This is a genomic window from Vicingus serpentipes (genome assembly GCF_007993035.1).
In the GTDB taxonomy this organism is placed as follows: domain Bacteria; phylum Bacteroidota; class Bacteroidia; order Flavobacteriales_E; family Vicingaceae; genus Vicingus; species Vicingus serpentipes.
In genome coordinates, this window is record NZ_VOOS01000004.1 from 57672 (window position 1) to 115190 (window position 57519).

Here is a 57519-nt window from a genome sequence, read left to right on the forward strand (position 1 = left end):
TTATTATTTTAGCTGTACTTCCACAAAAAATAAATGAAGTTCTAAATGAATTAAAAGGAAGTATTAAAGAAGATCAATTGGTCGTTTCTTTAGTTTCAGGTGTAAAAGTTAAAAACATCCAAAATATACTTGGAAGTACAATTCCAGTTGTAAGAGCAATGCCAAATACTGCCATTGCTATTCGCGAATCGATGACTTGCATTGCTACAACAAGCAATTGGAATGAAAAACTACCTGAAGTTGAAGATTTATTTAAGCTCGTTGGAGAAACTATCGTAATAAATGAAGAACAAATGACTTCAGCTACTGCATTATGTGCCTGTGGAATTGCTTTCTTCTTAAGAGCAATAAGAGCTGCTTCGCAAGGTGGTAATGAAATAGATTTTCATGCTAATGAAGCTTTAAAAATGGCCGCTCAAACTGCAAAAGGTGCTGCAAGTTTATTGATTGCTAACAATTCACACCCAGAGGATGAAATTGACAAAGTAACATCTCCAAAAGGTTGCACTATTGCTGGTTTAAATGAAATGGAGCATAACGGATTTAGTTCATCTTTTATAAAAGGCATAACAATCTCAGCTAAACAAGCAAAAGACCTTTACACAGAAGAATAAACTACAAATGAAATACCTTGAACAAATATTAAATTTTAAATTAATTGAACTAGGTAATTTTTCATTATCGGTATCTAACATTGTTTTAATTGGTATAATTTTTCTAGGTGTTAAAATTTTACTAAAGGGTGTAGAGGCTTTAATTAACAAAAGACTTTCTGACAAAGGAGGAGTTAAAGAAGGTCAAGGGAGATCTATTGTTCAAATTATAAAATACATCGTTTATATTTTAGCTTCTTTTGTAACCATAAAAAGCCTTGGTATAGACATTACAATAATCGGAGCTTTCTTTGCTACTTTAGGTTTAGGGCTTGGATTTGCACTTCAAGAACTCTTTAGAGATGTGATTTCTGGTATCGTAATTTTATTTGAAAGAAATGTAAAAGTTGGTGATATTTTAGAAGTTGATAATCTTGTGGGAAACGTAAAAGAAATTCGATTAAGAACTTCTGTTTTAAGAACACGAGATGGAATTTATATGGTAATTCCGAACTCACGAATTATTAATGAAAAAGTAATAAACTGGACTGCAAATAATAAATCTACGCGTTTCTCTGTATCGGTAGGAGTGGCGTATGGTTCTGACGTTGAAAAAGTAAAAGAACTTTTACTTAAGAGTGTTGAAAATCATGAGAAAATATCTACACGACCTGCTCCAATTGTATTTTTTAACGATTTTGGTGATTCTGCTCTATTATTTGAATTGCGTTTTTGGACTGTAGAAACTTGGGCAATAGAAGTCACTAAGAGTGAAATTCGCTTTAAAATCAATCAATTATTTAGAGAAAACAACATCCAAATCCCTTTCCCTCAAAGAGACGTGCATGTTATTCAAAAAATAAACGAATAAGTGAACTTTAACACAATTTTTACTAAACTTTCACTACTACGAACTAAAATTCAACCCAAGCATTTTGTCTTGTTTTTAAGTTTAGTTGTAGGCTTACTCTCTGGATTAGCAGTAGTTGTTATTAAAAATTCTGTTCACTTCATACAAAATCTTCTTACCTTAAGTTTAGTTAAAGATTATCAGAATTATTTGTTTTTTGTGTATCCGTTTATTGGATTACTTTTAACCACGTTATTTATAAAGTTTGTAATCAAAAAACCAATTGGTCATGGTATTCCTAATACCTTATTTGCCATTTCACGAAACAATAGCGTAATAAAAGCATACAATATGTTTGCTTCAATTGTTGCTAGTGCTTTTACAGTAGGGTTTGGCGGTTCTGTTGGATTAGAAGGCCCAACAGTATCAACAAACAGCGCCATAGGCTCTAATATTGCACAACTATTTAAAGTTGATTATAAAACAGCAACACTCCTAGTTGGTTGTGGAGCTGCTGGTGCAATGTCAGGCATTTTTAATGCACCTATTGCTGCTCTAGTTTTTGTATTAGAGGTTTTTATGTTTGACTTATCACTAGCCTCAATGATTCCGTTTCTAATGGCTTCCGTTTCAGCTGCTTTAAGCTCTAGAATGGTTCTTGGTAATAATGTTTTATTTGATGTGAAAATTCATGATGCTTTTGTTGCTTCTGAATTTCCATATTTTATTTTGCTAGGTATATTTACTGGACTAATTTCTGTTTACTTCAATAAGATGTTTTGGCTAGTTGAAGGGGTATTTGAGAAAATCAAACAACAAAAATATCGACTTATCATTGGAGGAGTACTTCTAGGAGGTTTAATCTTTTTGGTGCCGCCTCTTTATGGTGAAGGATTCGAAACTATTACTGCTTTATTAAAAGGAGACTTTAAGCAAGTTGTTGACCATAGTTTATTTTTTGATAAAAAAGAAGACATCCTCATTGTTTTAGGCCTTTTATTTGGAATTATATTTTTAAAAGTTATTGCCTCTGCTATTACCTTTGGAGCTGGTGGTATAGGAGGGGTATTTGCTCCTTCATTATTTATGGGAGCAACTAGTGGATTTGTTTTTGCAAAAACATTAAATATTTTTAGAGATAGTAATCTCTCGGAAACGAACTTCACTCTAGTTGGGATGGCAGGCTTAATTGCGGGTGTTTTACACGCTCCTCTTACTTCCTTGTTTTTAATCGCTGAAATTACAAAAGGATATGAATTAATTATCCCCTTGATGATAACTGCAGCCATTGCTTACTTGACTTCAAAATATTTTGTGCCTTATTCCGTATATACTATGCAACTGGCTAAAAGAGGACAATTAATTACTAGGCATAAAGATAAAGCAGTGTTAACTCTAATGAAGCTTCATACAGAAGTAGAAAAAGACTTTAATAATATTAATCCTAGTGCAAATTTAGGAGACTTAGTTAAGATTGTCTCTAAGTCAAAAAGGAATCTGTTTCCTGTAGTTGATGAATCTGGTATTTTACACGGCATAATTACATTAGATGATATTCGAGAGATAATGTTTAAACCAGAAATGTATAATAGCACTAGTGTTAAATCATTAATGATTATACCACAAACCTATGTTCACTTATCAGACAATATGGATGTGGTAATGCAAAAATTCTCTAAAAGTAAAGCTTGGAATTTGCCTGTTATTGATGGCAATAAATATGTTGGTTTTGTATCAAAATCTAAACTGTTTAACGCATATAGAAAGTTGTTAGTCGAATTTTCAGAAGAATAAGTTAATTCGTGAGAATTGTCATTAGAAAAGTAGTATTTACGGCGTACTTTTGATTTAGATTATAACTTAAACTCATCATAAAATGAAAAAGATTACACTAAGTGCAATTGCATTATCTGCAATTTTTACAATTTCCACACTTACTTCTTGTGGTGGTGGAGAAAGTCATGAAGCTAAGAATGAAACAAGTACTGAGGTTGCTACTGAAACAGCAACTGAGAAAGTAGAAGTTGCTGAAGTTGAAGTAGATCTTCCTGGGAAAGAAACTTTTAAAACAAGTGGATGTGTTGCTTGCCATGAACCAAACAGAAAAGTTGTTGGACCTGCATTAAAGGATATTTCAGCTGCTTATCTTGACAATAGAGAAGGTTTAACAGCTTTCTTAAAAGGTGAAGGTGAAGCGATTGTGGACCCTGCTCAAGCTGCTGTGATGGCTCCACAAATAGAAATTACTAAAGTAATGGAAGATGCTGATAGAGATTTAATTATTGACTACATTTTATCAATTAAATAATCAATAATTTGCTTTAATAAAAAAAGCCCTTACTTTTAAAAGTAAGGGCTTTTTTTATTAAGTTTTATACTTATCAAGTTCCTAAAACACCCCCAGCCATAACTTGTTGTGTAGGGTTTGTAATAATAACTGGTATTTCTGCTTCGTTAGCAATTACTACTTGTTCTTCGCTACCGAAGAAATCTGGTAATAATGCACCTTCTTGAGTATTTACAATTGCAATTAAATCAGCATCAATTTTAGCAGCAAAAATCACTAATTGTTTTTTAAACTGTCCTTTAACCTCTGCTTGATTTAAAGTATATGAAATCTTTCTCTCTAAGAAATAATTTTTAGCAAAAGACAATTCACGATCTAATTTTTTCTTTAAAAATTCATCCGATTCTAAATCATAAAATAAGTGAATTTTACTATCAAAATGCTTAGCAATATTTGCAGCAACTGTTAATTTTTGTTTTGTAACCTCAGAATAATCAACAGGTACGACAATATCATCATAAGTCTCTGTGTGTTTTGGATCTTGATTTTGAACAATTACAAAAGGAACTTTAGAATGAGAAATTACTTTTAACGCGTAACTACCCATTATTTTTTGCATTCCTTTAGCTCCGTGAGTTCCCATGACAATAAATCCAGCTCCTATTTCAGAAGCAACATCACCTATATCTTCAAATATATTTCCAATTCTAACGATAACATGAAAATTAACACCATTAGCTTCTTCAGCATCTCTAGCAATAACGTTCAATTTTTCTCTTGCGGCATCAACTTCTTTAGTTTTAGAAACTACATGTAACAAATAAACTTCACCACTAAAAGAGTTAGCTATTTTAGCTGCGTGGTTAACTGCACAGTTTGCAACCGATGAAAAATCATGAGGAACTAGAACTTTATATGTTTGCTTATCCATAATTACTAATTAGATTAAAGGTTAATTGATGTAATATAAAAATATTTTCACAAAAGTAAAAAAAAACGCAAGTAATTGCGTTTATTTTTTTGTTAAATTTCTTTTAACTTAAAGGTTTCCATAAACTTAGTAGTAAAATCACCTTCTCTAAATTTTTTATCTTTCATTAATTGAACATGAAAAGGTATAGTTGATTTCACTCCTTCAATAATGTATTCACTTAATGCACGCTCCATTTTTGTAATTGCTTCCTCTCTTGTTTGGGCAACAGTAATTAGTTTTGCAATCATAGAGTCATAATATGGAGGAATAACATAACTAGCATATACGTGAGTATCTATTCTAATTCCGTGTCCTCCTGGCTCGTGATATGTTGTAATTTTACCTGGACTTGGTCTGAAATCGTTAAAAGGATCCTCAGCGTTTATTCTACATTGAATAGCGTGCATTTGAGGTTCGTAGTTTTTACCACTAATTTTATCTCCCCAAGCTAATTTAATTTGTTCTTTTATTAAATCGAAATTAATTACTTCTTCAGTAATAGTGTGTTCAACCTGAATTCTAGTATTCATTTCCATAAAATAGAAATCTCTATTTTTATCTACTAAAAACTCAACTGTACCTACCCCTTCATATTTAACAGCTACAGCAGCTTTTATTGCGGCTTCACCCATTTTCTTTCTCAGTTCAGGAGTCATAAATGGAGAAGGTGTTTCTTCAACCAATTTTTGGTGTCTTCTTTGGATTGAACAATCTCTTTCAGATAAGTGACAAGCATCTTTACCATCACCTGCTATTTGAATTTCAATATGACGTGGCTCTTCTATGAATTTCTCCATATACATCCCATCATTTCCAAACGCTGCAGCAGATTCTTGTCTTGCTGATTCCCATGCAGCTTCCATTTCTTCTTCTTTCCAAATCACTCTCATTCCTTTACCACCACCACCAGCAGTAGCTTTCATCATCACTGGATACTTAATTTTTTTAGCGATTGCTTTTGCATCAGCTAAATCTTTAAGTAATCCTGGTGAACCAGGAACAACAGGAACTCCCGCTTTTATCATTGTTTCTTTAGCTGAAGCTTTATCTCCCATTGCATCAATCATTTCAGGTGAAGCACCAATAAATTTGATGTTATTTTCTTGGCAGATTTTAGAAAACTTAGCATTTTCAGAAAGAAACCCGTATCCTGGATGAATTGCGTCGGCATTTGTAATTTCTGCAGCTGCAATGATATTAGGAATATTTAAATATGATTCTGAACTTTTAGCAGGTCCTATACATACAGCCTCGTCAGCAAAACGAACATGCAAGCTGTCTTTATCTGCTGTAGAATAAACTGCAACAGTACTTATCCCCATCTCTTTGCAAGTTCTGATTACACGTAGAGCTATTTCTCCTCTGTTTGCAATTAATATTTTTTTAAACATAAATTCGGTTTGAAAATTAAACAATTTGAATAGTTGAAATTTAGAGTGCTGAAAAGACAAGATAAATAAATAATCTATCTTACTTCACAGACTATTTCAAATTATTAAATTAGTTTGGGTCAACTAAAAATAAAGGTTGATCATATTCTACAGGAGAACCATCATCAACTAAAACTTTTACAATTTTACCGCTAACCTCAGCTTCAATTTCATTAAATAATTTCATTGCTTCTATAATACAAACGCATGTATCATTTGCAACGTCATCTCCAATATTTACAAAATTTGGTTTATCTGGAGATGCTTTTCTATAAAAAGTACCAATCATTGGCGATTTTATAGTTACATATTTTGAATCGTCATTTACTGGTTCAGCTGGTTTTTCTGGTGCAGCAGCAACAGGAGCAGCTTGAGCAACTGGTTGTTGTACTTGTTGCTGTGGCACAGCCACAGGAACCTGAGTTTGAATTACTTGTACTTCTTCAACTTTTCCTCTTTTGTAAGGAGGAGTTTTAATTGTTATTTTAAAATCTTTGCCTTCTATTTCAACTTCACTTACTCCCGATTTAGAAACAAATTTAATTAGTTCTTGAATTTCTGATGCCTTCATTTTCTATAAGTTTTATTAAACACGTAAAAGTAATTAATATTTTATTTTTTTCCGTCATAAGCCCATTTTATCCAAATAGACCCCCATGTAAAACCACCTCCAAAAGCTGCTAAAATAATATTATCACCTTTTTTTAATTGGTCTTCCCACTCCCATAAACAAAGAGGAATTGTTCCTGAGGTTGTATTTCCATATTTATGGATATTAAGCATTACTTTTTCCTCTCCAACACCCATTCTTCTTGCTGTGGCGTCAATAATACGCTTGTTCGCTTGGTGAGGTACTAACCAAGCAACATCGTCGCTCGATAAGTTATTTTTTTCCATTATTTCAGCAGAAACATCAGCCATATTAGTTACTGCGAACTTAAATACTGCCTGCCCTTCTTGGTGGATATGATGCTCTTTATTCTTAACTGTCTCTAATGTTGGAGGATATGCAGAACCTCCTGCTTTTTGGTGTAAAAATTGGAATCCAGAACCATCGCTACGTAAAATAGAGTCTCTTACTCCAAATCCTTCATCATTTGGTTCTAACAATACTGCACCACAACCATCACCAAAAATTATACATGTTGCTCTATCTTCATAATCAACAAGTGCAGACATTTTATCAACACCAACTACAACAACTTTCTTATGAGTTCCTGATTCAACAAACTTTGAACCTGTTACTAAACCATAAAGAAAACCAGAGCATGCTGCGTTAAGATCAAATCCGAAAGCATTTTTTGCTCCTATTTTATCTGTAATAATATTTGCTGTTGCAGGAAAAACATGATCAGCAGTTACTGTACAACAAATCAATAAGTCTATTTCTTCAGGTGATATTCCTCTTTTTTTACACAATGCCAACACAGCTGGAGCAGCCATATCAGAAGCTCCTTTACCTTCTCCTTTTAAAATTCTTCTTTCTTTAACTCCTGTTCTGGAAGTAATCCACTCATCATTAGTATCTACCATTGTTTCCAACTCTTTGTTGGTTAACACATAATCAGGAACATATCCTTGAACAGCTGTTATTGCTGCAGTAGTTTTACTCATATTTTAATTTTTCAAAAATGATTAACGAAGGTAAAAAATATATCTCACCTAAGAAAAGAATAGCTTGATAAAACAAAAAAACTTACTGGTTAGACGCAGTAAGTTTAATGTTTATTGTTTTGAAATGCTACTAAATTATAGCGCTATTTCTTTTTCTATTGCTTGTTTCCCTCTGTAGTAACCACATTCACCACAAACTCTGTGGTATAAAACTGGTGCCCCACAGTTAGAACAGTTTGAAGTAGTAGGAGCTACTGCTTTATAATGCGTTCTTCTTTTGTCTCTTCTTTGTTTCGAAGTTTTTCTTTTAGGATGTGCCATTTTATCTTTTTTTACTAATTGTTAAATTTATCTAGTCCTGACCAACGAGGATCAATCTTATCATTGCTTTTTACTTTATATTCATTTAATTTTTTTATTGCTTCAACATCACATTCATCTTCATCATGTGCTCTCTTTTGTGGTATGTTTACTTCAATAAATTCGTAAATGTATTGAGCTACATTAATTTCGTATGCATTTTCAGGTAAGATTACAATATCATCAGTTCCATCATAAGGCTCGTCGCCAAACTTTACAATTAACTTTTCTTCTCCTTCAATAGCAATGTTTAAATCTTCTAAACATCTATCACAAGGTACTGTAATTTCTCCCGAGATATTAAAATTAAGTAACATCATTGTTGACTGTTTTTCGAAAGCTAGTTCTACTTTAAAAGTAGCATCTAAAAATTCAAAAAAGTCAAACTCTTCAAAGAACTTGTTATCCACTTCATACTCAAAAAAATGAGTTCCGAGCTTCAAACTTACAAACTGTATTGTATAGTCTTTCAGTACTTTCAATTTTTATTCTTTTTAAAAGAAAGTTTGCAAAGGTAAGAATTTATTTAACACTGCAAAAAATCTATGAAAAACAATTTTTATTTAAAAACTCCAATCGTAATTATCGATTTCTAACAAGCATTGTGTTAACAAATCTGTACTACCTTTTATGTCGTATTTATTCGCCATTTCTATTACTTGGTGAATGTGACGAGTTGGAATTGATATAGCCCCAGCTATTGCTCCTCCTGGATTCATTCGCTGAATACCTGCGGTATCTGTTCCTCCTGCTGTTAAAATTTCTTTTTGGTATTTAATGTTGTTTTTAGTAGCGATTTGCTCCATGAATTTTACCATACGATAGTCACAAATTGTTGAACTATCCATAATTTTTATAGCTGTTCCGTCTCCTAATTTGGTAATCATCTCTTCTGGTTTTGCTCCAGGAACATCAAATGCAATAGTTGTATCTAACCCAAATCCAAAATCAGGTTTAATTTCTAATGCTGCAACATTCGCTCCTCTAATACCAACTTCTTCTTGCACTGTGAAAACACCATAAATATCATAAGGAACTTCTTTGTCTTTTAAGTTCTTAAGTGCTTCTATTAAAATAAAAACTGCTAATCTGTTATCTAAAGACTTACAGTTAACACAATCCCCCATCTCAATTAACCCTCTTTCTCTAGTTATTGGGTCACCAATTCTAACAATTTTTTCAACTTCCTCTTTACCCATACCCAAATCGATAAAATAATCGGTTGTTTTAGGCATTTTAGTTCTTTCTTCTGGGCTCATTACATGAATAGGTTTTGAACCCATTACACCTATTATGTCCTCAGTTCCATGAATAATAACACGCTGTGCTGTTAATGTTTTTGGATCGAAACCTCCTAAAGTATGAAAACGAACAAATCCATTATCATCAATATGTGTAACCATAAAACCAATCTCATCCATATGAGCTCCAATCATGACACGTTTATCATTTTTACCTTTTTTAATGGCATAAACATTACCCATGTTATCAACTTTAATTTCGTCAACCAAAGGTTTAATTTCTCTAAGGACGATTTCTCTTATTCGTTGTTCATGACCTGGTGCTCCTGCAACCTCAGCAATCTCTTTTAATAATGGAATATTAATTGGCATTTTGAATCAATTTAAAGTTAAAAGTTCAAAGATATGTATTCTAATAATTTATATTTCTACCTTTTATATAAAAGTTGACCTTTATTTTAATGAAGGAATCTTATTTTTATAAATAAAACTAACGTGAAATTGAGCCCTAAAATAGTTTTGGAATCATATCTAGTGCCTTTTAACATTAATAAATTACGTCTTTCTGATTTTGCAGTAGGAATTTTTGTCACTACAACCACTCGAAAAGGAATTAAAAAAGCAATTAAAAATGGCTTAATCTTTATTAACGGAAAACAAGGATATACAAGTGATTATATTACAGGAGGAGAATTATTAGAGCTATATCAACCTGAGATTAAGAAAACAAAACCTTTAATTCATATTCCTATTGAGGTAATTTATGAAGATGATTATTTAGCTATCGTTAACAAACCTCCTGGAATTTTGGTAAGTGGCAACAAAAAATGGACTATCGAAAATGCCTTGCTTCCTCATTTAACCAAAAGCACACAGAAAGATGCATTGCAATATCCAGAACCAATTCATAGATTAGACTACCCTACAAGTGGTGCATTATTAATTGGAAAAACTATAAGCAGCACTGTTGAGTTGAATAAATTATTTGAAAGCAGAGCAATCGATAAAACTTATTTAGCAGTTAGCATAGGTAAAATGAAACATGAAGGAATTATAGACTTACCTATTGATAATAAAAATTCTCGCTCGTTTTTTAACGTTTTAAACTCGGTAGTTTCACCCAAATACAACTATTTTAATTTGGTAAAATTAAAACCCGAAACAGGAAGAAGACATCAATTAAGAAAACATTTAGCTAGCATTGGCAATCCAATTTTAGGTGATCTTGTATATGGCAAAGAAGGGTTTATTTTAAAAGGAAAGGGATTGTATTTACATGCTTATTCATTAAAGTTTACACATCCTTTTACTCAAGAAATTATAGAAATAAATGCTCCTATCCCTAAAAAATTTAAGAAGCTGTTTTCATTTGAATAGAATTCAACAATACCAATAAAACTAGTCTATTTGTTTTTTTATTTACTTTGCTGAAGTAGAATATAAAGGCTAAGGGATTTAAATGCTAAAGGAAACATTAATGATAACAACTAACCTAAAAGAAGCGAAACAAGAATTGAATTCTGAAGGAATTATTGCTATACCAACAGAAACTGTTTATGGATTAGCCGGAAATGCATACAGTGAGAATGCCATAAAAAAAATATTTGACCTAAAAAAAAGACCATTTTACAATCCATTAATTGTGCATATTAAATCCGCTGAATTTTTAACCGAAGTTGCACGAGAAATACCTGAAATAGCCCAAAAATTAGCCAATGAATTTTGGCCAGGACCGCTTACCTTAGTATTAAAAAAACAGCCTCATATTCCAGATTTAGTTACCGCTGGTAAAGATACTGTTGCAATCAGAATTCCTAACCATGATTTAACCTTAAATCTTTTAGAAGAACTTGAATTCCCTCTTGCTGCGCCAAGTGCAAATCCTTTTGGATCAATAAGTCCAACTTCTGCTTTACATGTTTTTAATTATTTTGAAGATGATTTAAAAGTGATTTTGGATGGTGGAGAATGTCAGAAAGGTATTGAATCTACGATTATTGGTTTTGAAAATGATAAGCCTATATTGTATCGTTTAGGTTCTCTATCCATAGAACAGATTGAAGAAAAAATTGGCCCGATACTAACAAAAACTAATAGTACTGATAATCAACCTGCAGCACCAGGAATGCTTTCTCGGCATTATGCTCCTTCAACAGACACTTACCTTACCAATGATGTAACTAATTTAATTCAATCTTATCCCAACAAAAAAATTGGCTTACTTCTTTTTCAAAAACAATTAAATAATGTTCCAATTGAGCATCAAGAAATTCTTTCTAAAACAGGAAATTTAGATGAGGCTGCTAAGAATTTATATGCTTCAATGCATCGGCTTGACAAACTAAACTTAGACCTAATTATTACCGAAAGACTACCGAATACAGGACTAGGAAAAACTATGAATGACAAGTTAGAAAGAGCTACAAAAAAAGAATAATATAACATCTAATAATTAGTTAACAAACATAAAATGAGTTAACTCATGACAATCCTATCTCCACATCTTTAATAATATCATCGATGTGCTCCAGTCCAACAGAAACACGGATTAATCCTGGTAAAATACCAACCTCTTGTCGTTCTTCTTCTGAAAGTTTTGAGTGTGTAGTTGATGCTGGGTGAGTTGCAATTGTTCTTGTATCACCTAAATTAGCTGTTAAGGAAATCATTTGTAATTTATTTAAAAAATCACGCCCTTTTTCGACTCCTCCCTTTACAATAAACGTAACTATTCCACCTCCAGCTTTCATTTGTTTTTTTGCCACATCATATTTTGGATGAGAAGCCAAAAACGGATGTTTTGCCATTTCCACTTGTGGATGTTTCTCCAACCATTCTGCTAATTTCAATGCGTTTTCAGAATGTCTATCCATCCGAACAGCCAAGGTTTCTATGCTTTTAGAAATTATCCACGCATTAAACGGTGACATTGCTGGACCTGAATGACGAGCAAACCCCTGAATTTCATCAATTAAACTTTGCTTACCAGCAATTAACCCTCCTAAAACTCTCCCTTGTCCGTCTAAATATTTTGTAGCTGAATGAATAACCAAATCAGCTCCAAATTTTATAGGTTGTTGCAAATAAGGTGTTGCAAAACAATTATCAACTATATATAATAATTTGTGCTGTTTCGCAAAATTTCCCAACCATTCTAAATCAATAATATCTACTCCTGGATTGGTTGGTGTTTCTATAAAAACCAATTTAGTATTTTCCTGAACTGCATAACTCCAATTTTCGGTATCATTAATATCTACATAAGTAAATGTAATTCCCCATTTGGGTAAAATTTTGGTTAAAATAGTGTGTGAAGAACCAAAAATAGAACGACAGGCCAACACATGATCACCTTGTTTTAATAAAGCTCCAAAAGTGGTAAACACAGCTGCCATACCAGTAGCTGTAGCCCAACCAGCTTCAGCACCTTCTAATGCACAAATTTTTTGTATTAATTCCGTTGTATTTGGGTTTGAAAATCGACTGTAAATATTGCCCTCAACCTCATCAGAAAACATTGCGCGCATTTGTTCAGCATCATCAAATACAAAACTTGAAGTTAAATGTAATGGTGTCGAATGTTCGTTAAATTGTGAACGATCACTCTGAGTTCTTACGGCTAAGGTTTCAAAATTTTTCATAGTTACTTTATTGTGTATGTTGCTGTAATTTCTATCTCTTTATTTAAACTTAATGCTACTGAACAGTATTTTGTTAAGGTTAAATCAATTGCTTTTTCAACTTTATCAGCATCTAGACTTCCTGTTAAAACAAAATGAACATTGATACTCTTAAAAGCTTTGGATGGTGTTTCATCTCTTGTAGCTGAAACTTCAACCTGATAATCGTCTAGTACCTGTCGTTGTTTTTTTAATATTAAACCTAAATCTATGCTTGCACAACCTCCTAAACCCATTAATACCAATTCCATTGGTCGAGCTCCTTTTCCTTCTCCTCCAATCGCGGGATTCGCGTCAATGTTTACGATAATTTTATCTTCATTTTTAGCTTCATAATGAAAAGCTTGATTGACTCTTTTTAAATTTACTTTCATAACTAGTGTGGTAATTTTTGTTTTAATAACCCATAACTAAATGTTCCAAGTACAGCAAAGATAATTGGTATTATCATTACAAAATTACCCGCACCTAAATGAACAAATAATGGAGCTGTACATGCTCCGATAATTGACCAGCCTAGACCAAAAATAATTCCACCAAATAAATTAGCTTTAAACTGCAACGGTTTTCTTAAAGTGTCAATCGTTGAATTGTTAAACGATTTTAGGTTTAATTTTTTAATAATGATTACCGAAATTATTCCTACTAAAATTGCAGATGCTATAACTCCAAACATATGAAAAGATTGGAAATGAAACATCTCAACAATACGATACCACGAAACAGCTTCAGATTTGATTAAGATAAATCCAAAATAAAAGCCAAGAATTACAAATTTTAAATTTTTCATAAAATATTATCTAATATTAAAAAAGTACCAATTATTCCGCCAATAAAAAACCCAATTACTGCAATTAAAGAACTTAAACTTAACAACGATAAGCCTGTAATGGCATGTCCTGAAGTACAACCGCCAGCATACCTAGAACCAAACCCAATTAGAAAACCTCCTAAAGCAATAACTAATCCTGTAAGAGAAAATAGATTGGACCAATTAAAAATAGCTTTTGGGAGTATTCCGTTTACTTCTATATTTTTGGATCCAAAATATAATATTCCAGTATCACTTAGTTCTCCTTGCTCTACTAAAATAACCTGAAACAAAATAAACCCAGAAATTATAACGCCTAATACAAAAAGAAAATTCCAGAAATAACTCCTTACACTATAAGTAAAATATTCATTTTTACTTACTCTTGATAAAGTACAGAAATGCTTAAATATTGATGAAACACCAAACTTTTTATTATCTATAATTAGTAACATAGGTACTATTAGTCCCAATAATGGGCCAGAAATATACCAAGGCCAAGGTTGTTTAAGTATGTTTATTATCTCTTCCATATTTTTTACAAGTGTAATCCACACTCCGTTTTAGGGTTATTATTCCATCTTCCATCTCTTTCTTTTCCGGGAACAGTACAGTGTTTACAACCAATAGAAGAATATCCTTTAGATACCAAAGGATGGAAAGGTAACTTATTTGTTTTAATATACTTTTCTCTGTCTTTTTTTGAGACATCTAATAATGGGTAAAATTTTAATATTCCTCCACGGTCTTCAAAAATATCTAAGCTTGCTCTATGATCGCTTTGCCATTCCATTAACCCAGAAACCCATACAGTAAAATTCTCTTTTATTAAAGTTAAAGGCTCTACTTTATTTATTGAACAACAAAGATTAGGGTCTTTTTTCCATGTTTCATCTTTAGTTGTAAAATCATGTTTCCATTTTTCTGCACCAATACTTTCTACATTTAAGGCATAAAGCTTTGTCAATTCTTCTTTATATTGTAATGTATCATCAAAATGATATCCCGTATCGATAAAATATATTTTTTGTGCTGAATTTACTTTAGAAAAAACACGCAATAAAAAAGCAGAAGTGGCTGCAAAAGAAGATGTTAACATTATTTCCGTCGCATCAAAATCTTTATACAATTCTTCTATTCTTTCTTCCACAGAAAGTAAGTTATACTTTTTGTTTAGCTTTTTTATTTCTTCTGCTGAAATCTGTCTTTTTATATTACTCACACTCATTAGTTTAAATATATTTTGAAATCTTTTTTTACCAATGTTAATTCATCAACAATTTTTGAATTACTATTAAGGGCAATAGTTACATTATTTAAATTTTCAATTTTATGATGTAAATCAGCCTTTATTTTTTTTCGAATTGAGTTTAATAATTTAGTAGAAAATTCTACTTCATCAGGAATCACATCTTCAAAATACATTCTCATTTTTTTAGCCAAAGTTGGTGATTGTCCATTTGTAGAAATACCCAATTTCAAAGCTCCTTTTGTAACTATACTCCCCAAATAAAAATCACATAATTCGGGGTCGTCAGCAACGTTTGTTAAAATATCAAGACGTTCAGCATCTTGTTTAATTTTAACATTTAACGCTCTATCATCAGTAGCTACAATTAACAAATTAATTCCTTCAATATCTGTTTTGTGATATTCTTTTTCAATCAATACAACGTTACTATAAAAATGAGATAACTCAATAATTTTATAATGAAACTCTTTAGATACAACAGTAATATTTGCTTGAGGACTACTTTTTAATATGTAGGTTAATTTTTCTAATCCAACCTCTCCTGCTCCAATAATTAAAACATCTATTTTGTCCAGTTTTAAAAAAATAGGGTACAATGTATTTTTAGTTTCCATAATAATTCAAATTTGAGATTTCATTAATCAATACTTCTTGCTTTAAAGCCACTACTTCACCAATAATAATAATTGCTGGCGACTGAATGTTTTCTTCAATTTTTAATCTTTCAATTGTATTTAACGTACCATAAATTGCCTTTTCAGATTTTAATGTTCCGTTCTGTATAATAGCAATCGGTACATTCCCTTTATTTTGTTTTTTATAAAGATTAACAATTTGTGTTAACTTGTTTACACCCATCAAGATAACTACCGTTGAGTTAGTTTGAACAGCTAATTTTATATCTTCTGAAAGTACTCCATTTTTATTAGTAGCTGTTAACACCCAAAAACTCTGACTTGCTCCTCGATGAGTTACAGGTATTTTCTGAGAAGCAGGAACTGCCACTGAACTTGAAATACCAGGAATTACATTTACTTCTATCCCAAAAGATTCAACATATTGCAATTCTTCATAACCTCTTCCAAAAATAAATGGATCTCCTCCTTTTAATCTAACCACTTTGCCATAGTTAAAAGCATGATCTATGATTAGTTTATTAATTTCATCTTGTCCAAAGCTATGTTTACCCACTCTTTTACCAACGCACATTAGTTTTGCAGAAGATTTAGCATGTTTTAAAACTGCTTTATTAATTAATGCATCATACAGAATTGCATCTGCATTTTTTATCGCATTAATTGCTTTTAGTGTTAAAAGCTCTGGATCTCCTGGCCCTGCTCCTACTAATGTTACTTTTGATTTCATTTTAATTTTTCAGTTCTGATTCTAGTCTATACTCTTCAATATTTTTAAGTATCGATTTAGCATCTGTTAAATATTTTAAAGCAAATTCTGCTGTTGGTTTATTCCCTTTAATTTGATAAACCAACTCCGAAAATGTAGTTTCTAATTTTAGTGCTTGTTTTGTTCCAAATTGTTCTTCAAATTGCGCTATAATTCCTGCTTGGGTATTCGTTTTAATTCCATCGGCAACTAACAAAGCTTTTGCTGAATTGATTAAAGACGTGTAAGAATGATAAATACTATCTGCCCATTGTTCATCATTTAAGGCTTCTTGAGCATAAGTCAATTTTTCTTTACTCTCTACTAAAATAGTACTTACTAAATCCAACACAACGCCAGCACACTCACCAACTCCAATTGCTTTAACATAAGCTTTATCGTATCCCCAATCAATAAATTCATCTTCTTTTAGGTTTGATGTATCTGATAAAGGTTTTAATAATTCGTAAAAATATTTTTGGCCTTGTCTATCATAATACGTTAAAAAAGATTCTTCTTCAATAATGTTATCTTCATAATCATCCAACAGCAACCTTAAAGCGTTTGGACCTCGTTTACTTGGAATTTTAATCACTTTATCAGCAAATCTTCCTTTTCCGTCTCCTAGAATTCCTCCACCCAACAAAACTTGTAAAGCAGGAGCAACTAATTCACCAGATTTGATTGACATTCCTTGAAACCCAATATGAGCAATGGTATGTTGCCCACAAGCGTTCATACAACCACTAATTTTTATTGTAATCTCTTTATTTTTTGCATATTCAGGGTATTCCTCTTTAAGCACTTTTGTTAATTCAGATGCTATTCCTGTGCTGCTAGCAATACCTAAATTACAAGTGTCTGTTCCCGGACAAGCTGTAATGTCATGCGTAGAATTATAACCAATTTCAGTAAACCCTAATTGCTTTAATTCGACATAGAAAAAAGGCAATAATTCTTCTTTTACATGTCTTATTAAAATATCTTGTCGTAATGTTAACCTTAACTCATTTCCAGCATAATCACGAATTAAATCTGCTAACTTTCTAGCTTTATCCGTATAAAAATCTCCTAATGGAACTTTTATTCCAATAGCATACAACCCTTCTTGCTTTTGTTTAATTACGTTTACTTTTTTCCATTTTTCGTATGCTTTTTCATCCTCAATTTTTACTTTAAAAATTGTAGGACTTGGAATTTCTACTGGCACATCATAAGCGGATGTATCAATTGGGTAAGTTAGATAAGATAAGGCCTTCTGTTCTTCCTCAATCAGCTCTCTTAGCCTATCTAATCCAACATCTCTAACTAAAAATTTAAATCGTGCTTTATTCCTATTTGCCCTTTCACCATATCGATCAAAAACTCTTAACACACTTTCTATAAATGGTATTATTTGCTCTACGGCTAAAAATTCATAAGCTACGTCTGCTAATCGAGGTTGAGAACCTAATCCTCCTGCAATTAACACCTTAAAACCTCGAATAATTACTCCATTTTCAATTTTGGTTTTTGCTATAAAACCTAAATCATGCATATAACTTAATGCCGTATCTTCATCACTTCCTGAAAAAGAAAGCTTAAACTTTCTGCCCATATCTTGCCCAACTGGATTTCTTAAAAAGAATTTAAACGCAGCATCAGCATATGGCGAAACATCAAAAGGTTCCTTAGGGTCAATTCCTGCAGTTTCAGATGCCGTTATATTTCTTACCGTATTTCCACAAGCCTCTCTTAAGGTAATATCACTTTTTTCTAGTTCTGCCCATAACTGTGGTGTTCTATCTAAACTCACATAATGAATCTGAATATCTTGTCGAGTTGTAATGTGCAACCTTCCTCGCGAATATTCATCCGAAACATCAGCTATTTTATGTAATTGCTCAGAAGTAACTTTGCCAAAAGGTATTTTAATTCTAACCATTTGAACTCCAAACTGACGTTGCCCATATACTCCACGAGCTAATCGTAAGCTTCTAAAGCCTTCTTCATTGATCTTACCTTCTTTAAAAAGACGAATTCTTCTTTCTAAATCAATAATATCTTTCTCAACAACTGAATTATTTAAATCTTCTAATTCTGTTCTAAAACTTTTCATTGTTAAGCATATTGTAACGCATAAGCGAATTCATATTTTTTATTTAACTGCTTTAAAGCTTCATCTGTAAGTGCTATAAGAGATAATTTTTCATCCAATAACTCTTCTTGAATTTTAATTAAGTCAGCAATACTCACTTTAGCATACCCTTCTGATTTGTTGATAATTACAACCTCTTCAATATATTTTTCAAACTGGGTTATTTTATCAGAATAAACCCAAATAAATTCTTGAGTTTCGTACTTAATTCGCTTTCCTGACAAAATTTTATCATACTTGTATTTATAGTTTTCTGGTGCTTTATAGTCGCTATAAATTACTTGCCCTGTTGGCAAACTACCCGCTCCTTTGCCAATTAACGTTTGTTTTCCTATACTTTCTGAAACAACTTCTACAGCATTAAACTCATTGTCAACATTATAAAAAACGCTATCGTTAGTTATAAAAGTTGGTAATACTGATAACCATAGTTTATTGTTGTTCGATTTTACCGAAGCAATTAATTTAATTTTTAAATTATTTTCTCGAGCAAATGCGATATCACTGTCAGTAATATTTTGAATCCCAATTTTTAACACTTTAGATGGAGAAATAAATTTTCCAAAAGCATGAGTAGTTAAAATCAGCAACTTATACAAGGCATCACTTCCACTAACATCAGAAGTTGGATCAGCTTCTGCAAAACCTAACTTTTGTGCTTTCGCTAATGATTCTTGATAAGAAACATTATCCTTAAATATTTGTGTTAGAATATAGTTTGTAGACCCATTAAATATCCCTTGAATTTGAGTTACAGTATCTAAACTGTAATAATCATTTAAGGTTCTAATAATTGGAATACTTCCACAAACAGCTCCTTCATACAAAAATCTTCCTTTACTTTTATTTTCTAGTTCAAGTAATTTTTCTAGATTGTTAGCTATCATTTTTTTGTTTGCAGAAACTACATTTTTACCAGCTTTTAAAGCTTTAGTAACTATATCAAATGCTTCTTTATCATCACTAATTAATTCAACTACAGTTTCAACAGATTTATCATTAATAACTTCATCTGCCTCCGTAATAAATTTAGCTTTTACTTCATCTCTTTCTTTATTGTTGTTTTTTATAACAATTTTAGGCAACAGCTTTTCTTCTTTATTTTCTTCTAAGTAGCTGTAAAATCCTTGACCTACAACTCCAAAGCCAATTAATCCTATATTTTTATTAAGCGTACTCATATCGTTTAGTTTTTAATTTTTGTGTTAAATAAAATTTTTCAAATAATTCTTTTAGTTGGTCTGTTTCTATTAAAAATCCATCATGACCATATAATGAATCTATTACTTCCAATTCAGCATCTTTAATGCTATCTGCTATTAAAATTGACTCAGAAACTGGAAACAATAAATCAGAATTTACAGCTACAACTAATGTGTTTGCTTTAACTTGATTTAATGCTTTAGTAATGCTTCCTCTGCCTCTACCCACATCATGACTATCCATCACCTTACTTAAGGTCCAGTAAGAAAAAGCATTAAAGCGATTAACTAATTTTTCACCTTGATAATTTTGGTAAGACGAAGCTTTATAACAATCAATTCCCTCTCTATTGTCCTCTTGAGTTGCTCGATAAGTATTGTAATTACGATAGCTTAATAATGCAATAGAACGAGCTGCTTTCAACCCTTTTAAACCCGCATCATCGCTGTAAGAATACCAACTTCTATCAGCTTTAATTGCTAAACGTTGACTTTCGTTAAAAGCAATTCCCCAAGGAGAATGCTTTGCATTAGTAGCTATTAAAATTAAATTCTCTATTAAAGATGGATTTATAATGCTCCATTCTAACGCTTGTTGCCCGCCTAATGAACCGCCTAAAAGAGTTTGAATTTTTTTAATCTGTAAATAATCTTTCAACAGCTCAAATCCATTTACAATATCTCGAATAGTAAGTTGAGGAAAGCTATGGTAATATTTATTTCCATTATCAGGATTAATTGACAAAGGTCCTGTAGATCCATAAGCCGACCCCAAAACATTTGCGCAAACAATAAAATAGTTTTCAGGATTATAAAATTTGCCTTTACCAACTAATCCATTCCACCACTCTTCAGGATTTGAATTAGCTGTTAAAGCATGTGTTATCCATATCACATTATCGCCTGTTGAGTTTAACTTACCTATAGTAGTATAAGCAATCTCTATCTTTTGTAGCGATTCTCCAGATTCTAATCCGAATATTTTGTTGTATTTATAAGTTTGTAGTAACATTTTAAAAAATAAAAAATGAGATTTTAAGATATAGTTGTCTCCTTTGTTTTGGAGAAACATTACCTAAGTTTTCGAGAAAATAATTGAATAACTAAATGGTAATGTTAATGACTGAAACAACAGCACATAAATGGCACTACACAATTATGATGAGCCCTTAAAGGCAAATTAGAAACACAACTTACTTGTAGTAAGTTTTTTGTCTTAATTGATGAATAATTCGTTTTCATTTTGCAATTTTTTATATGTTCCGCAACATCGCGGATAGGATTTGGCACCGGTTTTCCAATTCTTTTTACAGAACTTTTAGTTGGTTGCCAGAAGGTCAAAGAGCCTATTCTCTCGCTTCTTCTTTATAAACAATTACAATTCACTGGGTGAGTGGTAACTGAAAATCAATGCAAATATAAAGAACAATGTTTTATAATTCAAAATTTAATTCTGTATTTTTATTATAAAAACCAAAATTCAATACATTATTTTGAAATGATAAATTAAAAGGCACAATAAAGTTGTTTTATAAATAAACAACAAAAGAAAAATTATGATATTACTTTAAAATAATTCGACCTAGTTTTTCAGACAATTGGCGCTGCACACCTTTTAGGTGCTTATATTCAGTCATTAGCCTAATTTGTTCTATATCGTTCTTTTCTATTTTAAGTTGTGAACCGATCTCTTCAAGTAAATATTCTACCTTCGTGGCTTTAAAGGCGAAAACACTATTAAATATTGCCATTTTAACCTGGCTTTCTTCAGTTTTAACAAAAATGCCGTGGTTTTTCCAATTTTCACTCACTTCATATTTGTTTGATAGAACATCAATCGCTAATCTACTTATATCTTGATTTAAATTATTGATAAAATCTTGGTGTGTTGGAATTCGTTCTTCATTTACCATCTCAACATAATGATTAAAAGCTTCTTGTAGTATTGGGTTGTCAAACGTTAATCCGTCACCATTAATATTAGACAGAATATAAACTGCAGCTGTTACTTCTTGTTGTTGAATTTCTTCATTTTCACCCAACACATCTACTGTAATTATTTCGGCTCCATAAGAAATTAATAACCTTATAATTTCATGCTCCCAATGTGCTACCTTACTTGAAATACTTGAGCTTTTTTCTTCTTGTGGTTCGTAAAAGTCTTCAATTGGTGGTGGACCATCATCAAAATGTTGCTGTTGAGGCTTTGAAGCTTTACCCCGTAAAATTTTATTTGTTTCGTTAATTAATGCCTGCTCACCTATATCAAGCAGCGAACTACATTCTTGCGTATAAATAGAACGTTTAATTTGATCAGGGATTATTGCAATACTAGCAACAATTTCTTTAATTAATTCAGCTTTTTTAATGGGGTCATTTCCAACTTCTTCTAATAAAACCGAAGTTTTAAAACGAATAAAATCTTGAGCATGCTCTTTAATATATGCTATTAACTCATTTGAAGAATGATTTTTAGCATAAGAATCCGGGTCTTCACCATCAGGAAAAAGAACAACCCTCACATTCATCCCTTCTTGCAAAATCATATCAATACCTCTAAAGGAAGCTTTTAATCCAGCTGCATCTCCATCATAAAGAATTGTAATGTTTTCGGTAAAACGTTTAATTAATCGTATTTGCCCCTCCGTTAAAGAAGTTCCTGAAGAAGAAACTACATTTTCAACACCTGATTGATGTAAAGAAATAACGTCAGTATAACCCTCTACCAAGTAGCAATTATCTTGCTGTATAATTTCCTTTTTGGCAAAATAAATACCATAAAGCACCTTGCTTTTATGGTATATTTCTGATTCTGGTGAGTTTAAATATTTGGCAGCTTTTGCCTCAGTTTTTAAAATACGACCTCCAAATCCTAAAACCCTTCCTGAAAGGTTATGAATAGGAAACATTACTCGTCCTTTAAAACGATCGAATTTCTTCTCTTCTTTAACTATTGTTAAACCTGATTTTTCAAGAAATTCAATACTATGACCATTCTTTAAAGCCTCATCTGTAAAAGCACTCCATTCATCTGGGCTGTACCCCAACTCAAACTTTTCAATAATATCTTCTCTAAATCCTCGCTCTTTAAAATAGCTCAATCCAATTGCCTTTCCGGCTTGGGAATTGTGCATTTGGTCTTTAAAATATTTTGAAGCATAATTAGAAACAACAAACAAACTTTCCTTTTCGTTTGCTGCCAATTTTTGTTCATCTGTCTGCTCTTCTTCTTCAACTTCTATATTATACTTATTGGCTAAGTAACGTAAAGCTTCTGGATAAGAATAATGCTCATGTTCCATTATAAAATTAATGGAGTTTCCAGCTTTGCCACATCCAAAACATTTATAAATTCCTTTTGCAGGAGAAACAGTAAAAGAGGGGGATTTTTCGTTATGAAATGGACAATTACCTAAGTAGTTAGCTCCACGCTTTTTTAACGCAACAAACTCTCCGACAACATCTTCAATTAATGCCGCGTCAAATATTTCGTCTATGGTACTTTTTGGAATCATTAAAAATCTTTCTCCTCTAATAATTTTCCATCTTCACCATAAAATTTCCAATGTCCTGATTTTTTATCATCAGTAAAAAATCCTTCATATCTTAACTTACCATTTGGGAAGTAATTTTTTGCCTCACCGTTTCTTTTTCCATTTTTATAAGTGCCTTCACTCCATAAAGTACCTTCATCAAAATAAACCTTCCATAACCCCTCTCTTTGTCCATCCTTTACTACTCCTTCCATTCTTACATTGCCATTATTATAAAGTTCTCTTTCTTTAACTTTAACATCAACCCCATCAATATTTTGATATACACATACTAACTTTGGTTTACCATCTTCAAAACTTGCTTCAATCTTTTCAATCTCTTTTGGAGCACATGAAAATAAAAGGAAAGCGATTTGTGAAATGATTAGAAAATTCTTCATTTTTTACAATTGTTTATTCAAAAATAATAAATTGAACGTTAATGTTTATTTGGTTCTTTCGGTTGTATATATAACAAGATTCGCCAACGCCATGTTTGCTTCGTTTTGTTCAAACTCTTTTAATATAGTCAAAGCTTTTTCTTTGTAATCTAGCATAGCTTTTTGGGCGTAATCTAACCCTCCGCTTGCTATTACAAAATCAATAACTTGTTTTACTTTTTTTGTATTGTTATTATTGTGTTTAACTATACTTATCATTTTTCGTTTTTCGAAAAAACTAGCTTTACTCAAGGCAAAAATCAATGGCAAAGTCATTTTCTTTTCTTTTATGTCTATGCCTGTAGGTTTTCCTATTGTTTTACCATCGCTACCATAATCAAACAAATCATCTTTTATTTGAAAAGCAATACCTGTATACTCTCCAAATAAACGCATTTTCTCAACTTGCTCAGGTGTTGCTTTAGCAGCATTTGCACCAGCAGCGCAACAAGAAGCAATCAACGTTGCCGTTTTTTGACGAATAATATCAAAATAAACATCTTCCGTAATATCTAATTTCCTAGCTTTTTCAATTTGCAACAGTTCTCCTTCACTCATCTCTCTTACAGAGTTTGACATGATTTCTAATAAATCATACTCTTTATTCTCAACTGCTAACAACAATCCTTTTGAAAGTAGGTAATCTCCAACTAAAACTGCAATTTTATTTTTCCAAATGGCATTTATACTCCAAAAACCTCTTCGCTTATTAGAATCATCTACTACGTCATCATGAACTAAAGTTGCGGTATGCAACAACTCAATCATAGATGCCGCACGATAAGTGGAGTCATTCGCAGGGGCAAAAAGTTTTGACGATAAGAAAACAAACATCGGACGCATTTGTTTCCCTTTACGCTTAATAATATAGTGCATTATATTATTCAATAAAGAAACACGGCTTTTCATCGAATCTCGAAACCAAGATTCAAATTTTTCCATTTCTTCAGCTATAGGAGCTTGTATTTCTTTTATTGTTGCCATAAAATGTGAAGGCAAAAGTACTCATTTGTTTAAAAGATAAACACTATTGCCTAACTGAAAAAATTCAACTATTTTAGATTTCTAAAAATGAAAAAAAAACTAATCATATTATTTTTCTTAATTCCCTTCTTAGGGACTACTCAAAACTTTGCTGATAAAACTTTTTATTTAATTGATAGTTTAGACTTAGACGATTTAACTAAAGGAGATAAAGAATTAATTGATAATTCATTAAAATTATTTCACTCAACAAAAGATGATACACTTAAAATACAATCATTAAGTAGTATTTGTGAAAACATGATGCATGACGATTGGGAAAAGTATCAATATTATCAGTACTCTCTTATTAAAAATTCTCTATCAAAAAATACATCTAAAAAAGAATCTCTTACCTTAAAAAAGTCTTTAGCGAGTGCTTTAAATAATCTTGGCTTTATTCATATGAATAATGGAGATATTGATTCCGCTCTTTTTTATAATCACAAATGCCTTGAAGTTAGAAAGGAATTAAATGATAAAAAGGGATTAGCAATACTATATAATAACTTTGGAGGTATATACAAAAACCAAGGAGATATAGCTTTAGCTCTAAATTATTTTCATAAAGGATTAAAAATACAAGAAGAATTAAGTGATATTAGAGGGGCTGCGGTTTCTTTAAATAATATTGGCCAAATCTATAAAATACAAAAAGATTTAGACCTTGCATTGGAGTATTATCAAAAAAGTTTAGAAATAAGAATTTCTAATAAAGATAAATTAGGAATGTCTGGCTCTTATAATAATATTGCAGGTGTTTTTCAAGCAAAAAATGATTTAGAAAAGGCTCTTGAATATTGTTTTAAAGGCCTAAATATCTCTATAGAAATTGGTGACAAAAGAGGTATGGCTTCATCCTACAACAATATTGGATATATCTATAAAATTCTTGGAAATAAATCTCTAAATGAAGAATATTGGCTAAAAAGCATAAAAATCAGAGAAGAAATTGGTGATAAAGAAGGAGCTTCTTCTTCCTATAACAATATTGGCCTTGATAATTATCAAAACTCTGAATTTGCCAAAGCAAGAACTATGGCTGAAAAAGGATTGCAGCTTGCAAAAGAAATAGGTTTTCCTAGTCTAATCGAAAGAAACGCTGGACTTTTAAGTTTAATTGCGACTAAACAAGGAAAGTATAAAGAAGCTTTTGAAATGCGCAACCTTGAAATACAAATGCGTGATAGTATAGCTAGCGAAGAAAATATTAGAGCAGCAGCCCAACAACAAGCGAAGTATGAATATGAAAAAGAGCAAGCGATTAATGACAAAGAACATGAGAAACAATTAGCTATAGAAAAAGAAGCAAAAGCTAAACAAAAAATAATCACTTATGCAACTGCAAGTGGATTAGGATTAGTGGGTATTTTCTTATTTTTTGTAATAAATAGGTTAAATGTTACTCGTAGACAAAAAGGAATAATTGAGTTGGCTCATACTGAGCTGGAAGAAAAAAACAAAGAAATAACAGATAGTATTCAGTATGCAAAGCGGATTCAGAATGCTATTTTACCTCCAAATAAATTAGTTAAAGAATATTTACAAGAAAGTTTTATTTTATACAAACCCAAAGACATTGTTGCTGGAGATTTTTACTGGCTAGAACTCAAAGATAATAAAATACTATTTGCAGCTGCAGATTGTACTGGACATGGTGTTCCTGGAGCTATGGTGAGTGTAATTTGCAATAATGGATTAAATAGAAGTGTACGAGAGCATGGATTAACTGACCCAGGAGAAATACTAAATAAGACTAGGGAGATTGTAATTTCTGAGTTTGAAAAAAGTGAAGATGAGGTAAAAGATGGAATGGACATTGCTCTTTGTAGTTTAGAAGGCAATGTTTTAAAGTATGCTGGCGCTAACAATCCCTTATGGATTATTAGAAAAAACGCTACGCAAATAGAAGAAGTAAAAGCTAACAAACAACCTATTGGAAAGTATTCGGAGAATTTAGCTTTTACTACCCATACAATCGAGTTACAAAAAGGCGATAGTGTTTATATTTTTTCTGATGGGTATTCAGATCAATTTGGCGGAGAAAAAGGGAAAAAAATGAAAGCTGCTAACTTTAAAAAATTACTGCTTTCAATCCAAAACGAAACAATTGAAAAACAAAAGCAATTAATAGATGAGGCTTTTGAAGAATGGAAGGGTGATCTAGAACAATTGGATGATGTTTGTGTAATTGGAATTAAGGCCTAGTTAATTCTCTTTATCCATTTTGGCAAAACAAATGCACCAATAAACAAATAAGGGTAATAGCTGATTAATCTCCACAACACGACCAACAATCCTGCTAATCCAATAGGAATAAAGTCTTGTAAAAAACCATTAAAAGCAAATTCAGCAACTCCAGTACCTCCTGGTGTTGGACTAATTAATAAAATTACCCACATTACCAATTGTCTACCATAAATTAAAAAATGGCTCGAGACGTCAGTAAACGCCAAGATTAAAAAGTTTACAACCCAAAAACGAGCAGTCCAAGAAAAAATAGTTGCTCCAAAAGCTTTCACCCAAAATAAGAATGATTTATTTTTAAGCTCTGCAGAGGTTTGAATTAAATCATCTCCTAACTTCTCAATTTTTATTTGCCACTTGCGTAAAATTTTAATACTGAAAAGCTTTACTAAACTATTCTTTAATCGCTGAGGATTAACAAATACTCCATAAAATATTAACGTCACCAAAAACAAAATGAATACATAGCCAACCATAAAAATTTCCTTGGTAGAAAGTGTAATGCCAAATACTGTTTTACTTAATTCAATGGGGAAAAGATGTTGAGTCCCTATTAAGAGAATAACCAAAGGCACCATAATCACATAAAACAATTCATCTAACAAAGCTGTAACCATAACTACAGCAGTACTCTTTCCTAAACTAATTCCTTCTTTATTTAGTATGAACATTGCTACCCCGCTTCCGCCAACAACTGAAGGTGTAATTGAAGAAGCAAATTCCCATAACATGATTACATCAAAACTTTTTCTCCAAGATAAGACATTCTCGGTCAGTACTTTAATTCGATACATGTAGGCTAAATCTCTAATCACCATCATTAAAACAGCTACAAGTAACCACCCAAACATTTCATAAGTCCAATCAATTTGTTGTAGTGATTTCCAATTTGTTTTATCCCAAAGCATATAACCAGCAACTAGAAATCCAATAGCAATTGGAATTGCAATTCTTTTTGCTGAAAATAAATCGGTTACTTTATTACTTTTGGACATTATAAAATTTAGCGATGAAAAAAATTTATTACCTATCTACTTGTTCTACTTGCAACAGAATTATAAAAGATCTTGGTCTTGATGACTCTTTTGAATATCAAGATATCAAAACTAATAAAATAACTGAAGCTCAGTTAGAGAAAATGGCAGAAATGAGTGGGTCGTACGAAAGCTTATTTAGCCGTAGAGCAATGAAATACAAAGAATTAAACCTTGGAAATAAAGATTTATCTGAAACTGACATTAAAAAATTAATTCTTGATGAATATACTTTTTTAAAACGTCCGGTAATTATTATCAATTCTGAAATATTTGTTGGAAATGCTAAAAAAATAATTGAAGCAGCAGCTAAACTGATATGAGTACAAACTTAAAAGCTCATTTGGCAATTCTTGGTGCAAATTTAATTTATGGCATAAATTATTCTATAGCTAAAGATGTAATGCCTGCTTATATTTTACCTTTTGGTTTTATATTTTGTAGAGTTCTTGGTGCTTTGATGCTCTTTTTTGCTATTGGTTCTTATATTAAAGAAAAAGTTGAGCAAAAAGATTTATTAAAACTTGCCGTTTGCGGATTTTTTGGTGTTGCCGCAAATCAGATGATGTTTTTTTATGGTTTAAACTTAACCAATCCCATAAATGCAGGAATAATAATGACCTCTAACCCCATATTAGTTTTAATTGTTTCTGCCATAATTTTAAAAACTAGAATCACCGCAAACAAAATTCTAGGTATTACACTAGGTATTGCTGGAGCATTAATTATTCTTTTATTTAAAAAAGGATTTGCTTTTGGCTCAGACACTATTGTTGGCGATACTTTTATATTTTTAAATGCTCTATCGTATGGTATCTATTTAGTGTTGGTTAAGCCACTAATGAGCAAGTACAAACCCATTACTGTAATTAAATGGGTATTTACATTTGGATTTATCTATGTGCTCCCATTCGGGATTTCACAAGCTAGTGAAATAGAATGGAGTTCATTCAACCCAGAAATTTGGTTGAAATTTTTATTTGTAATTATTGGCACAACATTTTTTGCCTACTTATTTAATATTTATGGCCTTAAAAAACTAAGCCCATCAACCGTTTCTACATATATTTATTTACAACCAGTTATTGCTGCTTTTTTTGCTATTTCTGTTGGAAAAGACAGTTTTACATGGATTAAATTAATTGCTGCTATTTTAATTTTTAGTGGGGTTTACTTAGTTAGTAAGCCAATCTCATCAAAAAACCAATAGGTTTATTAACTTTGTAGTTCAAAAATAATTTATGATTAAATCGATGACTGGCTTTGGCAAAGCAACTGCCGAAGTAAATAACAAAAAAATTAGCGTAGAAATAAAATCGCTAAACAGTAAACAGGCTGACATGTTTGTACGAATGCCTTCTTTTTATAAGGAAAAAGAATTGCCGGTTAGATCATTGATTAACAAAGAATTGGAGAGAGGAAAGATCGAGTTTAATCTTTATGTAGAATTACTAGCTGAACAATCATCAGTTAACCTAAACAAAGACCTTTTTAAAAAATACTATACCGAACTGAAAGATGTTTTAGCAGATTTAAATGAAGCAACTACTAATGAAAATCTTGTTTCTATTGTTGCTAAAATGCCTGACGTTTATAAATCAGAAAAGTCTGAATTAGACGAAACTGAATGGGTAGAAATTGAAAAAACAATAAAAGAAGCTATTATTGCTCTCGATAATTTTAGAAGAGACGAAGGAAAATCATTACTTGAAGAGCTTACGTTAAGAATAAATAATATTGTTTCGCTTTTAGCTGAGGTAGAACAATATGATGAAGAAAGAATAACTACAGTAAAAGAAAGAATTAGCAACCACTTAAAAGAAGCTGTTGGTGAACAAAACATCAACAACGACAGGTTTGAACAAGAGTTAATTTTTTACATCGAAAAATTTGATGTTACTGAAGAAAAAACTAGGCTAACAACTCACTGCAATTATTTTTTAGAAACCCTAAATTCTGATATTTCTGAAGGAAAAAAATTAGGTTTTATTTCTCAAGAAATTGGAAGAGAGATTAATACCTTAGGCTCTAAAGCTAACCACGCTGACATTCAAAAAATTGTGGTGAAAATGAAAGATGAGCTAGAAAAAATTAAAGAACAAGCATTAAACATATTATAAAGGAAGATGGAAGGAAAGTGTATTATTTTATGTGCCCCATCGGGAGCAGGAAAAACTTCAATTACTAAATTTTTGTTAGAGCAAGATTTAGGATTAGAATTTTCAATTTCGGCATGCAATAGAGAAAAAAGAGAAAATGAAAAAGACGGTGTTGACTATCATTTTTTATCTACTGAAGATTTTAAAAGACGAATTGACAACAATGAATTTGTAGAATGGGAGGAAGTTTATAAAGATAATTATTATGGAACTTTAAAAACTGAAATTAACAGAATTTGGAATAGCGGAAAAAATGTAATTTTTGACGTTGACGTTGAGGGAGGATTAAGTTTAACAAAACATTTTGGTGAAAAAGCGATGGCTATTTTTATCCAACCCCCTTCAATGGAAGCTTTAGAAGAAAGATTAAGAGGAAGGGGAACAGAGGATGAAGAAAAAATTCAAAAAAGATTAGCCAAAGCGGGTAAAGAATTATCTTATGCAAAATGGTTTGATACTATTATAGTAAACTCTAATCTTGAAGAATCTCAAAAAGAAGCCTTACACATTGTAAAATCGTTTTTGAAGAAATAGGTTAGCCATGAAAATAGGTTTATACTTTGGCACATACAACCCTATTCATGTCGGTCATCTAATTATTGCTAATTATATGGCAGATTTTACTGAGCTTGATCAAGTTTGGTTAGTCGTTACCCCGCAAAATCCTTTAAAGAAAAAAAATACTTTACTGGAAGATTACCATCGTTTAGCCATGGTTGAAATTGCTGTTGAAGACAACACTAAACTAACCGCTTCAAATATAGAATTTAAGCTTCCTCAACCTTCTTATACTTCTAACACCTTAGCCTATCTTAAAGAAAAACATCCTAAGCATGAGTTTTCACTTATTATGGGTGAAGATAACTTACGCACACTTCATAAATGGAAAAACTTTGATCAGATTTTAAATAATCATATGATTTATGTTTATCCTAGAGCATTAACTGAACAAGAAAGGACTGAAGTAATTGAGCAAACTGAAACAGAAAACACTTTGGCTCAACATAAAAATGTAATTGTTTGTGATGCTCCTGTAATGAAAGTTTCAGCTAGCTTTATCAGAAAAGCGATTAAAGATAAAAAAGATGTGCGCTACTTATTAACTGAACCAGTATTTAAGTATGTAACCGATATGAATTTCTATAAAAAGTAGTCTAATATTATAGATACTAATAGGAGCATAAACGCTAATTCTCCAATCGCTCTTTTTTTAATACCTGTAAAAAAGTTAGCCAAAATAATAGATAATGGCACAATTAAAATAAGGTATGTAAAACGTAAATCTTGTAATTTAAAAAAATAAGTTAACGCACTTACTCCCATTAAAAGAAATACCATCATTAACAATTTTCTAGTTTTTACAACATTTCTACCTATTAAAAGTATTAGATTAAATATTGCCAAAATAGAAAGGAAACTCACAAAACTTAAAAAATAATAGTTTTTAATAATTACTTTATCAATTTTGTCGGAATGAAAAAGCAGATAATTATCAATAGTAAAAATAAGCTGATTGTTTAAATATAAATAAGTAACCCAATAAATAAATGGCACTAAAAATCCTATTATCAATATTAGAAAATCTTTTCCTTTGGGAGTTCTAACATAAGCTATTCCAAAAATTGCAAGTGGCAAAAGCAAAATAAATGGATTATAAAGAACGACAGCTAAACCAAGAAAAAAACCTACATTAAATATAGTAGCATTTGCTTGTTGTAAGTTGTACAACTTAAAAAGTTGATGAATTAACAACAACACAAGAGTATTAACAACTAATAATAAGTTAAGAGAAAATAAAACTAAGCCAGCACCATTAAGCAACACATAAAATACTGCAACTAAAAAAGAGTTAGATTTAAGTAACTTATTAGTGCTAACAATATAGTTTAAATAAATAGCTTGCCCACTAATTAACAAAGACGTTATAATAATATTTAGCCATCTTGGGGAAAATAAAAAATCAATCCCATTAAAATTAGCAACCTGGGTTTTTAAAATAACTTCTTGTGAAATAAAAAAACCAGGCATCCACAAAACAATTGAAAGTATTACAACTAATACTCCAACTATACTCTTATTAGATTTAAAAATTTCGAGAAGCATTTTGTAATATTAATTAAATAAGTTCTTTTTTTGTTTTGTTAATTAAAGATTAGTTTTAAATTTGTTGTCTAAAATTAATATTATGGCTGATTTTGTTTACTGGTTAAAAGATGTTTTTTATGCATTTTTCGGAGTTTTTGAAAAATTAGGAAACATTCCAAACTATGCATTTATAGCATTAGGATTTGTAGGATTATTCTATTGGCTTATTCTACAAAAGAAATACAATAAAAAAGCACAAGATACAGGGGAATTAAAATAAACTCCTTATTCTTTTCAATACATTAAACTTCTTAATATTATTTTAAGAAGTTTTTTATTTTAAAGCCTTCTTGTTCTATTTTATTCAATTATTAACAAATAAATTGTTAATAATGTTGGTGCATTAAAAAAATAGTCATAAATTCGCAGCCCCAATTTAGGGTATAATGTAATAACTGATTGATTAAAAGTATATTTACGTGGACACATTAAGTTACAAAACAATTTCAGCAAATAGTGCTACAGTTAATAAAAACTGGGTATTAATAGATGCTAAAGACGAAACACTAGGAAGACTAGGTAGTAAAGTTGCAAACCTTATTAGAGGTAAGCATAAAACAAATTTCACTCCTCATGTTGACTGTGGTGATAACGTTATTGTTATAAACGCAGAACACATTAACCTTACAGGTAACAAGTGGGAAGATAAAAAATACATTACTTATTCTGAATACCCTGGTGGTCAGAAAAGTGCTACGGCTAAAGAAGTAATGGCTAAAAATCCTATTCGTATGGTTGAAAAAGCTGTAAAAGGAATGTTGCCAAAAAATAAATTAGGTAGAGCTATGTACAAAAACTTATTTGTGTATGCTGGTGCAGAACATCCACATGAAGCTCAAAAACCTCAAACATTAAAATTAACAGAGATTAAATAATAAGCATGGAAGTTACTAACGCAACGGGAAGAAGAAAAACAGCTGTAGCTAGAGTTTACCTTTCTAAAGGAAAAGGAAACATTACAGTTAATAAAAAAGATTACAAAGTGTTTTTTCCTACATCTATATTACAAGGTAAAGTACAACAAGCATTTGTTGCTACTGAAACAAAAGATACATTTGACGTTAAAGTTAATGTATATGGTGGTGGAATCAATGGTCAAGCAGAAGCTGTTAGACATGCAATAGCTAGAGCATTGGTAAAAATTAATGAAGATAACAAAGCATTAATGAAACCAGAAAGCTTATTAACTAGAGATCCTAGAATGGTTGAACGTAAAAAACCAGGACAGCCTAAAGCTCGTAAAAAATTCCAATTTAGTAAACGTTAAGATATTTGGCATAAAGCCGAATTTTATAATCTATTGTTTAGTATCTAAATTTTTGAGATGGCATATGCCCTACTACAAGAATTGAGTTATTAAAGAATGTAAACAATAAACAAATGTCAAAAGTAAATTTTCAAGAATTACTAGAAGCAGGTGTACACTTTGGTCACCTAAAAAGAAAATGGAACCCTAAAATGGCTCCTTACATTTTTATGGAGCGTAATGGTATTCACATTATCGACTTACATAAAACTGCTGCAAAATTAGAGGAAGCTTCTGCTGCTCTTAGTCAAATTGCAAAATCAGGTAAAAAAATTATGTTCGTAGCTACAAAAAAACAAGCTAAAGACATTGTTGCCGACAAAATCAAAAATATTAACATGCCTTACGTGACTGAAAGATGGCCAGGTGGTATGTTAACTAACTTTGTTACTATTAGAAAAGCTGTTAGAAAAATGGCTACTATCGATAAGATGGGTGAAGATGGTACAATGGCTACATTATCAAAAAGAGAGCGTTTACAAATTGCTCGTCAAAGAGAAAAATTAGAAAGAAACTTAGGTTCTATTGCTGATTTAACTAGATTACCAGCTGCAATTTTTGTAGTTGATATTATGAAAGAACACATTGCAATTGCTGAAGCTAAGAAATTAGGTATTCCAACATTTGCTATAGTAGATACGAATTCAGATCCTACTTTAGTAGATTTCCCTATTCCAGCGAATGATGATGCTTCTAAGTCTATCGAAAAAATTATTGATCTTGTTTGCGGAAGTATTACAGAAGCTTTAGCAGAAAGAAAACAAGAAAGAGAAAAAGTAAAGACTGAAAAAGCTCCTAAAGCTGAAAAGAAAGCTGAAGAAGTAGCAGAAACAGAAAAAAAAGATTAATTCATTCTTATTAAATAAAAGATAAAAATGTCAAACATTACAGCAGCAGACGTAAACAAATTACGTAAACAAACAGGTGCAGGTATGATGGACTGCAAAAAAGCCTTAGTAGAAGCTGAAGGCGATTTCGAAAAAGCCATTGATATATTAAGAGCAAAAGGACAAAAGGTTGCCGCTAAAAGAGGTGATAGAGATGCTAATGAAGGTTTAGTTATTGCAAAAACTACAGCAGATGGTAAAAAAGCTGTTATGGTTGTTGTAAACTGTGAAACAGATTTCGTAGCTCAAAACGCTGATTTTGGTGCTTTTGCTAATACTATTTTAGACTTAGCAATTGCTAACAACGCTACTAGCGTTGATGCAGTTAAAGCTTTAAGTTATGCTGGAAACGGCTTAACTGTTGGTGATAAAATTATTGAGCAAACAGGTGTTATAGGCGAAAAAATTGATGTTTCTGCAATTGAAGTTGTTGAAGCTGAGCATGTAGTTGCTTATAATCACCCTGGTAACAAATTAGCTTCTATAGTTGGGTTAAACAAAGGTGGAGATGCAATTGCTGATGCAGGAAAACAAGTTGCAATGCAAGTTGCTGCTATGGCTCCTATCGCATTAAACGAAGATCAAGTAGACGAAGCTACTATTGCTAGAGAATTAGAAGTAGGTAAAGAACAAGCATTAGCTGAAGGTAAACCTGCAGAAATGGTTGATAAAATTGCTGAAGGTAAAGTAAAGAAATTCTTAAAAGAAAATACTTTATTAAACCAACCGTCATTAAGAGACAACAAAAAAACTGTAAGTCAAGCATTAGCTGAAGTTGAAAGCGGATTAACCGTTACTAGCTTTAAGCGAATAATGTTAGGATAACATATTTAATTATTAAAAAGAGAGAATTTAAATTCTCTCTTTTTTTTGCCCAAAAATTAATAAAATAAAATATGGCGTTTAAAAGAATTCTACTAAAACTCAGCGGAGAGTCGTTAATGGGTAACAAACAATTTGGTATTGACAACAATCGTTTATCTGAGTACGCAAAAGAAATTAAAGAAATAGTAAACCAAGGAGTTGAAGTTGCAATAGTAATTGGAGGAGGAAACATTTTTAGAGGTATTCAAGCCGAAGAAGGTGGAATGGAGAGAACACAAGGAGATTACATGGGAATGTTAGCAACCGTTATAAACAGTATGGCACTTCAATCAGCATTAGAGGCAGCAGATGTAAAAACAAGATTGCAAACAGCAATTGAAATGAAAGAAATTGCTGAGCCTTTTATAAAAAGAAGAGCAGTTCGCCATTTAGAAAAAGGAAGAGTAGTAATATTTGGAGCTGGAACAGGTAATCCTTATTTTACAACAGACACAGCTGCAAGTTTAAGAGCAATAGAAATTGAAGCAGATGTGATTTTAAAAGGAACTAGAGTTGATGGGATTTATACAGCAGATCCAGAAAAAGATCCAACAGCAACTAAATATGACTCCATTACTTTTGATGAAGTTTATGAAAAAGGTCTGAATGTAATGGATATGACAGCATTTACATTATGTAAAGAAAATGACTTACCAATTATTGTTTTTGATATGGACACGCCAGGGAACCTGAAAAAAGTTATCGCTCAACAAGAACAAATAGGAACAGTCGTAAAATTATAATTTTAGTTATTTTTGATAAAAATTTATCATTATGAACGAAGACGTACAATTTATACTTGATTCAACTAAAGAGGCAATGGAAGCAGCTTTAGTTCATCTTGAAAAGCAATTACAAAAAATACGTGCGGGAAAAGCTAGTCCAATGATGCTTAGTAGCGTTATGGTTGACTATTATGGCTCAATGACTCCTTTATCTCAAGTTGCAAACGTAAACACCTTAGATGGTAGAACAATCTCTGTTCAACCATGGGAGAAGAGTATGACTCAACCAATTGAAACAGCTATTATAAATGCAAACTTAGGTCTAAATCCACAAAATAATGGAGAAAGCATTTTAATTAATGTGCCTATGCTAACAGAAGAGCGTAGGAGAGATTTAACTAAACAAGCGAAAGCGGAAGGAGAGCATGCAAAAGTTGGAGTTAGAAATTCTCGTAAAGATGCAAATGATGAAATAAAAAAATTGAATAACGATGGTTTAAGCGATGACATGAGTAAAGATGCTGAAGCAAGTGTTCAAAAACTTACCGATACTTTTATTGCTAAAGTTGATGCTTTAATTGATGCTAAAGAAAAAGATATTATGACTATTTAAAATAGTTTATTTTGATTACTAAAAATCCCATTGATTAATTTCTCTGGGATTTTTTTTTTGTGTAAATCTGATTAACTTCGTTAACAATAATTTTTAAAATGAGCATAAAAGCTTCCCTTAGTTTACTTTACGCTAAATTCGTTTGCAATAAAATTGCAAAATGGAGCAATAACCCAATTGTTTCTCAAGAAAAAGTTTTTACAACCCTTATTAAACAAGGGGGAAATACAGAATTCGGAAAAGATCATAATTTCCAAATGATAACAGACTATGAATCATTTAAAAAAAATGTTCCTGTTAAAGATTATGAAGATTTAAAACCCTACATCGAAAAAATAAAAGCAGGACAAGAAAATATATTGTGGCCTGGCTTACCTAATTACTTTTCTAAAACCTCAGGCACTACTTCAGGAGCTAAATATATTCCAAACACAGTAGAATCGTTAAACGAACAGATCAAAGCAGCTAAAAATGCTATTTTATGTTACATCAACGAAACCAAAAAAACTGATTTTGTTAATGGTAAAATGATTTTTCTACAAGGAAGTCCTGAATTAGATAATTCGCTTAAAGTTCCTGTTGGAAGATTATCCGGCATAGTAGCTCATCATGTTCCTAGTTACTTACAAAAAAACAGGTTGCCTTCTTATGAAACCAATTGTATAGATGATTGGGAAACTAAGATAAGTGCAATAATTAAAGAGACTGTAAATGAAAAAATGACCCTAATTTCTGGTATTCCGCCATGGGTTCAAATGTATTTTGACAAGCTGATAGAAACTACCGGAAAAAGAAACATTGCGGAAATATTTCCTGAATTTTCGTTGTTTATTTATGGGGGAGTAAATTTTGAGCCTTATCGAGCAAAATTTGAAAGCACAATTGGAAAACATATCGACAGCATAGAAACCTATCCAGCATCTGAAGGGTTTATTGCTTTTCAAGACTCTCAAAAAGAAGAAGGATTATTGCTAAACATAAATGCAGGTATCTTTTTTGAATTTATTCCTGCTGATGAATATTTTGATGAAAATCCTTCTCGAATTTCATTAAAAGATGTAGAGCTAAATAAAAATTATGCTTTAATCTTAAATACCAATGCAGGTCTATGGGGCTATAGTATTGGAGATACGGTAAAATTTGTTTCTTTAAATCCATATCGGATTGTTGTTTCTGGAAGAATAAAACATTTTACCTCTGCGTTTGGAGAACATGTAATTGGTGAAGAAGTTGATTATGCCTTGCAAAAAGCTACAGAAGAATTAAAAATTGAAGTAAAAGAATACCACGTTGCTCCTCAAGTAAATCCTCCAGAAGGAGGAATCGCATACCACGAATGGTTTGTTGAGTTTACAACTGAAGGCGTTGATTTAAAAAACATTGCAAATAAAATAGATACTTTACTGCAAGGTAAAAACTCTTATTATAAAGACTTAAGAATAGGAGATATGTTAAGTACACTCAAAATCACCCCATTAAAACCAAATGCTTTTAATGATTACATGAAAAGTATTGGAAAATTAGGTGGTCAAAATAAATTGCCTCGCTTATCAAACGACAGAAAAATTGCTGACGAATTAACTCCATTTAAAATTTAAAGTCGATTATATTTCTTTTACCTTTGGCAACAAGTTTGCAGAACATATTAAAATTTTGAATACCAGATTGTAATGAACAAAATACTAGTCATTCTATTTCTTATAATTACTCCCTTTCTTAAAGCGCAAGTTGTATTCAATACGTCGCACCATAATTTTGGAGAGTTAAACACTGAAGACCAAAAGTATTTTGATTTTACATTGACGAATGCAGGGAAAGTACCTGCGTTTATATTAAGAATTGAAGAGCCTTACGGGATTGATGCAAAGTTTTCTAATAAAGAAATAGCTCCCGATAGCACCGTAATTGTTCGAATTAAATACACTCCAAAACGAAAAGGGAAATTTAAAAAAGATGTACCTGTATGGGTAAGTGTAAACAATGAACCGATTACATTTACTATTGAAGGAGAAGCAAAAACATTTGACATTAATGAATCGTTAGCTTGTCCTGATTTTAAAGTAAATAAACAACCTGTTGATTTAAAATCGGATTTAAAAATTAATGTAATTGATGTAAACACAAAAAAACCAATTGAAAATGCTACCGTTGAAATTATTTGGGATGGATTAGTTTATAAAAATTTGAGGACTGATAAAAACGGTGAAATCATCCAAAACTTAAAATGGGATAACTATTATTTTGTGGTTAACGCTGAAGGATATGGAACCAAAGAACAAGATGTATATGTAAACAAAAATAACAACACAATCGAATTTCAATTAGGAGAGCCAACAGAAGAAGAATTAGCAATAGTAGAAGATACTATTCCTGTTGAGCCTGAAATAATTCCAGAACCAGAAGATACCATTTCAACCGCTGCACTTCCTGTTAATTTATACGCTCCTAATAATGTTGTTTTCTGTATTGATGTTTCTGTATCGATGAAACAAAAAGGCCGTTTAGATTTGCTTAAAGCTTCTATGATAGAGTTATTAAACGGATTGAGAACAATTGATAAATTAGCTATTGTTACCTACGCTTCCTCAACAGAAACAATTTTAGAGTCTAATTATGTAACTAACAAAGCTGAAATCACCAAATTGATTCAAGAGTTAGAAGCTGGTGGTTATACCGCTGGTGGAAAAGGAATTAAAAAAGCTTATCAAGTTGCCCGATCTAGTTTTATTGAAGAAGGAAACAATCAAGTAATTATTGCTACAGATGGTGCATTTAATTTAGATAAAGGGGATAAAGGAATTTTAAGTGATGTAGAAGCTAATCTTAAAAAAGGTGTTACTATCTCCGTTGTTGGAGTTAAAAACGAAAAATGGACAATAAAATCGATGACTGATATTGCCGAAACTGGTGGTGGTCATTATTTACATATCGAATCATTTTCTCAAGCACAACAAGTGTTGATGAATGAAATAAAAACTAACTCAAGAAAAAAATAACTCTTGGAAAAGAAAAAAATTGCCATACTTGGTTCTACTGGTTCTATAGGAACCCAAGCTCTAGAAGTAATAGAAGAACATGCCGATAAATTTGAAGTTGAAGTGTTAACTTCAAACAATAATGCTGATTTATTAATTGAACAAGCTTTAAAATTTAAACCTAATACTGTTGTAATTGCAAATGAAGCACATTACAAAAAAGTAGAGGAAGCTTTGTGGGAAAACGATATTAAAGTATTTTCTGGAACAGATTCTTTAGCTCAAATTGTGGAAATGGAGAGCATTAACATTGTTCTTACAGCTTTAGTAGGTTATGCTGGGTTAAAACCAACTATTAATGCAATTAATGCTAAAAAAACTATTGCGCTTGCCAACAAAGAAACCCTTGTGGTTGCTGGGGAATTAATCACCAAATTAGCTCGAGAAAATGGTGTGCATATTTACCCTGTTGACTCAGAACATTCTGCAATCTTTCAATGCTTAACTGGAGAATTATTAAATCCTATTGAAAAAATATATTTAACCGCTTCAGGTGGACCATTTAGAGGTAAAAAAAGAGAAGATTTATTAAACATCACAAAAGAACAAGCGCTAAAACACCCTAACTGGGAAATGGGAGCAAAAATCACTATCGACTCTGCTACTTTAATGAACAAAGGTTTAGAGGTTATTGAAGCAAAATGGTTGTTCAACTTAAAGCCAGAACAAATTGATGTAATAGTTCATCCCCAATCTATTGTTCATTCGCTTGTTCAATTTGAAGATGGCAGCATGAAAGCTCAAATGGGGTTGCCAGACATGAAACAACCTATTCAATATGCATTGTCATATCCTTATCGTTTAACTTCTAAATCGCCACGATTTAACTTTATGGATTACCCAAACTTAACCTTTGAGCAACCAGATAAAGAAACATTTAAAAATTTAGCTCTAGCTTATGAAGCGATGGATAAGGGCGGAAATTTAGCTTGCATTTTAAATGCTGCAAACGAAGTTGCTGTTGATGCATTTTTAAAAGATAAAATCAAGTTTTTAGATATTGCTGAGATTAATCAAAAATGCATGGAAGCTATCTCTTTCATTAAAAATCCTAGCTACGAGGATTATGTGAAAACAAATAATGAAACAAGAGTTTTTGCTGAAGGGTTAGTAAAATAATTTACATTACAAATCCACTGTAATTTTTTACCTCTTTCACTGCCTTCTCTAAATCAAATTCACTTTGCTTTTGAGTATAAAACTGCCCTTTTTCTTGATGGTATTGGGCTAAATATTCTTGCTCTGTTTGTCCGGGTGTGGGAACTAAAATCGCTTTTTTACCCAATGTAGCTAAATCCATAATCGTGCTGTAACCAGAACGGCTAATCACCACTTTACTTTTTTGAAGGTAATTTAAAAATTCATTGGTTTCAAGATGATTGTAAATTTGAATTGCTGAGTTTTCAATTTTCAATTTTTCATTAGAGTCAGGCAAACCTCTTACTAATACTCCTTTTAAATTTGTATCCCTTACTTGCTCTAATATTAGCTTTTCAAAAATTGTTCGTTGGGGTTCTGGACCAGAAACAATAGCTATAAAATCATATTCTTCCGAGAAATCACATGCCTTTTTTAATGAAGAAAATCTTGATAAAGGCCCAATAAACTTATAATTATGAGGTAATGGTTTTTTATGAGCCAAATCGCCACTAAGGTTATTCTCCCCTTCAATATCTGGAATCCATACTTCATCAAAATTTGCCAAATAATTATTAAGTATTTTTTCAATTAACCACTCTCCTGTTGGAGCTTTAATAAATAACTGGTGAGTAATTAAAGTCGACTCTATTTTATTGTTCCATAAACCATATCGATTATCAGAAACTACTTGATCAATTTTGTATTTATCAATAATTGCTGCTAACCATTCCTGTTCTTCTTGTATAGCTTTTTTAATTTTCGGAAGTTGAGTCAACATCTTTGAAATCATTGCTCCATTTTCAGGGTATTCAACGTTATATCCTTTTAATTCAATAAAAGTTACATAAGGGAATTCTTGTTTCAACAATGCTTCTTGCTTTCCAGAAGTACCAATAATTACTTTGTGATTGTCTTTTAAAAAAGATTGTATAATTGGTATGCAACGCGTAGCATGTCCTAACCCCCAATCTAACGGGCAAACTAATATGGTTTTTTGATTAGTCAACTTCTTTAGATAATTCAGTCAGTTTTTTCATGGTGTTATAATTTCGGGTAGTGCTACTCACTTTTAATTTCTTTTCAAAAAATGTACCCTGCCACTTTGCTCTTCCAACACCATTTGGATAAAAACAATAAATAACCTCATCTGTTATTTTAAAAAACTCTTCTGTTTGTTCTAATTGTTCTAATTCTTTTACAAACTCTGAATTTGGCTTTTCTGCTAATAAAGTATAATAAACAGCTTTTAGCTGATCTTGATTTCCCTCTAAAAAGGTATGATTTTCTGTTATTCTTTGTAATTTTTCAGCACCTAACACTTGAACATCTACATCAAATCCAAATACTTTTAAAATATTAGTTTTTATTGTTTCTTGAATTGAAACAATATCTTCTTTTTTAGATGAAAACACTACATTTCCACTTTGAATATAGGTTGTTACATTTTTAAATTCAGCCTTTTCAAACATCGATTTTAACTCAGTCATTTTTATCAATTTATGACCACTAACGTTAATTCCTCTCAATAAAGCTATATATATTTTCATTCTTCTCGTTTGTGTTTCCATCTTCGATGCGTCCAAAGCCAATACTGAGGCAACTCATTTATATTGTCTTCTAAAAAACGATGTGCTTTTTCAATAATTTCACCCTGTCCCATTTCGTTTGGAGTTTCTGTAACCATTTTAAACTCTGCTTCATAATAACCTCTTTTAGGTTTATGAATTACTCCATAAACTACAGGCATATTGTATTCTTTCGCATATTTCTCCGCTCCATAAAAAACAGCTGTATCTTGATTTAAAAAAGTCATCCAATGTGCTTTTTTAGGGTTCGAAGGGCTTTGGTCCATCCCAAATATGATTCCTTTTGGCCGTCCAAAATCTTTTTCAAAATATTTCTTTGTTTGACTCATCGGACAAAGCATCATCCCAAACCGTTGACGAGAAGTTTGCATCTTTTCATCAAAATACTTATTACTTAATGGTTTGTAAATACCTATTAGTAAGTGTCGCATTTGCATCGAAACGCCTAGTGCCAAAATTTCCCAATTATTATAATGTCCACCAACAAAAACAATGTCTTTTCCTTCTTCATAAAGTTTGTCTACAATTGTTCTGTCTCTTACTTTAAATCGCTTGTTTAATTCCTTTTCAGAAATGGTAAACCCCTTTAATCCTTCTACAATTACATCACAAAAATGAACGTAAAACTTCTTTGCAATTTGGTGATGTTCTTTAGGTGTTTTATCAGGAAATGAGTTTTTGATATTTCCATAAACCACCTTTTTACGGTAGCCCAAAACATGAAACATCATAAAAAAAGCAAAATCGGAAACCCGATACAATAAAAAATGAGGTAAGTACGAAATGGGTAAAATCAATAAATAATAAACGATACGGTTAACCATAAACTATGTGTCTGCTTAATGTAAAAAATCAGATAAAGTTAGTTATTTTTGATTTATGAAAGCGGTAATTACAGGTGCAACAAGAGGCGTTGGTAGAGCTTCAGCTTTTATGCTTGCTCAAGAAGGCTACGATTTAGCCTTATCTTCTCGCAATATTTCTGATTTAGAACAATTAAAATTAGAATTAGAATCAAAATTTGGCAATTCTGTTTTCATTCAACAGGCTGATTTATCCATTAAAGAAGAAGCCATAAATTTTTCGGAAAATATTATCGAAAAATTTAACAAAATTGAAGTACTAATTAACAATATTGGTAAATATAACGTTAGTAAACTGACCGATAGTGATAGTGATTTAGAGTTGATGATAAATACCAATTTAAATTCGGCTTATTACATTAGTAAAAATATTGCAGTAAATATGGGCAACAACAATAGTGGCCACATTTTTAATATCTGCTCTGTTTTGAGTTTAAAGCCAAGAATTGAAGCTGCAACTTATACTATATCTAAACATGCTTTAAAAGGCTTTAATGACGTGTTAAGAGAAGAAATGAGAGAGCATAATGTTAAAGTAACAGCTATTTATCCAGGTTCAATTAACACTTCTAGCTGGGATGGAATAATTGCTCCTAAAGAAAAATTTGTTCAACCAGAAGACATCGCTAAAACAATAAAAACCTGTTTATCCATTTCTAAAAATGCAAACATTGAAGAAATTGTGATTAATCCTTTAGATAAAAACTACTAAGTGAAAAATTTATAACAAAATTCAAGACTCATTTAATGAATTAAATTTCTATTTTAAATAAACCCTTATCTCCTCTATTATGAAATATTACAACGCTAAAAACATTCCTAATACTACTGTAGAAAAACTTCGACCAAAAGTTGAAGAGGAACTAAAAAAAGAAGGTTTTGGTGTGCTTACAGAAATTGACATCCAAGCAACGATGAAAAAGAAATTAGATAAGGATTATTTGCCTCATTTAATTTTAGGTGCATGTAACCCTGTTTATGCTGACAAAGTAATTAGTATTGAGCCAACTATTAGCACAATGCTGCCATGTAATGTAACCCTTCGTCAATTGGAAGATGGGAGTGTTCAAATTGCAATTATTGACCCTGCTGCGGCAATGGGTGCCATTGGTAATCCTAGTTTAGAAACACCAGCAAAAGAAGTACAAGAAAAGTTAATGAACGTTTTAAATAACATTTAAAAAATTCACTAAAGGTTTAATCTTACCTTTATATTAGATCATTATTATTATGAAAAAGAAAATATTATTAGCAATTGTAGCTATTTTAGTAATTATTCAATTTTTTAGAATTGATAAAACAAACCCTGAAGTGGTATTAGAAAATGATTTTATAACCATTACTAACCCTCCAGAAGAAATTGCTGCAATTTTAAAAACAAGTTGTTACGATTGTCACTCTTATGAAACTAAATATCCTTGGTACACTAACGTTTCACCAATAGCATGGTGGGTTAAAGATCATATTAACGAAGGTAGGGATGAATTAAATTTTTCTGAATGGGCAAATTATAAAGAAAAACGTAAAAAACACAAACTAGAAGAGTGCATTGAATTGGTTGAAGAAAATGAAATGCCTTTAGAAAGTTATTTAATTACTCATGGTGATGCAAAATTAACTGAAACTCAAAAAACAGAATTATTAAATTGGCTTCATGCTGAATTTAAAGGAAAAAAGAAAATCGATAAAGCAGAATTAAGCCTAAACGATGGTGCAAAATGGCAAGCAAATAAAGCGACCACGTTAGGCATTGCAAAAATGCTCGAAATTGTTAATGATAATACTGCTGATAATCAAATAACTTCTTTAAATGGGAAAGGAGAATTATTAGAAACTGAAATGAAACTTATCTTTGAAAAATGTGACATGGTTGGTGAATCTCATGAACAATTACATACGTTTTTACTTCCTTTAGTAAAAAAGTTTAGAACTTTAAGAGAAACAACAAATGTTGAAGAATTTTATTCTACTGAAAAAGAAATAAAAAATCATTTAGAAAATTATACTAATTACTTTGAGTAAAATGGAAAGTATAAACTACAATATTGAAAAATTGGAGCATATGTCTGAAGTTTTAAAAGCTGTAGCACATCCTTTAAGAATTGCAATTGTAGACTTATTAATTCATCATAAAGAACTTACTGTAACAGAGATACATTCAAAGCTAAACATTCCTCAACCCGAAGCTTCTAGACAATTAAGAACACTAAAAACTGGAAATCTAATTAAATTAAGAAAAGAAGGAAATACTCGGTTTTATTCATTATTAGATCCTAATATTTCTAAACTACTTCACTGTGTAGAAAATTGCACTATCTAATTTAGAATAATTGCACTATCTAATTTAGAATTAATCTATATTCTATTATTCGTATATTTGAATATAAAATATACATAATGAAAAAAATTCTAGCTAGTTTAGCGATTGTAAGTGGCCTATTTTTAGCCTATTTATCTTCTTCTTTTATTGAAAAAGGAAAAACAGAAGCTTACAAATTTCATTCGCAACGCGATATAAATCACTTTGAAAGTATTGCTAAAGTTCTACCAACTGGCATGAATTCAATCTTTGCTGCCTCTGGAGAATGTGAATTATGTCATGGTACAGCTGGAGCTGGTCCAAATACTACTGCACTTCAAGATGCTATGGGTAACGATGTGTCTCCAGTTGCCGATTGGAAAGCAACAATGATGGCAAATTCGGCTAAAGATCCTTTTTGGAGAGCAAAAGTAAGCCATGAGGTTTTAGTTAATCCTTCTTTACAAGTTGCTATTGAAAATACTTGCACCAAATGTCATGCACCTAATGGATTTTTTAATGCTATTCATAATGGAGAACCTCACTATTCTATAGCAGATTTAGAACAAGATACAATCGGTTTAGACGGAGTTAGTTGTACTAGTTGTCACTCAATGCTTTCTGACGGATTAGGAAGTGTTTTTTCTGCAAATATGAATTATGATACTAACAAAACAATTTATGGACCTTACGATGCTCCTTTTGTAAATCCTATGCAAAATACTATCGGATTTACTCCTGAAAAAGGAGACCACATAAACAATGCTGGATTGTGCGGAGCATGTCATACCTTAATTACAAACCCGGTAGATTTATCAGGTATATCTACTGGAACTTATTTTGTAGAGCAAGCTATTTATCATGAATGGTTAAACTCTGATTTCTCAACAACCAACCCTACAACTTGTCAAGAATGCCATTTACCAAGAACTACTGATAATGTTGTTATTTCTGATCGACCAGGATGGTTAGACCCAAGAACACCCTTTGGGAAACACACTTTGGTTGGCGGAAACGCATTTATGCTTGAGTTGTTAAAAAACAATATCGATTCATTAGGGTTAAGTGCAAATGTTATAGAATTTGATACCGTTATTGCAAGAACAGTAAATCAACTACAAAATAAAACGTTGGATGTGAATTTATTAGAAATTCAAAGAACAATTGATACTGCATTTTATTCTCTTGAATTAATAAACAAAACAGGACATAAATTTCCTGCTGGTTATCCAAGTAGAAGAGCTTATATTGAATTTGTTGTTTCTAACCTAGATGGAGATACTATTTTTCACTCAGGTAAAGCTGACGATGAGTTTCGTTTAATTGAAGAAGAAGCTACTTATGAAACTCATTATAATGTAATTAATAATGAAAGTCAAGTACAGATTTATGAAATGGTTATGGGAGATGTAAACAGTAGCGTAACTACTGTTTTGGAAAGAGCTTTTTCACACTTAAAAGATAACAGAATTCCTCCAAGTGGTTTTACCTCAACACACAACTCTTATGATACCGTAAAAGTTTATGGAAATGCAGACCTTGATATTAATTTTAATAAAAATGGCGGCAGTGAAGGAACGGGAAGCGATATCATATATTTTAACATCCCATTAAATGGTTATGCCGGCACTTTAAATGTAACTGCTACAGTTCATTACCAACCAGTTCCTCCAAAATGGACAGACGAAATGTTTGCACTTTCTTCAAACGAAATAGACTTGTTTAAAGGAATGTATAATAATGCTGATCATACGCCTGTTAAAGTAGCTGTAGCAATACTAAACCAAACATCAATAGATGAAATAGAAAATTTAAACATTAAAGTATTTCCAAACCCAGTTCAAAATCACATTAATTTAGAAGGATTAGAAAATATAACTGATATTGTGTTATTCGATAACCAAGGAAAAAAAATTAAGACATTTACTTGGAATCAAAAATCTACACAAAAACTAAATGTTTCAATTGAAAATGGCATTTATTATTTGAAAATTAAAACCAAAAAAGGACAGTACTTATCTAAAAAAATAATTAGCCTCTAAATTAAAGCTCATCCTAAGGATGAGCTTTTTTTATTCCTTAAATTTAAATAGATTTGAGGCTATGAAAGGTGAAGGAAAAAAAACGGAACGATGGAGAGAAATGAAAACATTTTCTCATGTGTTTCAACCAAATTTTGACGAAGTTTTTAATAAAGATTTTATCCATAAGGGGAAATGGAAAGAGAACGTTTTAAAAAACGAAAATCCTATTGTATTGGAGTTAACCTGTGGCAGAGGAGAATATTCTGTTGGTTTAGGATCTCATTTTCCTGAAAAAAACTTTATTGGTTTTGACATAAAAGGAGCTCGAATTTGGCAAGGAGCAAAGCAAGCCTTAGTTCAAGGGTTAAACAATGTATTTTTTGTTCGTACACGTATCGATTTTATTACTTCCTTTTTTGCTAAAGATGAAGTAGATGAAATATGGATAACTTTTCCTGACCCACAGCCACAAGAAAGTAGAGAACGTAAAAGAGTTACAGCTCCAATTTTTATGGAGCGATACAAACAAATACTAAAGCCTGGTGGGATCATTCATTTAAAAACTGACAACGAAGGTTTTTTTAGATATACCTTAGAAGAAATTAAAAGAAACAATTATGAACTAATTGAGCACACCTTTGATTTATATGGAGAAGCTATAGAAAAGCTTGACCCAAAAACCCAAGAAATATTATCGATTAAAACCTACTACGAAAACTTATTTTCAGCTCAAGGGCATAGCATTCATTATTTAAGATTTAGATTTTAATGGCTTACGACGAATATTTAGCTGACCGTATTAAACATGTTTTAAAAGAAAAAAGAGTTTCATTTATTGGTAAAAATATGATGGGAGGATTAATGTTTATGGTTGATGAGAAAATGTTTTGCGGAATCCATTTTGATAAAAAAAGAAAGACCGACTTATTGATGGTTAGAATAGGTGAAGAAGCTAGTATTGAAGCTTCAACTAAAACAGGTTGCCAACCTATGGATTTTACAGGTAGACCAATGAAAGGATTTGTTTTTGTTGACCCTACAGGATTTGATTTAGATGATGACTTAGCTTATTGGATTCAACTTTGTATCAATTTTAATCCATTGGAAAATCAAGTAAAAAGAAATAATGAAGTACTCAGAGGCTAGTCAAGATTTTTTTGAACAAGTTTATCAGGTTTGCAGAGAAATACCTTACGGCAGAGTAACTACTTATGGTGCTATTGCAAAATATTTGGGTGCAGCTCGTAGCTCAAGAGTTGTTGGCTGGGCAATGAATAGTGCTCATTCTCAACAGAACACTGTTCCTGCCCAAAGAGTTGTAAACAGAAATGGGCAGCTAACTGGTAAAATTCATTTTTCAACTCCATTTGAAATGGAAGAAAAATTAAAATCAGAAGGTATTTTAGTAAAAAACGATACTATTGTTGACTTTAAAAAATATTTCTGGGACCCATCTATTGAATTGGCTTTATAATGTTGCTTTTATTGTTCACAAAACAAATTTGAGTGGTTGATATTAGTAATTTTACACCTCAAAATAATAGCAATATGAATTTCGACCAAAAAGATATACTAGAAGCATTAAGTTTTGTAATAGAGCCCGATTTAAAAAAAGATATTGTTGACCTAAATTTAGTGTCCAATGTAAAATCTGAAGGAAATAAAATCAGTTTCGACTTGCAGATTAATAACCCTGCAATGCACAACAAGAAAAGAATTACAGAAGCATGTGAGTTGCATTTAAACAGAGTGCTTAAAACAGAAGTAGAGTTAAACATTAGCATAACTCCAATACCTAAAGCACCTGAAACTCCAAAATCAAACAAAGTTTTGCCTAATGTTAAAAATATTATTGCAATAGCATCAGGAAAAGGTGGTGTTGGAAAATCAACAACAACAGCAAACTTAGCTGTTGCTTTAGCTCAAAAAGGATATAAAGTAGGTTTAGTTGATGCAGATATTTATGGTCCATCTATGCCGCTTATGTTCAATGTAGAGGATGAAAAACCAATGCCAATTGAAGTAAACGGTAGAAACATGATTAAACCTGTAGAAAGTTACGGTGTTAAATTATTGTCTATTGGCTTTTTTGCAAATACTGATCAAGCTGTGGTTTGGAGAGGGCCAATGGCGACTAGAGCATTAACGCAATTATTTACTGAAGCTGATTGGGGAGAATTAGATTATATGCTAATTGATTTGCCTCCAGGAACAGGAGACATTCATTTATCTTTAGTACAAACAGTTCCTGTAACTGGAGCTGTAATTGTTAGTACACCACAAAAAATGGCGCTAATTGACGCTAGAAAAGCTGTTGGGATGTTTAAGTTAGAACAAATCAACGTGCCAGTTTTAGGAATGATTGAAAACATGGCGTATTTTACACCTGCTGAATTACCAAATAACAAATATTATATTTTTGGTGAAAATGGGTTAAAAGATTTAGCAGCAGAACAAAACCTACCATTACTAGGAGAAATACCTTTGGTTCAAAGTGTAAGAGAAGCTGGTGATGCTGGGAGGCCTGCTGTGCTTCAGGAGAACACACCTCAAGCAAAAGCATTTATGGCGTTTGCAGATAATGTAATTGAACAAGTAAACTTAAGGAACGAAAAATTAGACCCTACTAAAAAGGTAGAGATAACTAATATGAATGGTTGTTCTACTAAATAAAAAAAGTCTTAAATTGCAGTTGTATTTTTTCATATCGAAATGGACAAAAAAGAAATAATTGACAAGATTAATAGTGCGTTAGAGCAAATTCGTCCATTTTTAATTGACGACGGAGGAGATATTGAATTAATTGAAGTGACCGACGATTTAATTGTTAAAGTAAAATTACTTGGTGCTTGCAAAGACTGTTCAATGAGTGCAATGACTTTAAAAGGTGGCGTAGAAGAATCTATTAAAAGAGTTATTCCTGAATTAAAAGCTGTTATTGCAATAGAAGATGAAACTGTTAATTATCAATAATTTAAGATAACTTCCCTGTTAAAATTCTCATCTCCATAATTGGAGAAATCTTTTCATAAAGAATATGGTAAACAGCATCCATAATTGGCATGTCAACCTTAAACTTTTTGTTTATTTCATAGATTCCTTTAGCTGCATAATAACCTTCGGCAACCATGTTCATTTCTATTTGAGCAGATTTTACAGAATAGCCTCTACCAACCATACTTCCAAAGTTCCTATTTCTTGAAAATTGCGAATAAGCTGTTACCAATAAATCGCCCAAATAAGCAGATGATTTTACATCTCTATGTATAGAATGAACCTCATCAATAAATTCTTTAGTTTCTCTTAATGCTGCCGCAATTAAAACGGCTTGAAAGTTATCTCCATATCCTAATCCATTACAAATACCACTAGCAACAGCATAAACGTTTTTAAGAATAGCTGATAACTCAGTGCCAAATAAATCATCAGAAGTTGATGTGTTAATATATCTACACGATAAACAATCTGCAACATATTGAGCTATCTCTTGATTTTGACAGGCAATTGTCAAATAAGACAAACGTTCCATCGCAACTTCTTCTGCATGACAAGGTCCTGCAATCATTCCAATCCTATCGTAAGGAACATTGAAGTTGATATGAAAATACTCAGCTGGTATTTGATTATACTCTGGTACTACACCTTTAACTGCTGAAATGATTATCTTTTTTTCAATTCCTTCAATTTCAACTCCATCAAAAGCTTTAGCTAAAAATGCAGATGGAACTGCTACAACAACAATATCTGAATCATCAATTATCGCTTGTAAATCGGAACTCATATTTAACTTGTTAGGGTTAAATTGTATAGATTGTATATACCTTGGGTTGTGGTGATAATTTTGAATATGAGCAATACATTCTTCATCACGCATCCACCAGTTAACTTTCTCTAAATTCTCCGTTAACATCTTCACAATAGCTGTTGCCCAGCTACCTCCTCCTAATACTGCTATTTTTTTATTTTCCATATTGCCAAATATAGTTATTCTTTAACTCAACACACAAACCTTTGTGTCTCCATCAACTTCAACTTTTACCATTCCATGTTTATTCAAGCCTTTCATCCCTTTATCCCACTGCTTTCCACTTAAACCAGATGCATTTTTTAAAGCTCCTAGTTCCATATTATTATTTGCTTTTAATATTTCAAAAATTGTTTTTTCAGCATCACTCAAGTCAACCGTTTTTTTCTCTGGTTTCATTTGAGGGAATAAAACTACCTCTTGAATAGATTCGTTATTGGTTAAAAACATAATCAATCGGTCAATTCCTATGCCTAATCCTGATGTTGGAGGCATACCATATTCTAGAGCTCTTAAAAAATCATAATCAATAAATTCTCCAGCTTCATCATCTCCTTTTGCCGCTAATTTTAATTGTTCTTCAAAACGTTCTTTTTGGTCTATTGGATCATTTAACTCTGTATAAGCATTAGCTAATTCTTTTCCACAAATCATTAATTCAAAACGCTCAGTTAAAGATGGATCGTCTCTATGTTCTTTACATAAAGGAGACATCTCTTTTGGGTAGTCAATAATAAATGTTGGATCAATATAATTTCCTTCACACTTCTCTCCAAAAATTTCATCAATTAACTTTCCTTTTCCCATCGTATCATCTACTTGAATTCCATTTTCATTACACCAAGCAGCTAAATCTTCTTCAGATTTATCTTTTATATCAAACCCTGTAAAATCAATAATTGATTGACGCATAGTAACTCGCTTATATGGAGCTTTGAAGTTTATTTTATTTTTACCAAACGTAGCTTCAGTTGTTCCATTTACAGCAATGGCACAATGCTCAAGTAATTTTTCTGTAAACTTCATCATCCAATTATAGTCTTTGTAGGCTACATAAATTTCCATCATTGAAAATTCGGGATTATGTGTTCGGTCCATCCCTTCATTTCTGAAGGTTTTAGCAAATTCAAATACCCCTTCAAATCCACCAATTAAAGTCTTTTTTAAGTATAACTCACATGCTATTCTCAAATACATTGGAACATCTAACGAGTTGTGATGAGTTACAAATGGTCTTGCAGCTGCTCCGCCTGGTATAGGTTGTAATATAGGTGTCTCAACTTCATAATACCCTCTCTCAACAAAAAACGAACGCATTGCGTGCATTAATTTGGCTCTTTTAATAAATACCTCTTTTACGTGTGGATTTACAACTAAATCAGCATAACGCTGACGATAACGCATTTCTGGGTCTGTAAAAGCATCGTGTACATTTCCTTCGCTATCAGTTTTTGGAAGAGGTAAAGGCTTCAATGATTTACTTAATAAATCAAACTTTTTTACTCTTACACTAATTTCTCCCACTTGAGTTTTAAAAAGCTCTCCTTCAACACCAATAAAATCACCTATATCCAACAATTTTTTATAAACATCATTGTATAACGTAGAGTCATCTTCAGAACAAATCTCATCTCTATTAAAATAAACTTGTATTCTTCCCTCACTATCTTGCAATTCAGCAAATGATGCTTTTCCTTGAATTCTTCTTGACATCAATCTTCCAGCAATCACAACCTTTTTACCTTCTTCATAATTTTCTTTTATCTCTTTAGATAAAATAGTTACTGGATAAAGTGCTTGAGGATAAGGATTAATTCCTAATTCTCTTAATCTGGTTAACGATTCTCTTCTAACCAATTCTTGTTCTGATAATTGCTGGCTCATTTTTTTATTTTTAATGAATGCAAAAGTAATAAAGAATTTGGTGTTTTTGCTAGAAGACAAAAGACAGAAATAATTTCTTCTAACTTCGTTCTTCTGTCTTCCTTCCTTTATCTATTTTTGTTTTATGATTTTAACCGATACTCATACACATTTATACTCATCACAATTTGATGAAGATCGAACAAATGCTATTAATAACTGCATTAAAAAAGGTGTTTCACGATTGTTTTTACCCAATATTGATAGCAGTTCTATTGATGGTATGTTAGCTATAGAAAAAGAATTTCCTAGCAATTGTTTCGCTATGATGGGCTTGCATCCATGTTCGGTTAAAGAAAATTATAAACAAGAATTAGCCTTAATTAAAGAATGGCTAAACAAACGCAACTTTTGTGCTATTGGTGAAATAGGGATAGACTTGTATTGGGATAAATCTACGCTAGAAGCTCAACAAGATGCCTTTAGAACTCAAATTAATTGGGCAAAAGAACGAGATTTACCTTTTGTAGTTCATTGCAGAGATGCTTTTGATGAGATTTTTGAAATTATGGATGAATTAAATGATGACAAAATGCGCGGTATTTTTCATTGTTTTACAGGCAATTTAGAACAAGCAAATCACATCATAAACTATGGTGGTTTTAAATTGGGTATAGGCGGAGTTGTTACTTTTAAAAATGGGGGGTTAGACAAAGTTGTTGAACAAATTGACTTAAAACATCTTGTATTAGAAACTGATTCTCCCTATTTAGCACCTGTACCATACAGAGGGAAACGAAATGAAAGTAGTTATTTACTGAATATTGCCGAAAAGATTAGTGAAATTCATCAAGTAACTATAGAAGAGGTTGCTAAAATAACTACTGCAAATTCTATGGAAGTGTTTGGATTTTAAATTACATTTGGGTATGAATTCGATATTAATTATATACACTGGTGGTACTATTGGAATGGTAAAAGATGAAGAAACTGGTGCTTTAAAATCATTTGAATTTGATTCTTTAATTAAAGAAATTCCTGAGATTAAGAAATTTGGTCACGAAATAAATATTCATTCATTTGAAACACCAATAGATTCATCTAATATGCAGCCACAACATTGGTTAACGTTAGCAGAAATCATTTATAACGGTTATGATAATCATGATGGCTTTGTAATTTTACATGGTTCAGATACAATGGCTTACACTGCTTCTGCATTAAGTTTTATGCTCGAAAACTTGAGCAAACCCGTAATACTAACAGGGTCTCAATTACCTATAGGTGAAGTTAGAACAGATGCAAAGGAAAATTTACTAACAGCAATCGAATTAGCATCTTCTTACAAAGAAGGGAAAGCTTTAGTTCCTGAAGTTGCTATTTATTTTGAATATGATCTATATAGAGGTAACCGATCAACTAAATCAAATGCTGAGGATTTTGAAGCCTTTACCTCTCCAAATTATCCTGTTTTAGCTCAAGCTGGTGTTTCTTTAAAATTCAACACTAACGATATTTATAAACCAAACAGTAAAGATTTAAAAATTAATAAATTTTTAAATCAAGATATAGCTACTATAAAGCTTTTTCCTGGTATTACTGAGCAATACATCTTTTCAATAATTCATATTCCTAATCTTAAAGCTATAGTATTAGAAACTTTTGGTTCAGGAAATGCACCAACAGAGTTATGGTTCATAAATTTATTAATTGAAGCAATTAATAAAAACATCATTATACTAAACATTAGTCAATGTGAGGGTGGAGCTGTTAATCAAGGTAAATATGAAACAAGCTCAGCATTAAATCAAATAGGCGTGATAAGTGGTAGAGATATGACTTACGAAACTGCTATCACAAAATTAATGTATTTATTGGGTACTGATTTAAGTGTTTCAGAAATCAAAAATTGGCTTCAAAAATCAATTAGAGGCGAAATTTCTTAATATTCTATTTGCTTAATTTAAGCATCTTTTCTGCTGCTGAAGAGTCTCTAAATCCAGTTAATATGGAAATACATCCTTCTGGCACAATATTATTTGAAACAGCTTTCATTTCAGCAACTTTAACTTGAATAATTAATTGCTGAGTATTTTTTACCCTAAAGTCCCAATGTGGATTTTTTTGACCAGGCTTACTTGTAAATAAAACTTTTCTAGTTTTATCTAAAACCTTTAATTCAACATCTCCTATCATTTCCTGACTTGCAATTAACACTCGATAATCGTTCCCGCCATTAAATGTCATTTCTAATTCAGCCTCATCTCCAGGAATAAACTTAGCGCTTGTTAATTGTCCATTATGTGTATATGGAGCTAAAGCAGGAAACCCTTCCTTTTTTGTGAAATTTTTACATTGACTATATCCACTAATAGAAATAGTAATGAAAAGAGCAGCTAAAACTGTTCTAAATAAATTCTTATTCAATGATTTCATTTCTAATTGATTTAACTGTTTCTGCAATCTCTAATATTTTTTCTGTTGAATAGGTTAATGTTGTACCTCCATCTATAGTTGCCATGTCTTCGTTGTTTGAAACTGAAGTAGCAGATGTTGATGATTGAATTTTATCAAAACTCAATTTTAATTTTTGAAGGTTTGCTTTCATTTTTTCTACTTCCGGATGATCATATAAATCTATTAATCCGATTAAGTTATCTAATGAATACTTTTGATCCGCAATTGCTCTCATCAAATCTGGGCTTGGATGATCTTTATCCATAGTTGCTGTACCTAAATATAACCCTTCAATCCATCCTCCAGAGATAATTAAAGCTGATAAATAGTCTTGTTCATTCTCTTTTAAGTAGCTATCTGCTAACCAATATGAATCATTAATAATATTCATCAAAGAGTCTCTGTTATTCATATTTGACTCTATTCTTTCCATTGTTTCAGCATCAAAAGCAGAAGTTATACCTAAACCGTCAGCTAATTTTTTAGCACAATTCATGTAAAACATACATTGCTGTGATTGATCAAAAATATTAGCATAACTTAAATCAGCACCGTAAACACCAAAATTTAATGCTTGCTTTGCACTTGTTGAGTAATTATTTACATTATCTATCGGATTTAAAAATCCAATATTATAACCAACTCCCGAACGCTCAAAAATGATTGCTGTTTCGTATGGAGAAGGAACTGTATAAAATATTTTTTTAGCCTTTGAAGCTCTTTCTGCTAATTTAGAATCTTCTACTGTATTTGTAGAACTTTCGTTGCTATTATCTTCGGTTGTAGCATTGCCTCCGCAACCATATAAAGCTATAACAAAAACAAAAGGATAGATAACTTTTTTCATAGTCTTAAATTTTTTCCAAATATATAAAATTAATGAGCTAACAACCAATTTTCTGCATTACTCATTTCAACATCTAATGGAACAGCAATTTTAACTGCATGCTCCATTTTGTCTTTAACTATTTTTTTCACTTTTTCTAGTTCTGGTTTAAATACATCAAAAACCAATTCATCATGCACTTGTAATAGCATTTTAGATTTTAATTGCTCTTTTTCAAACTCTTGATGAATGTTTATCATCGCTATTTTAATAATATCAGCAGCAGAACCTTGTATTGGTGCGTTTACAGCATTACGTTCTGCATGCCCTCGAACTATTGCATTGTTGGAGTTAATGTCTTTTAAATTTCTTCGCCGCTGCATAATGGTTTCAACATAACCTTGCTCTTTTGCTAATACTACATTATTATCCATATATGCTTTTAGCTTCGGGTATTTTTCAAAATAAGTATCTATAATTTCTTTAGCTTCTGTTCTCGATATATTCAAATTTTGTGACAAACCAAAAGCAGAAACACCATAAATAATCCCAAAATTTACAGCTTTAGCCTTACTTCTCATTTCTCTATCAACTTCATTTTTTTCAACTCCAAAAACTTTAGCAGCAGTAGCCGTATGTATATCTTCTCCTTTTACAAAAGCTTCTTGCATATTTTCGTCTTCACTTAAAGCAGCAATAATGCGCAGCTCAATTTGTGAGTAATCTGCCGCAAGTAGAGTATAATCTTCATTTCTTGGTATGAAGGCTTTTCTAATTTCACGCCCTTTTTCTGTTCTAATTGGTATATTTTGAAGGTTAGGGTTATTTGAAC

The 57519-nt window shown here is 31.5% G+C and carries 64 protein-coding genes and 1 riboswitch (2 of these 65 running past the window's edge); of the genes, 34 read left to right on the forward strand and 30 right to left on the reverse strand.

Annotation, left to right across the window (positions count from 1 at the left end):
* From proC to FRY74_RS09015, 4 genes are all read left to right on the forward strand, one after another.
* On the forward strand, nucleotides 1-614 hold the 3' portion of the coding sequence (proC, locus tag FRY74_RS09000; RefSeq protein WP_223265857.1) for a pyrroline-5-carboxylate reductase. 193 nt of this gene lie to the left of the window's left edge; the window shows 614 of its 807 coding nt (coding positions 194-807); its start codon lies beyond the left edge, outside the window; the stop codon is at nucleotides 612-614.
* Nucleotides 615-621: 7 nt separating this feature from the next.
* Nucleotides 622-1464 (forward strand): mechanosensitive ion channel family protein, encoded by an 843-nt coding sequence (locus tag FRY74_RS09005; protein WP_147100698.1) that lies wholly within the window; start codon nucleotides 622-624, stop codon nucleotides 1462-1464.
* A gap of 69 nt (nucleotides 1465-1533) precedes the next feature.
* Entirely contained in the window at nucleotides 1534-3237 is a 1704-nt protein-coding gene (locus tag FRY74_RS09010; protein ID WP_223265858.1) for a chloride channel protein, read from the forward strand.
* 82 nt (nucleotides 3238-3319) lie between these two features.
* On the forward strand, nucleotides 3320-3751 hold the full coding sequence (locus FRY74_RS09015) for a c-type cytochrome (protein ID WP_147100702.1): 432 nt from the start codon (nucleotides 3320-3322) through the stop codon (nucleotides 3749-3751).
* 73 nt (nucleotides 3752-3824) lie between these two features.
* Here FRY74_RS09015 and FRY74_RS09020 read toward each other — a convergent pair whose 3' ends face one another.
* The 7 genes from FRY74_RS09020 to FRY74_RS09050 all read right to left on the reverse strand — a co-directional run bounded on the left by FRY74_RS09020 (nucleotide 3825) and on the right by FRY74_RS09050 (nucleotide 9720).
* Nucleotides 3825-4661 carry a universal stress protein gene (locus FRY74_RS09020; RefSeq protein ID WP_147100704.1) on the reverse strand — a complete coding sequence of 279 codons (837 nt, stop codon included), beginning with the start codon at nucleotides 4659-4661 and terminating at the stop codon, nucleotides 3825-3827.
* Between the two features lie 92 nt (nucleotides 4662-4753).
* On the reverse strand, nucleotides 4754-6094 hold the full coding sequence (gene accC, locus FRY74_RS09025; RefSeq protein WP_147100706.1) for an acetyl-CoA carboxylase biotin carboxylase subunit: 1341 nt from the start codon (nucleotides 6092-6094) through the stop codon (nucleotides 4754-4756).
* A 109-nt stretch (nucleotides 6095-6203) separates the two neighbouring features.
* Entirely contained in the window at nucleotides 6204-6704 is a 501-nt protein-coding gene (gene accB, locus FRY74_RS09030; protein WP_147100708.1) for an acetyl-CoA carboxylase biotin carboxyl carrier protein, read from the reverse strand.
* Nucleotides 6705-6745: 41 nt separating this feature from the next.
* Nucleotides 6746-7747 (reverse strand): beta-ketoacyl-ACP synthase III, encoded by a 1002-nt coding sequence (locus FRY74_RS09035; protein ID WP_147100710.1) that lies wholly within the window; start codon nucleotides 7745-7747, stop codon nucleotides 6746-6748.
* A gap of 135 nt (nucleotides 7748-7882) precedes the next feature.
* On the reverse strand, nucleotides 7883-8068 hold the full coding sequence (rpmF, locus tag FRY74_RS09040; protein WP_147100711.1) for a 50S ribosomal protein L32: 186 nt from the start codon (nucleotides 8066-8068) through the stop codon (nucleotides 7883-7885).
* Nucleotides 8069-8082: 14 nt separating this feature from the next.
* Entirely contained in the window at nucleotides 8083-8589 is a 507-nt protein-coding gene (locus FRY74_RS09045) for a YceD family protein (RefSeq protein WP_147100713.1), read from the reverse strand.
* A gap of 81 nt (nucleotides 8590-8670) precedes the next feature.
* Nucleotides 8671-9720, reverse strand: a complete 1050-nt coding sequence (locus FRY74_RS09050; protein WP_147100715.1) for a M42 family metallopeptidase — start codon at nucleotides 9718-9720, stop codon at nucleotides 8671-8673.
* A gap of 147 nt (nucleotides 9721-9867) precedes the next feature.
* Between FRY74_RS09050 and FRY74_RS09055 the strand changes: the two genes are divergently transcribed.
* Together FRY74_RS09055 and FRY74_RS09060 are read left to right on the forward strand one after the other, a co-directional pair.
* Nucleotides 9868-10725 carry an RluA family pseudouridine synthase gene (locus FRY74_RS09055; protein ID WP_223265859.1) on the forward strand — a complete coding sequence of 286 codons (858 nt, stop codon included), beginning with the start codon at nucleotides 9868-9870 and terminating at the stop codon, nucleotides 10723-10725.
* Between the two features lie 82 nt (nucleotides 10726-10807).
* Nucleotides 10808-11785 carry an L-threonylcarbamoyladenylate synthase gene (locus FRY74_RS09060; protein ID WP_223265860.1) on the forward strand — a complete coding sequence of 326 codons (978 nt, stop codon included), beginning with the start codon at nucleotides 10808-10810 and terminating at the stop codon, nucleotides 11783-11785.
* Nucleotides 11786-11828: 43 nt separating this feature from the next.
* On the opposite strand, the gene FRY74_RS09065 is transcribed toward FRY74_RS09060, so the two are convergent.
* The 13 genes from FRY74_RS09065 to FRY74_RS09125 form a co-directional block, all read right to left on the reverse strand.
* Nucleotides 11829-12989, reverse strand: coding sequence for an O-succinylhomoserine sulfhydrylase (locus tag FRY74_RS09065; protein WP_147100719.1), 1161 nt, complete (start codon nucleotides 12987-12989; stop codon nucleotides 11829-11831).
* Between the two features lie 2 nt (nucleotides 12990-12991).
* Nucleotides 12992-13402, reverse strand: coding sequence for an OsmC family protein (locus FRY74_RS09070; protein WP_147100721.1), 411 nt, complete (start codon nucleotides 13400-13402; stop codon nucleotides 12992-12994).
* A gap of 2 nt (nucleotides 13403-13404) precedes the next feature.
* Nucleotides 13405-13818 carry a YeeE/YedE thiosulfate transporter family protein gene (locus tag FRY74_RS09075; protein ID WP_147100722.1) on the reverse strand — a complete coding sequence of 138 codons (414 nt, stop codon included), beginning with the start codon at nucleotides 13816-13818 and terminating at the stop codon, nucleotides 13405-13407.
* Entirely contained in the window at nucleotides 13815-14372 is a 558-nt protein-coding gene (locus FRY74_RS09080) for a YeeE/YedE family protein (protein WP_189765264.1), read from the reverse strand. Before FRY74_RS09080 ends, FRY74_RS09075 begins: the two co-directional genes overlap by 4 nt.
* Nucleotides 14373-14377: 5 nt before the next feature.
* Nucleotides 14378-15067, reverse strand: coding sequence for a phosphoadenylyl-sulfate reductase (locus tag FRY74_RS09085; RefSeq protein WP_147100724.1), 690 nt, complete (start codon nucleotides 15065-15067; stop codon nucleotides 14378-14380).
* A complete protein-coding gene (locus FRY74_RS09090; protein WP_147100725.1) occupies nucleotides 15067-15705 on the reverse strand; it encodes a precorrin-2 dehydrogenase/sirohydrochlorin ferrochelatase family protein in 639 nt (212 codons plus the stop codon). The genes FRY74_RS09085 and FRY74_RS09090 overlap by 1 nt, the downstream gene beginning before the upstream one ends.
* Nucleotides 15695-16456 carry a uroporphyrinogen-III C-methyltransferase gene (gene cobA / locus FRY74_RS09095; RefSeq protein ID WP_147100727.1) on the reverse strand — a complete coding sequence of 254 codons (762 nt, stop codon included), beginning with the start codon at nucleotides 16454-16456 and terminating at the stop codon, nucleotides 15695-15697. Before cobA ends, FRY74_RS09090 begins: the two co-directional genes overlap by 11 nt.
* Before the next feature lies 1 nt (nucleotide 16457).
* Complete coding sequence (locus FRY74_RS09100; RefSeq protein WP_147100729.1) at nucleotides 16458-18572, reverse strand: HEPN domain-containing protein; 2115 nt, start codon at nucleotides 18570-18572, stop codon at nucleotides 16458-16460.
* 2 nt (nucleotides 18573-18574) lie between these two features.
* Nucleotides 18575-19792 carry a homoserine dehydrogenase gene (locus tag FRY74_RS09105; protein ID WP_147100731.1) on the reverse strand — a complete coding sequence of 406 codons (1218 nt, stop codon included), beginning with the start codon at nucleotides 19790-19792 and terminating at the stop codon, nucleotides 18575-18577.
* Complete coding sequence (locus FRY74_RS09110; protein ID WP_147100733.1) at nucleotides 19779-20825, reverse strand: homoserine O-acetyltransferase family protein; 1047 nt, start codon at nucleotides 20823-20825, stop codon at nucleotides 19779-19781. The genes FRY74_RS09105 and FRY74_RS09110 overlap by 14 nt, the downstream gene beginning before the upstream one ends.
* Before the next feature lie 238 nt (nucleotides 20826-21063).
* Nucleotides 21064-21187, reverse strand: a riboswitch (SAM riboswitch).
* 188 nt (nucleotides 21188-21375) lie between these two features.
* Nucleotides 21376-23328, reverse strand: coding sequence for a DNA primase (gene dnaG / locus FRY74_RS09115; protein ID WP_147100735.1), 1953 nt, complete (start codon nucleotides 23326-23328; stop codon nucleotides 21376-21378).
* The gene (locus FRY74_RS09120; protein WP_147100736.1) at nucleotides 23328-23747 is read right to left on the reverse strand and encodes a toxin-antitoxin system YwqK family antitoxin; all 420 of its coding nucleotides are present in this window, start codon (nucleotides 23745-23747) and stop codon (nucleotides 23328-23330) included. The genes dnaG and FRY74_RS09120 overlap by 1 nt, the downstream gene beginning before the upstream one ends.
* A gap of 45 nt (nucleotides 23748-23792) precedes the next feature.
* On the reverse strand, nucleotides 23793-24770 hold the full coding sequence (locus FRY74_RS09125) for a polyprenyl synthetase family protein (protein WP_147100738.1): 978 nt from the start codon (nucleotides 24768-24770) through the stop codon (nucleotides 23793-23795).
* A gap of 87 nt (nucleotides 24771-24857) precedes the next feature.
* Between FRY74_RS09125 and FRY74_RS09130 the strand changes: the two genes are divergently transcribed.
* Nucleotides 24858-27017 (forward strand): tetratricopeptide repeat protein, encoded by a 2160-nt coding sequence (locus FRY74_RS09130; RefSeq protein WP_147100740.1) that lies wholly within the window; start codon nucleotides 24858-24860, stop codon nucleotides 27015-27017.
* On the opposite strand, the gene FRY74_RS09135 is transcribed toward FRY74_RS09130, so the two are convergent.
* Entirely contained in the window at nucleotides 27014-28051 is a 1038-nt protein-coding gene (locus FRY74_RS09135; RefSeq protein WP_147100741.1) for a lysylphosphatidylglycerol synthase transmembrane domain-containing protein, read from the reverse strand. The two genes, FRY74_RS09130 and FRY74_RS09135, sit on opposite strands and share 4 nt — an antisense overlap.
* A gap of 14 nt (nucleotides 28052-28065) precedes the next feature.
* Between FRY74_RS09135 and FRY74_RS09140 the strand changes: the two genes are divergently transcribed.
* The 5 genes from FRY74_RS09140 to nadD are packed head-to-tail and all read left to right on the forward strand — an operon-like array spanning nucleotide 28066 to nucleotide 31402.
* Nucleotides 28066-28413, forward strand: coding sequence for an arsenate reductase family protein (locus FRY74_RS09140; protein ID WP_147100743.1), 348 nt, complete (start codon nucleotides 28066-28068; stop codon nucleotides 28411-28413).
* Nucleotides 28410-29300, forward strand: coding sequence for a DMT family transporter (locus FRY74_RS09145; RefSeq protein ID WP_147100744.1), 891 nt, complete (start codon nucleotides 28410-28412; stop codon nucleotides 29298-29300). The genes FRY74_RS09140 and FRY74_RS09145 overlap by 4 nt, the downstream gene beginning before the upstream one ends.
* A gap of 31 nt (nucleotides 29301-29331) precedes the next feature.
* Nucleotides 29332-30210: a YicC/YloC family endoribonuclease gene (locus FRY74_RS09150; RefSeq protein ID WP_147100746.1), complete on the forward strand. Its 879-nt coding sequence runs from the start codon at nucleotides 29332-29334 to the stop codon at nucleotides 30208-30210.
* A gap of 6 nt (nucleotides 30211-30216) precedes the next feature.
* Nucleotides 30217-30783, forward strand: a complete 567-nt coding sequence (gmk, locus tag FRY74_RS09155; RefSeq protein WP_147100748.1) for a guanylate kinase — start codon at nucleotides 30217-30219, stop codon at nucleotides 30781-30783.
* 7 nt (nucleotides 30784-30790) lie between these two features.
* Nucleotides 30791-31402, forward strand: a complete 612-nt coding sequence (gene nadD, locus FRY74_RS09160) for a nicotinate (nicotinamide) nucleotide adenylyltransferase (RefSeq protein ID WP_147100749.1) — start codon at nucleotides 30791-30793, stop codon at nucleotides 31400-31402.
* Here the strand turns inward: nadD and FRY74_RS09165 are convergent.
* Complete coding sequence (locus tag FRY74_RS09165) at nucleotides 31390-32352, reverse strand: DUF6427 family protein (protein ID WP_147100751.1); 963 nt, start codon at nucleotides 32350-32352, stop codon at nucleotides 31390-31392. The genes nadD and FRY74_RS09165 overlap by 13 nt on opposite strands.
* An 82-nt stretch (nucleotides 32353-32434) precedes the next feature.
* On the opposite strand from FRY74_RS09165, the gene FRY74_RS09170 reads away from it, so the two are divergent.
* From FRY74_RS09170 to FRY74_RS09215, 10 genes are all read left to right on the forward strand, one after another.
* Entirely contained in the window at nucleotides 32435-32614 is a 180-nt protein-coding gene (locus FRY74_RS09170) for a hypothetical protein (protein ID WP_147100752.1), read from the forward strand.
* Nucleotides 32615-32813: 199 nt separating this feature from the next.
* Nucleotides 32814-33269 carry a 50S ribosomal protein L13 gene (rplM, locus tag FRY74_RS09175; protein WP_147100754.1) on the forward strand — a complete coding sequence of 152 codons (456 nt, stop codon included), beginning with the start codon at nucleotides 32814-32816 and terminating at the stop codon, nucleotides 33267-33269.
* A gap of 5 nt (nucleotides 33270-33274) precedes the next feature.
* Nucleotides 33275-33661, forward strand: coding sequence for a 30S ribosomal protein S9 (gene rpsI / locus FRY74_RS09180; protein ID WP_147100756.1), 387 nt, complete (start codon nucleotides 33275-33277; stop codon nucleotides 33659-33661).
* Between the two features lie 113 nt (nucleotides 33662-33774).
* A complete protein-coding gene (gene rpsB, locus FRY74_RS09185; RefSeq protein ID WP_147100758.1) occupies nucleotides 33775-34548 on the forward strand; it encodes a 30S ribosomal protein S2 in 774 nt (257 codons plus the stop codon).
* A gap of 27 nt (nucleotides 34549-34575) precedes the next feature.
* Nucleotides 34576-35412 (forward strand): translation elongation factor Ts, encoded by an 837-nt coding sequence (gene tsf / locus FRY74_RS09190; RefSeq protein ID WP_147100760.1) that lies wholly within the window; start codon nucleotides 34576-34578, stop codon nucleotides 35410-35412.
* A 71-nt stretch (nucleotides 35413-35483) separates the two neighbouring features.
* Nucleotides 35484-36194 carry a UMP kinase gene (gene pyrH, locus FRY74_RS09195; protein WP_147100761.1) on the forward strand — a complete coding sequence of 237 codons (711 nt, stop codon included), beginning with the start codon at nucleotides 35484-35486 and terminating at the stop codon, nucleotides 36192-36194.
* Nucleotides 36195-36225: 31 nt separating this feature from the next.
* Nucleotides 36226-36789 carry a ribosome recycling factor gene (gene frr / locus FRY74_RS09200; RefSeq protein WP_147100763.1) on the forward strand — a complete coding sequence of 188 codons (564 nt, stop codon included), beginning with the start codon at nucleotides 36226-36228 and terminating at the stop codon, nucleotides 36787-36789.
* Nucleotides 36790-36887: 98 nt separating this feature from the next.
* The gene (locus tag FRY74_RS09205; protein ID WP_147100765.1) at nucleotides 36888-38387 is read left to right on the forward strand and encodes a GH3 auxin-responsive promoter family protein; all 1500 of its coding nucleotides are present in this window, start codon (nucleotides 36888-36890) and stop codon (nucleotides 38385-38387) included.
* 72 nt (nucleotides 38388-38459) lie between these two features.
* Nucleotides 38460-39785: a VWA domain-containing protein gene (locus tag FRY74_RS09210; RefSeq protein ID WP_147100767.1), complete on the forward strand. Its 1326-nt coding sequence runs from the start codon at nucleotides 38460-38462 to the stop codon at nucleotides 39783-39785.
* 3 nt (nucleotides 39786-39788) lie between these two features.
* Complete coding sequence (locus FRY74_RS09215; RefSeq protein WP_147100769.1) at nucleotides 39789-40943, forward strand: 1-deoxy-D-xylulose-5-phosphate reductoisomerase; 1155 nt, start codon at nucleotides 39789-39791, stop codon at nucleotides 40941-40943.
* A 1-nt stretch (nucleotide 40944) separates the two neighbouring features.
* Here the strand turns inward: FRY74_RS09215 and FRY74_RS09220 are convergent, their stop codons facing one another.
* The 3 genes from FRY74_RS09220 to FRY74_RS09230 are packed head-to-tail and all read right to left on the reverse strand — an operon-like array spanning nucleotide 40945 to nucleotide 43374.
* Complete coding sequence (locus FRY74_RS09220; RefSeq protein WP_147100771.1) at nucleotides 40945-41970, reverse strand: glycosyltransferase; 1026 nt, start codon at nucleotides 41968-41970, stop codon at nucleotides 40945-40947.
* Nucleotides 41963-42511: a DUF1697 domain-containing protein gene (locus FRY74_RS09225; RefSeq protein ID WP_170227995.1), complete on the reverse strand. Its 549-nt coding sequence runs from the start codon at nucleotides 42509-42511 to the stop codon at nucleotides 41963-41965. The genes FRY74_RS09220 and FRY74_RS09225 overlap by 8 nt, the downstream gene beginning before the upstream one ends.
* The gene (locus FRY74_RS09230) at nucleotides 42508-43374 is read right to left on the reverse strand and encodes a lysophospholipid acyltransferase family protein (protein WP_147100775.1); all 867 of its coding nucleotides are present in this window, start codon (nucleotides 43372-43374) and stop codon (nucleotides 42508-42510) included. Before FRY74_RS09230 ends, FRY74_RS09225 begins: the two co-directional genes overlap by 4 nt.
* Nucleotides 43375-43429: 55 nt before the next feature.
* On the opposite strand from FRY74_RS09230, the gene FRY74_RS09235 reads away from it, so the two are divergent.
* From FRY74_RS09235 to FRY74_RS09280, 10 genes are all read left to right on the forward strand, one after another.
* Nucleotides 43430-44125, forward strand: coding sequence for an SDR family oxidoreductase (locus tag FRY74_RS09235; protein WP_147100777.1), 696 nt, complete (start codon nucleotides 43430-43432; stop codon nucleotides 44123-44125).
* A gap of 79 nt (nucleotides 44126-44204) precedes the next feature.
* A complete protein-coding gene (locus FRY74_RS09240; RefSeq protein WP_147100779.1) occupies nucleotides 44205-44594 on the forward strand; it encodes a DUF302 domain-containing protein in 390 nt (129 codons plus the stop codon).
* A gap of 49 nt (nucleotides 44595-44643) precedes the next feature.
* On the forward strand, nucleotides 44644-45435 hold the full coding sequence (locus tag FRY74_RS13060) for a heme-binding domain-containing protein (protein ID WP_147100781.1): 792 nt from the start codon (nucleotides 44644-44646) through the stop codon (nucleotides 45433-45435).
* 1 nt (nucleotide 45436) lies between these two features.
* Entirely contained in the window at nucleotides 45437-45733 is a 297-nt protein-coding gene (locus FRY74_RS09250) for an ArsR/SmtB family transcription factor (RefSeq protein ID WP_147100783.1), read from the forward strand.
* A gap of 77 nt (nucleotides 45734-45810) precedes the next feature.
* Nucleotides 45811-47754, forward strand: a complete 1944-nt coding sequence (locus FRY74_RS09255; protein ID WP_147100785.1) for a T9SS type A sorting domain-containing protein — start codon at nucleotides 45811-45813, stop codon at nucleotides 47752-47754.
* A gap of 61 nt (nucleotides 47755-47815) precedes the next feature.
* Nucleotides 47816-48505 (forward strand): tRNA (guanosine(46)-N7)-methyltransferase TrmB, encoded by a 690-nt coding sequence (trmB, locus tag FRY74_RS09260; RefSeq protein ID WP_147100788.1) that lies wholly within the window; start codon nucleotides 47816-47818, stop codon nucleotides 48503-48505.
* Nucleotides 48505-48882 (forward strand): TfoX/Sxy family protein, encoded by a 378-nt coding sequence (locus FRY74_RS09265; protein WP_147100790.1) that lies wholly within the window; start codon nucleotides 48505-48507, stop codon nucleotides 48880-48882. The genes trmB and FRY74_RS09265 overlap by 1 nt, the downstream gene beginning before the upstream one ends.
* Nucleotides 48863-49210, forward strand: a complete 348-nt coding sequence (locus FRY74_RS09270) for an MGMT family protein (protein WP_147100792.1) — start codon at nucleotides 48863-48865, stop codon at nucleotides 49208-49210. The genes FRY74_RS09265 and FRY74_RS09270 overlap by 20 nt, the downstream gene beginning before the upstream one ends.
* Before the next feature lie 74 nt (nucleotides 49211-49284).
* Nucleotides 49285-50409 (forward strand): Mrp/NBP35 family ATP-binding protein, encoded by a 1125-nt coding sequence (locus tag FRY74_RS09275; RefSeq protein WP_147100794.1) that lies wholly within the window; start codon nucleotides 49285-49287, stop codon nucleotides 50407-50409.
* A gap of 39 nt (nucleotides 50410-50448) precedes the next feature.
* Nucleotides 50449-50709, forward strand: coding sequence for a NifU family protein (locus tag FRY74_RS09280; protein ID WP_147100796.1), 261 nt, complete (start codon nucleotides 50449-50451; stop codon nucleotides 50707-50709).
* 1 nt (nucleotide 50710) lies between these two features.
* Here the strand turns inward: FRY74_RS09280 and FRY74_RS09285 are convergent, their stop codons facing one another.
* Together FRY74_RS09285 and lysS are read right to left on the reverse strand one after the other, a co-directional pair.
* Nucleotides 50711-51706 carry an NAD(P)H-dependent glycerol-3-phosphate dehydrogenase gene (locus FRY74_RS09285; RefSeq protein WP_147100798.1) on the reverse strand — a complete coding sequence of 332 codons (996 nt, stop codon included), beginning with the start codon at nucleotides 51704-51706 and terminating at the stop codon, nucleotides 50711-50713.
* Between the two features lie 21 nt (nucleotides 51707-51727).
* On the reverse strand, nucleotides 51728-53425 hold the full coding sequence (lysS, locus tag FRY74_RS09290; RefSeq protein ID WP_147100800.1) for a lysine--tRNA ligase: 1698 nt from the start codon (nucleotides 53423-53425) through the stop codon (nucleotides 51728-51730).
* Nucleotides 53426-53549: 124 nt separating this feature from the next.
* Between lysS and FRY74_RS09295 the strand changes: the two genes are divergently transcribed.
* On the forward strand, nucleotides 53550-54320 hold the full coding sequence (locus tag FRY74_RS09295; RefSeq protein ID WP_147100802.1) for a TatD family hydrolase: 771 nt from the start codon (nucleotides 53550-53552) through the stop codon (nucleotides 54318-54320).
* A 13-nt stretch (nucleotides 54321-54333) separates the two neighbouring features.
* Nucleotides 54334-55350 (forward strand): asparaginase, encoded by a 1017-nt coding sequence (locus tag FRY74_RS09300; protein ID WP_147100804.1) that lies wholly within the window; start codon nucleotides 54334-54336, stop codon nucleotides 55348-55350.
* Between the two features lie 4 nt (nucleotides 55351-55354).
* Here the strand turns inward: FRY74_RS09300 and FRY74_RS09305 are convergent, their stop codons facing one another.
* The 3 genes in view from FRY74_RS09305 to polA are tightly spaced (at most 29 nt apart) and all read right to left on the reverse strand, a layout consistent with a single transcriptional unit that may run on beyond the window.
* Nucleotides 55355-55840, reverse strand: coding sequence for a hypothetical protein (locus FRY74_RS09305; RefSeq protein ID WP_147100806.1), 486 nt, complete (start codon nucleotides 55838-55840; stop codon nucleotides 55355-55357).
* Nucleotides 55824-56708 (reverse strand): hypothetical protein, encoded by an 885-nt coding sequence (locus tag FRY74_RS09310; protein ID WP_147100808.1) that lies wholly within the window; start codon nucleotides 56706-56708, stop codon nucleotides 55824-55826. The genes FRY74_RS09305 and FRY74_RS09310 overlap by 17 nt, the downstream gene beginning before the upstream one ends.
* Nucleotides 56709-56737: 29 nt before the next feature.
* A protein-coding gene (polA, locus tag FRY74_RS09315) for a DNA polymerase I (protein WP_147100810.1) crosses the window boundary here: on the reverse strand, nucleotides 56738-57519 show its 3' end. The gene runs 2017 nt beyond the window's last position; the window shows 782 of its 2799 coding nt (coding positions 2018-2799); the start codon falls outside the window, past its right edge; its stop codon occupies nucleotides 56738-56740.

Bases quoted from the DNA above. Each gene is read 5' to 3' on its own strand.
- accB (WP_147100708.1), bottom strand. From the start codon at position 6,704: ATGAAGGCATCAGAAATTCAAGAACTAATTAAATTTGTTTCTAAATCG.
- frr (WP_147100763.1), top strand. From the start codon at position 36,226: ATGAACGAAGACGTACAATTTATACTTGATTCAACTAAAGAGGCAATG.
- gmk (WP_147100748.1), top strand. From the start codon at position 30,217: ATGGAAGGAAAGTGTATTATTTTATGTGCCCCATCGGGAGCAGGAAAA.
- FRY74_RS09165 (WP_147100751.1), bottom strand. From the start codon at position 32,352: ATGCTTCTCGAAATTTTTAAATCTAATAAGAGTATAGTTGGAGTATTA.
- FRY74_RS09275 (WP_147100794.1), top strand. From the start codon at position 49,285: ATGAATTTCGACCAAAAAGATATACTAGAAGCATTAAGTTTTGTAATA.
- FRY74_RS09235 (WP_147100777.1), top strand. From the start codon at position 43,430: ATGAAAGCGGTAATTACAGGTGCAACAAGAGGCGTTGGTAGAGCTTCA.
- FRY74_RS09140 (WP_147100743.1), top strand. From the start codon at position 28,066: ATGAAAAAAATTTATTACCTATCTACTTGTTCTACTTGCAACAGAATT.
- FRY74_RS09170 (WP_147100752.1), top strand. From the start codon at position 32,435: ATGGCTGATTTTGTTTACTGGTTAAAAGATGTTTTTTATGCATTTTTC.
- FRY74_RS09135 (WP_147100741.1), bottom strand. From the start codon at position 28,051: ATGTCCAAAAGTAATAAAGTAACCGATTTATTTTCAGCAAAAAGAATT.
- nadD (WP_147100749.1), top strand. From the start codon at position 30,791: ATGAAAATAGGTTTATACTTTGGCACATACAACCCTATTCATGTCGGT.
- FRY74_RS09310 (WP_147100808.1), bottom strand. From the start codon at position 56,708: ATGAAAAAAGTTATCTATCCTTTTGTTTTTGTTATAGCTTTATATGGT.
- FRY74_RS09250 (WP_147100783.1), top strand. From the start codon at position 45,437: ATGGAAAGTATAAACTACAATATTGAAAAATTGGAGCATATGTCTGAA.
- cobA (WP_147100727.1), bottom strand. From the start codon at position 16,456: ATGAAATCAAAAGTAACATTAGTAGGAGCAGGGCCAGGAGATCCAGAG.
- rpmF (WP_147100711.1), bottom strand. From the start codon at position 8,068: ATGGCACATCCTAAAAGAAAAACTTCGAAACAAAGAAGAGACAAAAGA.
- FRY74_RS09020 (WP_147100704.1), bottom strand. From the start codon at position 4,661: ATGGATAAGCAAACATATAAAGTTCTAGTTCCTCATGATTTTTCATCG.
- FRY74_RS09065 (WP_147100719.1), bottom strand. From the start codon at position 12,989: ATGAAAAATTTTGAAACCTTAGCCGTAAGAACTCAGAGTGATCGTTCA.
- FRY74_RS09145 (WP_147100744.1), top strand. From the start codon at position 28,410: ATGAGTACAAACTTAAAAGCTCATTTGGCAATTCTTGGTGCAAATTTA.
- rpsB (WP_147100758.1), top strand. From the start codon at position 33,775: ATGTCAAAAGTAAATTTTCAAGAATTACTAGAAGCAGGTGTACACTTT.
- rpsI (WP_147100756.1), top strand. From the start codon at position 33,275: ATGGAAGTTACTAACGCAACGGGAAGAAGAAAAACAGCTGTAGCTAGA.
- FRY74_RS09205 (WP_147100765.1), top strand. From the start codon at position 36,888: ATGAGCATAAAAGCTTCCCTTAGTTTACTTTACGCTAAATTCGTTTGC.
- FRY74_RS09130 (WP_147100740.1), top strand. From the start codon at position 24,858: ATGAAAAAAAAACTAATCATATTATTTTTCTTAATTCCCTTCTTAGGG.
- FRY74_RS13060 (WP_147100781.1), top strand. From the start codon at position 44,644: ATGAAAAAGAAAATATTATTAGCAATTGTAGCTATTTTAGTAATTATT.
- FRY74_RS09150 (WP_147100746.1), top strand. From the start codon at position 29,332: ATGATTAAATCGATGACTGGCTTTGGCAAAGCAACTGCCGAAGTAAAT.
- FRY74_RS09225 (WP_170227995.1), bottom strand. From the start codon at position 42,511: ATGAAAATATATATAGCTTTATTGAGAGGAATTAACGTTAGTGGTCAT.
- FRY74_RS09120 (WP_147100736.1), bottom strand. From the start codon at position 23,747: ATGAAGAATTTTCTAATCATTTCACAAATCGCTTTCCTTTTATTTTCA.
- FRY74_RS09265 (WP_147100790.1), top strand. From the start codon at position 48,505: ATGGCTTACGACGAATATTTAGCTGACCGTATTAAACATGTTTTAAAA.
- FRY74_RS09110 (WP_147100733.1), bottom strand. From the start codon at position 20,825: ATGTTACTACAAACTTATAAATACAACAAAATATTCGGATTAGAATCT.
- FRY74_RS09280 (WP_147100796.1), top strand. From the start codon at position 50,449: ATGGACAAAAAAGAAATAATTGACAAGATTAATAGTGCGTTAGAGCAA.
- FRY74_RS09035 (WP_147100710.1), bottom strand. From the start codon at position 7,747: ATGAGTAAAACTACTGCAGCAATAACAGCTGTTCAAGGATATGTTCCT.
- FRY74_RS09230 (WP_147100775.1), bottom strand. From the start codon at position 43,374: ATGGTTAACCGTATCGTTTATTATTTATTGATTTTACCCATTTCGTAC.
- FRY74_RS09060 (WP_223265860.1), top strand. From the start codon at position 10,808: ATGCTAAAGGAAACATTAATGATAACAACTAACCTAAAAGAAGCGAAA.
- dnaG (WP_147100735.1), bottom strand. From the start codon at position 23,328: ATGATTCCAAAAAGTACCATAGACGAAATATTTGACGCGGCATTAATT.
- FRY74_RS09255 (WP_147100785.1), top strand. From the start codon at position 45,811: ATGAAAAAAATTCTAGCTAGTTTAGCGATTGTAAGTGGCCTATTTTTA.
- FRY74_RS09050 (WP_147100715.1), bottom strand. From the start codon at position 9,720: ATGCCAATTAATATTCCATTATTAAAAGAGATTGCTGAGGTTGCAGGA.
- FRY74_RS09080 (WP_189765264.1), bottom strand. From the start codon at position 14,372: ATGGAAGAGATAATAAACATACTTAAACAACCTTGGCCTTGGTATATT.
- FRY74_RS09005 (WP_147100698.1), top strand. From the start codon at position 622: ATGAAATACCTTGAACAAATATTAAATTTTAAATTAATTGAACTAGGT.
- FRY74_RS09210 (WP_147100767.1), top strand. From the start codon at position 38,460: ATGAACAAAATACTAGTCATTCTATTTCTTATAATTACTCCCTTTCTT.
- FRY74_RS09285 (WP_147100798.1), bottom strand. From the start codon at position 51,706: ATGGAAAATAAAAAAATAGCAGTATTAGGAGGAGGTAGCTGGGCAACA.
- lysS (WP_147100800.1), bottom strand. From the start codon at position 53,425: ATGAGCCAGCAATTATCAGAACAAGAATTGGTTAGAAGAGAATCGTTA.
- FRY74_RS09070 (WP_147100721.1), bottom strand. From the start codon at position 13,402: ATGAAAGTAAATTTAAAAAGAGTCAATCAAGCTTTTCATTATGAAGCT.
- trmB (WP_147100788.1), top strand. From the start codon at position 47,816: ATGAAAGGTGAAGGAAAAAAAACGGAACGATGGAGAGAAATGAAAACA.
- FRY74_RS09090 (WP_147100725.1), bottom strand. From the start codon at position 15,705: ATGGAAACTAAAAATACATTGTACCCTATTTTTTTAAAACTGGACAAA.
- FRY74_RS09125 (WP_147100738.1), bottom strand. From the start codon at position 24,770: ATGGCAACAATAAAAGAAATACAAGCTCCTATAGCTGAAGAAATGGAA.
- FRY74_RS09100 (WP_147100729.1), bottom strand. From the start codon at position 18,572: ATGAAAAGTTTTAGAACAGAATTAGAAGATTTAAATAATTCAGTTGTT.
- FRY74_RS09295 (WP_147100802.1), top strand. From the start codon at position 53,550: ATGATTTTAACCGATACTCATACACATTTATACTCATCACAATTTGAT.
- tsf (WP_147100760.1), top strand. From the start codon at position 34,576: ATGTCAAACATTACAGCAGCAGACGTAAACAAATTACGTAAACAAACA.
- FRY74_RS09270 (WP_147100792.1), top strand. From the start codon at position 48,863: ATGAAGTACTCAGAGGCTAGTCAAGATTTTTTTGAACAAGTTTATCAG.
- FRY74_RS09300 (WP_147100804.1), top strand. From the start codon at position 54,334: ATGAATTCGATATTAATTATATACACTGGTGGTACTATTGGAATGGTA.
- accC (WP_147100706.1), bottom strand. From the start codon at position 6,094: ATGTTTAAAAAAATATTAATTGCAAACAGAGGAGAAATAGCTCTACGT.
- pyrH (WP_147100761.1), top strand. From the start codon at position 35,484: ATGGCGTTTAAAAGAATTCTACTAAAACTCAGCGGAGAGTCGTTAATG.
- FRY74_RS09015 (WP_147100702.1), top strand. From the start codon at position 3,320: ATGAAAAAGATTACACTAAGTGCAATTGCATTATCTGCAATTTTTACA.
- FRY74_RS09305 (WP_147100806.1), bottom strand. From the start codon at position 55,840: ATGAAATCATTGAATAAGAATTTATTTAGAACAGTTTTAGCTGCTCTT.
- FRY74_RS09105 (WP_147100731.1), bottom strand. From the start codon at position 19,792: ATGAGTACGCTTAATAAAAATATAGGATTAATTGGCTTTGGAGTTGTA.
- FRY74_RS09085 (WP_147100724.1), bottom strand. From the start codon at position 15,067: ATGAGTGTGAGTAATATAAAAAGACAGATTTCAGCAGAAGAAATAAAA.
- FRY74_RS09075 (WP_147100722.1), bottom strand. From the start codon at position 13,818: ATGAAAAATTTAAAATTTGTAATTCTTGGCTTTTATTTTGGATTTATC.
- FRY74_RS09240 (WP_147100779.1), top strand. From the start codon at position 44,205: ATGAAATATTACAACGCTAAAAACATTCCTAATACTACTGTAGAAAAA.